Annotated in this window: 44 protein-coding genes and 1 tRNA gene (1 of these 45 running past the window's edge); 31 read left to right on the top strand and 14 right to left on the bottom strand. The window is 67.0% G+C overall.

Annotation, left to right across the window (positions count from 1 at the left end):
* On the top strand, positions 1-189 hold the 3' portion of the coding sequence (locus ACWIEX_RS13490; RefSeq protein ID WP_454033554.1) for a DUF6522 family protein. 114 nt of this gene lie to the left of the window's left edge; the window shows 189 of its 303 coding nt (coding positions 115-303); its start codon lies off the left edge, out of view; it ends in the stop codon at positions 187-189.
* A gap of 167 nt (positions 190-356) precedes the next feature.
* Positions 357-608, top strand: a complete 252-nt coding sequence (locus ACWIEX_RS13485; RefSeq protein WP_454033553.1) for a hypothetical protein — start codon at positions 357-359, stop codon at positions 606-608.
* A gap of 54 nt (positions 609-662) precedes the next feature.
* Here ACWIEX_RS13485 and ACWIEX_RS13480 read toward each other — a convergent pair whose 3' ends face one another.
* Positions 663-1,526 (bottom strand): LysR family transcriptional regulator, encoded by an 864-nt coding sequence (locus ACWIEX_RS13480; RefSeq protein WP_454033552.1) that lies wholly within the window; start codon positions 1,524-1,526, stop codon positions 663-665.
* A 121-nt stretch (positions 1,527-1,647) separates the two neighbouring features.
* Here ACWIEX_RS13480 and ACWIEX_RS13475 point away from each other — a divergent pair, with 121 nt between their 5' ends.
* The 6 genes from ACWIEX_RS13475 (at position 1,648) to ACWIEX_RS13450 (ending at position 8,672) form a co-directional block, all read left to right on the top strand.
* The gene (locus ACWIEX_RS13475) at positions 1,648-2,121 is read left to right on the top strand and encodes a formate dehydrogenase subunit gamma (protein ID WP_454033551.1); all 474 of its coding nucleotides are present in this window, start codon (positions 1,648-1,650) and stop codon (positions 2,119-2,121) included.
* Positions 2,118-3,674, top strand: coding sequence for an NADH-ubiquinone oxidoreductase-F iron-sulfur binding region domain-containing protein (locus tag ACWIEX_RS13470; RefSeq protein ID WP_454033550.1), 1,557 nt, complete (start codon positions 2,118-2,120; stop codon positions 3,672-3,674). The genes ACWIEX_RS13475 and ACWIEX_RS13470 overlap by 4 nt, the downstream gene beginning before the upstream one ends.
* An 11-nt stretch (positions 3,675-3,685) precedes the next feature.
* On the top strand, positions 3,686-6,526 hold the full coding sequence (gene fdhF / locus ACWIEX_RS13465) for a formate dehydrogenase subunit alpha (protein WP_454033549.1): 2,841 nt from the start codon (positions 3,686-3,688) through the stop codon (positions 6,524-6,526).
* 5 nt (positions 6,527-6,531) lie between these two features.
* A complete protein-coding gene (locus ACWIEX_RS13460; RefSeq protein ID WP_454033548.1) occupies positions 6,532-6,759 on the top strand; it encodes a formate dehydrogenase subunit delta in 228 nt (75 codons plus the stop codon).
* 58 nt (positions 6,760-6,817) lie between these two features.
* Positions 6,818-8,263 (top strand): L-lactate MFS transporter, encoded by a 1,446-nt coding sequence (locus tag ACWIEX_RS13455; RefSeq protein ID WP_454033547.1) that lies wholly within the window; start codon positions 6,818-6,820, stop codon positions 8,261-8,263.
* Between the two features lie 283 nt (positions 8,264-8,546).
* On the top strand, positions 8,547-8,672 hold the full coding sequence (locus ACWIEX_RS13450; RefSeq protein ID WP_454033546.1) for an MFS transporter small subunit: 126 nt from the start codon (positions 8,547-8,549) through the stop codon (positions 8,670-8,672).
* 153 nt (positions 8,673-8,825) lie between these two features.
* Here ACWIEX_RS13450 and ACWIEX_RS13445 read toward each other — a convergent pair whose 3' ends face one another.
* A complete protein-coding gene (locus tag ACWIEX_RS13445; protein WP_454033545.1) occupies positions 8,826-9,146 on the bottom strand; it encodes a hypothetical protein in 321 nt (106 codons plus the stop codon).
* Between the two features lie 526 nt (positions 9,147-9,672).
* On the opposite strand from ACWIEX_RS13445, the gene ACWIEX_RS13440 reads away from it, so the two are divergent.
* On the top strand, positions 9,673-10,773 hold the full coding sequence (locus tag ACWIEX_RS13440; RefSeq protein WP_454033544.1) for a TRAP transporter substrate-binding protein: 1,101 nt from the start codon (positions 9,673-9,675) through the stop codon (positions 10,771-10,773).
* 25 nt (positions 10,774-10,798) lie between these two features.
* Positions 10,799-13,522, top strand: coding sequence for a bifunctional diguanylate cyclase/phosphodiesterase (locus ACWIEX_RS13435; protein ID WP_454033543.1), 2,724 nt, complete (start codon positions 10,799-10,801; stop codon positions 13,520-13,522).
* 107 nt (positions 13,523-13,629) lie between these two features.
* On the opposite strand, the gene ACWIEX_RS13430 is transcribed toward ACWIEX_RS13435, so the two are convergent.
* A tRNA-Gly gene (locus ACWIEX_RS13430) sits at positions 13,630-13,703 on the bottom strand.
* A gap of 62 nt (positions 13,704-13,765) precedes the next feature.
* A complete protein-coding gene (locus ACWIEX_RS13425) occupies positions 13,766-15,937 on the bottom strand; it encodes a caspase family protein (RefSeq protein WP_454033542.1) in 2,172 nt (723 codons plus the stop codon).
* Positions 15,938-16,311: 374 nt separating this feature from the next.
* On the opposite strand from ACWIEX_RS13425, the gene ACWIEX_RS13420 reads away from it, so the two are divergent.
* The 3 genes from ACWIEX_RS13420 to ACWIEX_RS13410 all read left to right on the top strand — a co-directional run bounded on the left by ACWIEX_RS13420 (position 16,312) and on the right by ACWIEX_RS13410 (position 20,069).
* A complete protein-coding gene (locus tag ACWIEX_RS13420) occupies positions 16,312-17,868 on the top strand; it encodes a methyltransferase domain-containing protein (RefSeq protein ID WP_454033541.1) in 1,557 nt (518 codons plus the stop codon).
* A 65-nt stretch (positions 17,869-17,933) separates the two neighbouring features.
* On the top strand, positions 17,934-19,724 hold the full coding sequence (locus tag ACWIEX_RS13415) for a transglycosylase SLT domain-containing protein (protein ID WP_454033540.1): 1,791 nt from the start codon (positions 17,934-17,936) through the stop codon (positions 19,722-19,724).
* A gap of 66 nt (positions 19,725-19,790) precedes the next feature.
* Positions 19,791-20,069: a hypothetical protein gene (locus ACWIEX_RS13410; RefSeq protein ID WP_061967191.1), complete on the top strand. Its 279-nt coding sequence runs from the start codon at positions 19,791-19,793 to the stop codon at positions 20,067-20,069.
* Between the two features lie 232 nt (positions 20,070-20,301).
* Here ACWIEX_RS13410 and ACWIEX_RS13405 read toward each other — a convergent pair whose 3' ends face one another.
* From ACWIEX_RS13405 to tssK, 6 genes are read right to left on the bottom strand one after another with little or no spacing between them, the layout of a single operon-like run.
* Positions 20,302-22,455: a serine/threonine-protein kinase gene (locus ACWIEX_RS13405; protein WP_454033539.1), complete on the bottom strand. Its 2,154-nt coding sequence runs from the start codon at positions 22,453-22,455 to the stop codon at positions 20,302-20,304.
* The gene (locus ACWIEX_RS13400) at positions 22,452-23,246 is read right to left on the bottom strand and encodes a PP2C family protein-serine/threonine phosphatase (protein WP_454033538.1); all 795 of its coding nucleotides are present in this window, start codon (positions 23,244-23,246) and stop codon (positions 22,452-22,454) included. The genes ACWIEX_RS13405 and ACWIEX_RS13400 overlap by 4 nt, the downstream gene beginning before the upstream one ends.
* A 10-nt stretch (positions 23,247-23,256) precedes the next feature.
* On the bottom strand, positions 23,257-23,964 hold the full coding sequence (tagF, locus tag ACWIEX_RS13395; RefSeq protein WP_454033537.1) for a type VI secretion system-associated protein TagF: 708 nt from the start codon (positions 23,962-23,964) through the stop codon (positions 23,257-23,259).
* Between the two features lie 3 nt (positions 23,965-23,967).
* Positions 23,968-27,603 carry a type VI secretion system membrane subunit TssM gene (gene tssM / locus ACWIEX_RS13390; protein ID WP_454033536.1) on the bottom strand — a complete coding sequence of 1,212 codons (3,636 nt, stop codon included), beginning with the start codon at positions 27,601-27,603 and terminating at the stop codon, positions 23,968-23,970.
* 11 nt (positions 27,604-27,614) lie between these two features.
* Complete coding sequence (gene tssL / locus ACWIEX_RS13385) at positions 27,615-29,063, bottom strand: type VI secretion system protein TssL, long form (RefSeq protein ID WP_454033535.1); 1,449 nt, start codon at positions 29,061-29,063, stop codon at positions 27,615-27,617.
* The gene (gene tssK / locus ACWIEX_RS13380; protein WP_454033534.1) at positions 29,060-30,397 is read right to left on the bottom strand and encodes a type VI secretion system baseplate subunit TssK; all 1,338 of its coding nucleotides are present in this window, start codon (positions 30,395-30,397) and stop codon (positions 29,060-29,062) included. Before tssK ends, tssL begins: the two co-directional genes overlap by 4 nt.
* Before the next feature lie 179 nt (positions 30,398-30,576).
* Between tssK and ACWIEX_RS13375 the strand changes: the two genes are divergently transcribed.
* From ACWIEX_RS13375 to ACWIEX_RS13365, 3 genes are all read left to right on the top strand, one after another.
* Positions 30,577-31,086 (top strand): PAAR domain-containing protein, encoded by a 510-nt coding sequence (locus ACWIEX_RS13375; protein ID WP_454033533.1) that lies wholly within the window; start codon positions 30,577-30,579, stop codon positions 31,084-31,086.
* A gap of 67 nt (positions 31,087-31,153) precedes the next feature.
* Entirely contained in the window at positions 31,154-31,936 is a 783-nt protein-coding gene (locus tag ACWIEX_RS13370; protein ID WP_454033532.1) for a hypothetical protein, read from the top strand.
* A gap of 61 nt (positions 31,937-31,997) precedes the next feature.
* Positions 31,998-32,351, top strand: coding sequence for a RidA family protein (locus tag ACWIEX_RS13365; protein WP_336812475.1), 354 nt, complete (start codon positions 31,998-32,000; stop codon positions 32,349-32,351).
* A gap of 116 nt (positions 32,352-32,467) precedes the next feature.
* On the opposite strand, the gene tagH is transcribed toward ACWIEX_RS13365, so the two are convergent.
* The 3 genes from tagH to ACWIEX_RS13350 form a co-directional block, all read right to left on the bottom strand.
* The gene (gene tagH, locus ACWIEX_RS13360; protein WP_454033531.1) at positions 32,468-33,844 is read right to left on the bottom strand and encodes a type VI secretion system-associated FHA domain protein TagH; all 1,377 of its coding nucleotides are present in this window, start codon (positions 33,842-33,844) and stop codon (positions 32,468-32,470) included.
* 131 nt (positions 33,845-33,975) lie between these two features.
* Positions 33,976-34,524 carry a DUF6931 family protein gene (locus ACWIEX_RS13355; RefSeq protein WP_306222963.1) on the bottom strand — a complete coding sequence of 183 codons (549 nt, stop codon included), beginning with the start codon at positions 34,522-34,524 and terminating at the stop codon, positions 33,976-33,978.
* A gap of 38 nt (positions 34,525-34,562) precedes the next feature.
* The gene (locus ACWIEX_RS13350; protein WP_454033530.1) at positions 34,563-36,422 is read right to left on the bottom strand and encodes a type VI secretion system Vgr family protein; all 1,860 of its coding nucleotides are present in this window, start codon (positions 36,420-36,422) and stop codon (positions 34,563-34,565) included.
* Between the two features lie 117 nt (positions 36,423-36,539).
* Between ACWIEX_RS13350 and ACWIEX_RS13345 the strand changes: the two genes are divergently transcribed.
* From ACWIEX_RS13345 to tssH, 9 genes are all read left to right on the top strand, one after another.
* Positions 36,540-37,097, top strand: a complete 558-nt coding sequence (locus ACWIEX_RS13345) for an OmpA family protein (protein ID WP_454033529.1) — start codon at positions 36,540-36,542, stop codon at positions 37,095-37,097.
* A gap of 172 nt (positions 37,098-37,269) precedes the next feature.
* Entirely contained in the window at positions 37,270-38,691 is a 1,422-nt protein-coding gene (locus ACWIEX_RS13340; protein WP_454033528.1) for a type VI secretion system protein TssA, read from the top strand.
* Positions 38,692-38,813: 122 nt separating this feature from the next.
* Entirely contained in the window at positions 38,814-39,344 is a 531-nt protein-coding gene (gene tssB, locus ACWIEX_RS13335) for a type VI secretion system contractile sheath small subunit (RefSeq protein ID WP_454033527.1), read from the top strand.
* Between the two features lie 147 nt (positions 39,345-39,491).
* Entirely contained in the window at positions 39,492-40,997 is a 1,506-nt protein-coding gene (gene tssC / locus ACWIEX_RS13330) for a type VI secretion system contractile sheath large subunit (protein ID WP_454033526.1), read from the top strand.
* Positions 40,998-41,135: 138 nt separating this feature from the next.
* Positions 41,136-41,618, top strand: coding sequence for an Hcp family type VI secretion system effector (locus tag ACWIEX_RS13325; RefSeq protein ID WP_454033525.1), 483 nt, complete (start codon positions 41,136-41,138; stop codon positions 41,616-41,618).
* Positions 41,619-41,680: 62 nt separating this feature from the next.
* Positions 41,681-42,229 (top strand): type VI secretion system baseplate subunit TssE, encoded by a 549-nt coding sequence (locus ACWIEX_RS13320; protein WP_454033524.1) that lies wholly within the window; start codon positions 41,681-41,683, stop codon positions 42,227-42,229.
* 4 nt (positions 42,230-42,233) lie between these two features.
* Positions 42,234-44,195, top strand: coding sequence for a type VI secretion system baseplate subunit TssF (tssF, locus tag ACWIEX_RS13315; RefSeq protein ID WP_454033523.1), 1,962 nt, complete (start codon positions 42,234-42,236; stop codon positions 44,193-44,195).
* Positions 44,192-45,256: a type VI secretion system baseplate subunit TssG gene (gene tssG / locus ACWIEX_RS13310; RefSeq protein WP_454033522.1), complete on the top strand. Its 1,065-nt coding sequence runs from the start codon at positions 44,192-44,194 to the stop codon at positions 45,254-45,256. Before tssF ends, tssG begins: the two co-directional genes overlap by 4 nt.
* Before the next feature lie 11 nt (positions 45,257-45,267).
* Positions 45,268-47,997 (top strand): type VI secretion system ATPase TssH, encoded by a 2,730-nt coding sequence (gene tssH / locus ACWIEX_RS13305; protein ID WP_454033521.1) that lies wholly within the window; start codon positions 45,268-45,270, stop codon positions 47,995-47,997.
* A gap of 191 nt (positions 47,998-48,188) precedes the next feature.
* On the opposite strand, the gene glpD is transcribed toward tssH, so the two are convergent.
* On the bottom strand, positions 48,189-49,739 hold the full coding sequence (gene glpD, locus ACWIEX_RS13300; RefSeq protein WP_454033520.1) for a glycerol-3-phosphate dehydrogenase: 1,551 nt from the start codon (positions 49,737-49,739) through the stop codon (positions 48,189-48,191).
* Between the two features lie 172 nt (positions 49,740-49,911).
* Between glpD and ACWIEX_RS13295 the strand changes: the two genes are divergently transcribed.
* The 6 genes from ACWIEX_RS13295 to ACWIEX_RS13270 all read left to right on the top strand — a co-directional run.
* Positions 49,912-51,762 carry a TRAP transporter large permease gene (locus ACWIEX_RS13295; RefSeq protein WP_454033519.1) on the top strand — a complete coding sequence of 617 codons (1,851 nt, stop codon included), beginning with the start codon at positions 49,912-49,914 and terminating at the stop codon, positions 51,760-51,762.
* Positions 51,763-51,836: 74 nt separating this feature from the next.
* Positions 51,837-53,111: a nicotinate phosphoribosyltransferase gene (pncB, locus tag ACWIEX_RS13290; protein ID WP_454033518.1), complete on the top strand. Its 1,275-nt coding sequence runs from the start codon at positions 51,837-51,839 to the stop codon at positions 53,109-53,111.
* Positions 53,112-53,422: 311 nt separating this feature from the next.
* Positions 53,423-55,507 (top strand): TonB-dependent siderophore receptor, encoded by a 2,085-nt coding sequence (locus ACWIEX_RS13285; RefSeq protein ID WP_454033517.1) that lies wholly within the window; start codon positions 53,423-53,425, stop codon positions 55,505-55,507.
* Entirely contained in the window at positions 55,504-56,742 is a 1,239-nt protein-coding gene (locus tag ACWIEX_RS13280; protein WP_454033516.1) for an MFS transporter, read from the top strand. The genes ACWIEX_RS13285 and ACWIEX_RS13280 overlap by 4 nt, the downstream gene beginning before the upstream one ends.
* A complete protein-coding gene (gene fhuF, locus ACWIEX_RS13275) occupies positions 56,739-57,467 on the top strand; it encodes a siderophore-iron reductase FhuF (protein ID WP_454033515.1) in 729 nt (242 codons plus the stop codon). Before ACWIEX_RS13280 ends, fhuF begins: the two co-directional genes overlap by 4 nt.
* Before the next feature lie 109 nt (positions 57,468-57,576).
* Positions 57,577-57,671 (top strand): GTP-binding protein (locus ACWIEX_RS13270; RefSeq protein WP_139221393.1); only part of this gene is annotated, 95 nt, incomplete at its 3' end.

Here is a 57,671-nt window from a genome sequence, read left to right as displayed (position 1 = left end):
CGAGACCTGATGCGCCGCGGGCTGGTGACGAGCCGGGTCGAGCGCGGGGAGGCGGAGGATGAGGGGCGCTGGCGTCTCTCCGTCCGCTGCGGCAACCGCTGCTGGCAAGCCGTCGTTCTGCCTGACGGGACGGTTGCGGAAGAACAGCTCGATTTCGTTCCCCCGCAAGGTCGCCGCGAGCGACACTGACCGAAAGCCTGCCGCCCGCCCGGCACATGTCTGGCGCGCGGGTCGGCTGACCGGAGCCTTGCTATACATTTCCGGCCGCGATCCCGATAATGGCGGCTCAGCAGGGTGAATCGCATCGGCAGTCGCCGGTCTTCGCTTTCCGCCTGCGCTTTCTCGACGAGGGAACGATGCGTCTTCTCCACCTTGCCCCGGCGACGGCCCTCCTTGCGGCACTCGGCGGTTGCGTCTCCAGCGAGCCGGCCGCTTATTCGGAACCGCCCGTGGTGCAAAGCATGACCTTCCAGCCGCAGCAGCGCAGCTATCTCGATGCCGGCCCGGCTCCGGCGCGCCTGAGCGGACCCGGCAATACGCGCGATAGCCAGACGGGCTTCGCCGGACGGTCCGACAGCTTCGGCGGCGGCGTGCTGCCCTCGTTCTGAGGCGGCGGACGAGCCAAGCTCCGCCGCGATCGGCCTGCCTCCTGCTTCGACGGCTCAGGGCGAGCCGATCGAGAGCAGGGTGCCCGCCATGTCCCTGATCATCGCGAGGGCTTCGGCCTGGGCCCCGTCCTGCGTGCCCGCGCGGGAGATCGCGTAGGCCGGCATGATGAAGTGCGGTGCGCCTTCGACGAGATGCAGCGTTCCGGCGGCCAGATGCGGGGCGACGATGCGGGCGGGAAAATAGCCGGAGCCGCCATGTTCCAGGATATGCTGCAGCCCCAGCCAGCCGACATTGGCGCTGAGCAGCGCGCCGCCGAAATCGGGGAAGCTCGCGCTGTGGCGCGCCTGGAATTCCGAGCCCCAGTCGACGAGGACATAGCCGGACTGCGGCTCGGGCGCGGATTGCGCATCCGTCGCAATCATGACCAGGCGGTCGTCGAACAGATGCTCGACCTTCAGGCCCGGGCGGCTCTGCGGCGTATACATCACGCCGATATCGAGGCGCCCCTCGATCAGCCCGTGCATCAGCTCCGGCTCGAGCGCGCTCTCGATCCGGATCGACACGTCGGGCCGGGCCCGCTGCATCAACGGTAGCCAGCGCAGCAGGAACTCCTCCCAAAGACCGATCCGGCCGCCGACCGCCAGCGTTCCGGCCGCGCCCTCGGGCAGCCCGATATCGTGATGCGCCTGCACCACCGTCTGGACCAGCGTCGCGGCGTGGCGCTGGAAGCGGTGCCCGGCCGCCGTCAGGGTCGTTCCGGCCTTGTTGCGGACGAACAGCCGGCAACGCAATTGCTCCTCCAGCACGTTGATCCGCGTGCTCACCGTCGACTGGCTGACATGGAGCCGGTCCGCCGCAGCGCTGAAATTGCCGGCCGAGACCACCGTCAGAAAGGTTCTCGCCAGTTCGGTGTCCATACCTGTCGCCTTTTAAATCGATAAATCCGATACGTAAGTTTATAATTATTCGTTTGTCAAAACCATCCGCCTGCATGAGCCTGCGATTCAAGCAGATCGCAGAGATCGCAGGGGAAAAGCGTTGAAGCGGCATCTGGCCTGGGATGGCGATATCGCCGCCCGCATCATCTCGGAATGGACATCCCGCGAGGGCGCCTTGCTGCCGATCCTGCACGCGCTGCAGGAGGAGTTCGGCTATATCCATCCGGCGGCGACGGCCCTTGTGGCGGATGCGCTGAATATCGGGCGCGCGGAGGTTCATGGCGTCATCACCTTCTATGCGGATTTCCGGCAGGAGCCGCCCGCGGCCCACAGCCTGAAGCTGTGCCGGGCCGAGGCCTGCCAGTCCCAAGGCGCGGAGCGGCTGGCGCGACGGGCCCAGGATGCACTGGGCATCGGCTTCGGCGGCACGAGCGCGGACGGCAAGGTCCAGCTCGAAGCCATCTATTGCCTGGGGCTCTGCTCGGTGGCGCCGTCAGCGATGCTCGATGGTCGCATCGTCGGGCGGCTCGACGACGGCAAGCTCGCCTCGCTGCTGGCGGAGGTCGGGCAATGACGCCGCGGTTCTTCATCCCCTGCGACGCGGCGGCCATCGCGGTCGATGCCGATCGCGTGGCGGAGGCGCTGCAGGCGGCGGCCGATGCGCGCGGGATCGCCATCGACATCGTCCGTACCGGCTCGCGCGGGCTGCATTGGCTCGAACCGCTGGTCGAACATGCCACCCGCGACGGCCGTATCGGCTATGGGCCGATCTCTCCGGGCGATGCCGCCGGCGTGCTCGATGCTGCCCTGGCCGGCGCGAGCCATCCGCTATGCCATGGCCTGACGGAGGCGCTGTCCTTCTTCGCGAAGCAGACCCGGCTGACCTTCGCGCGCTGCGGCATCGTCGATCCCCGCTCCCTGGAGGACTATATCGCGCATGGCGGCTATCGCGGGCTGGCGGCGGCGCTCGATGCCGGCCCGGCGGCGATCGTCGCGGCCGTCACGGAATCCGGCCTGCGCGGGCGCGGCGGTGCCGGCTTTCCGACCGGCATCAAATGGGACACCGTCGCGAAGGCGGAAGGCGGGCGGAAATACATCGTCTGCAATGCCGACGAGGGCGATAGCGGCACCTTCGCCGATCGGATGATCATGGAGGGCGACCCCTTCGTCATGATCGAAGGCATGACGATTGCGGCCATCGCCGTCGGCGCGACCTATGGCTATATCTATGTTCGCTCGGAATATCCGCATGCGATCGTCGCGCTGGAGCATGCGCTGGACGAGGCGCGCCGGAAGGGCATGCTGGGTGCGGCGATCGCCGGTTCCTCCCATGCCTTCGACATGGAGGTCCGGGTCGGCGCCGGCGCCTATGTCTGCGGCGAGGAGACAGCGCTTCTCGACAGCCTGGAGGGGCGCCGCGGCGTCGTCCGGGCCAAGCCGCCGCTGCCGGCGCATAAGGGGCTGTTCGGCTGCCCGACCGTCATCAACAACGTGCTCTCGCTCGCGACAGTGCCGATCATCCTCGACAAGGGCGCCGCGTTCTATCGCGATTTCGGCACGGGCCGCTCGCGCGGCACGATGCCGGTCCAGCTCGCCGGGAATATCCGTCATCCCGGCCTGTTCGAGGTCGGTTTCGGTATCACACTCGGCGAGCTCGTCGACGAGATCGGCGGCGGCACGGCCAGCGGCCGGCCGGTGCGCGCGGTCCAGGTCGGCGGGCCGCTCGGCGCCTATTTCCCGCGCGCGCTCTTCGATACGCCCTTCGATTACGAGGCCTTTGCGGCGCGGGACGGGCTGATCGGCCATGGCGGCATCGTCGTGTTCGACAACAGTGTCGACATGGCCCGGCAGGCGCGCTTCGCGATGGAGTTCTGCGCGGTCGAATCCTGCGGGAAATGCACGCCCTGTCGCGTCGGCTCGACGCGGGGCGTCGAGGTGATCGACCGCGTCATCGCCGGCGAGCAGCGCGCCGCCAACCTGATGGTGCTGGAAGACCTCTGCCACACGATGAAGCTCGGTTCGCTCTGCGCGCTCGGCGGGTTCACGCCCTATCCGGTGATGAGCGCGCTCACCCATTTCCCGGAAGATTTCGGCGTCACGCCGCCCAGCCGCCAGGCGGCGGAGTGAAGGAGGTCGCCATGCAGCTCGTCCAGGAAACCGACTATGGCACGCCGGCTTCCAAGGCGAGCGCCATGGTCACCCTCACCATCGACGGCCGCAGCGCGACGGTGCCGGCCGGCACCTCGATCATGCGTGCGGCCATGGAGATCGGCACCGAGATCCCCAAGCTCTGCGCGACCGACATGCTAGACGCCTTCGGCTCCTGCCGGCTCTGCCTGATCGAGATCGAGGGCCGCAACGGCACACCGGCCTCCTGCACCACGCCGGTCGCGGAAGGGCTGGTGGTGCACACGCGCTCGGAGCGGCTCGACCGACTGCGCAAGGGCATCATGGAGCTCTATGTTTCCGATCACCCGGTCGCAGGACTTGGTCCGGCCGGGGAGGGCGATATCGCGCTGCTCGACACGGCTGCGCAAGTTGGGCTCACGGAAATCCGCTACGGTTTCGACGGCGCGCGCCACCGCGATACCGGGCTCGACGAGTCCAATCCCTATTTCAGCTACGACCCGGCCAAATGTATCGTCTGCTCGCGCTGCGTACGCGCCTGCGAGGATGTGCAGGGCACCTTCGCGCTGACCATCACCGGCCGCGGCTTCGAATCCGTGATGGCTGCCGGCACCGACCAGTCCTTCCTGGAGTCGGATTGCGTCTCCTGTGGCGCCTGCGTGCAGGCCTGCCCGACGGGTTCGCTGATCGAGAAAGCCGTCATTGCCAAGGGCAAGCCGGAATGGTCGACGGTGACGACCTGCGCCTATTGCGGCGTCGGCTGCTCGTTCAAGGCGGAGATGCGCGGCGACGAGGTCGTCCGCATGATCCCCTACAAGGACGGCAAGGCCAATCACGGCCATAGCTGCGTCAAGGGCCGCTTCGCCTGGGGCTACGCCAACCACAAGGAACGCATCCTCAACCCGATGATCCGGGAGAAGATCACCGATCCCTGGCGCGAGGTGTCGTGGGAAGAGGCGATCGCCCATACCGCCAGCGAGTTCAAGCGCATTCAGGCGAAGCATGGCGTGGGCTCGATCGGCGGCCTGACTTCGTCGCGCTGCACCGACGAGGAGACCTTCCTGGTCCAGAAGCTGGTGCGGGCCGGCTTCGGCAACAACAATGTCGATACCTGCGCCCGCGTCTGCCACTCGCCGACCGGCTACGGCCTGAGCACCACCTTCGGCACCTCGGCCGGCACGCAGGATTTCGATTCCGTCGAGCAGACCGACGTGATGCTGCTGATGGGCGCCAACCCGACCGACGCACACCCCGTCTTCGGCTCGCGGATGAAGCAGCGCCTGCGCGAGGGCGCCAAGCTCATCGTCATCGATCCGCGCCGGATCGAGCTGGTGCGGGCGCCCCATGTCGAGGCGGCTTATCACCTGCCGGTGCTGCCCGGTACCAATGTCGCGATCCTGACCGCGCTCGCCCATGTCGTCGTCACCGAGGGGCTGATCGACGAGGCCTTCGTGCGCGAGCGCTGCGAGTGGGACGCCTTCCAGGACTGGGCCGCCTTCGTCGCCGAGGAGCGCAACAGCCCCGAGGCGCTCTCGAAGGTCACCGGCGTTGCCGCTGCCGATATCCGCGGCGCGGCGCGCCTGTTCGCCACCGGCGGCAATGGCGCGATCTATTACGGGCTCGGCGTCACCGAGCACAGTCAGGGCTCGACCGCCGTGATGGCGATCGCCAATCTCGCGATGGCGACCGGCAATATCGGCCGGCCCGGCGTCGGCGTGAACCCGATGCGCGGGCAGAACAACGTCCAGGGCTCCTGCGACATGGGTTCGTTCCCGCACGAATTCTCGGGCTATCGCCATGTCTCGAACGATGCGGTGCGCGGCCTGTTCGAGGATGCCTGGGGTACCTGGCTCGACAAGGAGCCGGGCCTGCGCATCAACAACATGCTCGATGCGGCGCTGGATGGCTCCTTCATGGGCCTCTACGTCCAGGGCGAGGACATCATGCAATCCGACCCGGACACGCGCCATGTCGCGGCCGGCCTGTCGGCGATGGAATGCGTCGTCATGCAGGACCTGTTCCTGAACGAGACGGCGAACTACGCCCATGTCTTCCTGCCCGGCAGCACCTTCCTTGAGAAGGACGGCACCTTCATCAATGCCGAGCGGCGCATCCAGCTCGTGCGCAAGGTGATGGAGCCCAAATCCGGCCTCGCCGACTGGGAGATCACGGTCGCGCTCAGCAACGCGCTGGGTTATCCGATGCATTACGACCATCCATCCGAGATCATGGACGAGATCGCGCGATTGACGCCGACCTTCGCCGGCGTCTCCTTCGCGCGGATCGCGGAGCTCGGCTCGATCCAGTGGCCCTGCAACGAGCAGGCGCCGACCGGCACGCCGGTGATGCACATCGACAAATTCGTGCGCGGCAAGGGCCATTTCGTCATCACCGAATATCTCGCGACCGACGAACGCGTCGGCCCGCGCTATCCGCTGCTGCTGACGACCGGGCGCATCCTCTCGCAATACAATGTCGGCGCGCAGACGCGACGCACCGATAACGTGGTCTGGCACAAGGAGGACCTGCTCGAGATCCATCCGCATGATGCGGAGGAGCGCGGCATCGCCGACGGCTCCTGGGTCCGGCTCGCCAGCCGTTCCGGCGAGACCGCCTTGCGGGCGCTGGTGACCGAGCGCGTCGCGCCCGGCGTGGTCTACACGACCTTCCACCACCCGGACACGCAGGCCAACGTCGTCACCACCGACTATTCCGACTGGGCGACCAATTGCCCGGAATACAAATGCACGGCGGTGCAGGTCTCGCCTTCCAACGGGCGCTCGGACTGGCAGCAGCACTATTCCGCCTTCGCCGACAACAGCCGGCGGATCATGCCGCCCGCGGCGGAGTGAGCGCGATGCAACTCGACCGGCTCATCCACATGGCCAACCAGATCGGCAGCTTCTTCGCGAGCCAGCCCAGGGCCGAAGTGGCCGAGGCGGTTGCGACCCATCTCCGGAAATTCTGGGACCCACGCATGCGCAGCGCCATCTGCGCACATTTCGACGACGGCGGCAGCGGGCTCGACCCGCTGGTTCGCGATGCCGTCGCGCTGATCGCCACCGAGAGGGCGAAAACCGGCTGAAACTCGCCAAAGCGCGAAGCCGAAAACAGGGCAACGACCCGGCTGGAGGAGGAAACGCATGACGACGATCGACCGACGAAACGAATACGCCAAATCGATGATCCCCTTCCTGGATCGCGAGCGCACCATCGCCAAGCCCGGTTACAGCCGCTGGCTGGTGCCGCCGGCCGCACTCTGCGTGCATCTGTGCATCGGCCAGGCCTATGCCTTCAGCGTCTTCAACCTGCCGATGACGCGCCTGCTCGGTATCTCGCAATCGACTCCCGACGACTGGAAGCTGACCGAACTCGGCTGGATCTTCTCGATCGCGATGGTGGTTCTCGGCGTGTCCGCCGCGCTCTTCGGACGCTGGGTCGAGGAAGGCGGGCCGCGCAAGGCGATGTTCACCGCCGCGATCTGCTGGGCGAGCGGCTTCCTGATCTCGGCGCTCGGCGTGAAGCTGCACAATCTCTGGCTGATCTATCTCGGCTACGGCGTAATCGGCGGCTGCGCGCTCGGTATCGGCTATATCTCGCCGGTCTCGACCCTGATGAAATGGTTTCCCGACCGGCCCGGCATGGCCACCGGCATGGCGATCATGGGCTTCGGCGGTGGCGCGCTGATCGCCTCGCCGCTCTCGGTCTGGCTGATGAGCAAGTTCCAGACGGCGAGCGATGTCGGCGTGCTCTGGAGCTTCATCACGCTGGGCTGCGTCTATTTCCTGTTCATGATGTTCGGCGCGCTGACGGTGCGTGTGCCGGCGCCGGGTTGGAAGCCGGAGGGCTATGTGCCGCCGGCAACGACCAGCAAGCTGATCACCAAGAACGATGTCTTCGTCTACCAGGCGGTCAAGACTCCGCAATTCTGGCTGATCTGGACGGTTCTCTTCGTCAACACGACGGCAGGCATCGGCGTGCTCGGGCAGGCCTCGGCCATGAGCCAGGAGATGTTCCCCGGCCGGATCACCCCGGTCGCGGCCGCCGGCCTCGTCGGGCTGATGAGCCTGTTCAACATGGGCGGGCGCTTCAGTTGGGCCTCGCTCTCCGACTATATCGGGCGCAAGAACACCTATTTCTGCTACATGGTGCTGGGCTTCATCCTCTACATCACGGTGCCCTATGCCGGCGGCAGCGGCAATGTCGTGCTGTTCGTCATCTGCTTCCTGATCATCGTCAGCATGTATGGCGGCGGCTTCTCGACCGTGCCGGCCTATCTGCGCGACATGTTCGGCACCCGCTATGTCGGCGCCATCCACGGCATCCTGCTGACGGCATGGTCGGCGGCGGGCATCGCCGGGCCGGTGCTGATCAACTACATCCGCGAATACAATCTCGCGCATGGCGTGCCCAAGGCGCAGGCCTATAACGTGACCATGTACATCATGGCGGGGCTGCTCGTGATCGGCTTCATCGCCAATCTCTGCGTCAGGGCGGTCGACAAGCGCCATCACATGGTGAGCGAGGCCGAGCCGTCGCGCGCCCGCGATCTGCCCGGCGGTGTCCAGACCGCGCCCGGGTCGGCATGAGGAGCCGAGCCATGCCGGTCATCGCACCTCGGGAGCCGCCATTGCGGCTCCTGCTGCTGGCCTGGCTTCGCTATTGGCTCTGGCACGCCATGGCGTCGCTTCGGCCGCAGCACAGTGCCGCCAGCATCGCTGCCCTGGTGGCGGGCAGCGGCCATCCGTCGGGTTCCTAGGACGATTCCTGGATATCCTGAATCAAGAAAACGATCCAAGCCGTTGTTCTTATCGCATTTCCTTGGGCGAAGCGGACGTCCGCTTCGCTCGACAATGCTCCGAGGGGATCATCATGCAGAGTAACGATATCGCTCCAACCAGCACGCTTCGCCTCGTCGTGGCCTGGAGCATCGCGGGCATTCCGCTGCTGGGCGGCGTCGCCCAGACGCTGGTCAACGCAATGAAGCTCTTCCAGTAATCCCGGCGGCCGGAGTTGCGCATCGTCGCTGCTCCGGCCAAGAGCCAGAGCATCGGACTGAGTACCGTATTCAGTCCGATGCTCCAGGCTTTTGATTTTGCATCGGCATTCTCCGAAAACCGCGTTCCACTTTTCGGGCCGATGCTCCAGTCGCTACTCCGGCAGCCGAAGCCCGGCCAGGAAGGTCGCGACCGTCAATGTCTTGGCCGGCTGAGCCCGGCATTGGCGTTCGACCGCATCGAGCACTTCGCCATCCCCATATCGCGACAATCGCGATGGAGAGCCGTGGCGCAGGGCGTCGATCACCCAGCGGCCGATCAGGCCGTGCATTTCGGCATCCGTGGCTTCGCGCTTCATCCACGCTTCGCAGGTGATGTAGTCCTGCAGGAATTCGCCCTGGCGCAGCACCTCGCTCGTCGCCGCTGCCGGGCAGACCAGAACCCAAAGAGCCGCCACCGTCGCCAGACGCACCATCCCCACCCCTCCCGCTTTCCCCAAGGCTGCTTCCGACCTTCGCGTGCCGCCGGCCCCGGGCCGAGAGGCTTCCTTGCTTCGCGCGCTGCCATCTGACGCGCGCGACGGGGAGCCTCGATGCCTGACGATACGACCTGGGACGGGAGCAGTAGATCAGCGAGCATAGCAAGCTTCGCTTGCGCTGCAACAGCCGAAACCTTCCTCGGGCGTTGTTGCAGGTCGCTCCGACTTTATATCGCGTATGCAATATAGTTTTGGCCGTACCGGCGGGAGTATTCAAGCACAGCTTCGACAAGCTTGGCGCGGCACGGGCAAGACTGGCCTTGCAGGTCCATCGTCGATAGATCGAAGGCACGACGGCGCTGCGACTGCGCGATCAACCCCACATGGCTGGCTGCGCGCCTTGCGTGCTGAAACGCAGTGGAAAGATAGGGCCATCGGCGCAAGCCGGGGCTTCCGGTTTAACCGCGGTTAACCGCCACGGCTGAATATCATTCGATTGCACACGGCTACCACGGGGGGGGAGATGGTCAAGGCCTGCGACAACGCCATCATCCGCCGCCCGCTCCGGCGCGTGCAGCCTATGATTGCAGCTGTTGCCGCCGCGTTCGCCTTTGCAGGCTGCGCGGCCCTGGCCCAGACACGTCCCGAGGAGCCGGTCAAACTGCAGATCATCGGCGGGCTCGCCGGCCTCACCCAATACACCAAGATCGAGCAGCCCTTCTGGCAATCGGAGATCAATGCGCTGTCGAAGGGGCGCATCACCGCGACGATCCGGCCGCTCGATGCGGGGGGCTTGCGCAACCAGGAGATGCTCCAGCTCCTTCGGCTCGGCGTGGTGTCGTTCGGTACGGCCCAGCTGAGTGCCGTCGCGGGCGACGAGCCGGAGCTGAGTGCCGTCGACCTGCCCCTGTTGAACCCCGATGTCGCGACGTTGCGCCGGACCGTCGCCGCGTTCCGGGAGCATCTGCGCAGCCTCCTGCGCGAGCGCTACGAGATCAAGCTTCTCGGCATCTATGCCTATCCGGCGCAGGTGCTGTTCTGCACCCGGCCCTTCAAAGGGCTCGACGATCTCGCCGGACGGAAGGTGCGCACCTCTTCCGTCGGGCAATCCGAGCTGATGGCGTCGATGGGCGCCGTGCCGGTGATCCTGCCCTTTGCCGAAATCGTGGCGGCTCTGCGCAACGGGGTCGTCGATTGCGCGATCACGGGCACGTTGAGCGGCTACGAGATCGGTCTGCCGCGCGTCGCCGTGGCGGTGCACGCCCTCGCGCTCAATTGGGGCGTCTCGATCTTCGGAGCGAACGCGACTTATTGGGATGGCCTGCCCGCGGATGCGCGCGACACCATCCGGCAGGGCGTCGGACAGCTCGAGGAGCGGATCTGGTCCCAGGCGGAAGCCGATACGCAACGCGGCCTCGCCTGCAATGCCGGGACGGAGACCTGTTCGGGCCAGCCCGGGCGGCCGATGACCGTCGTGCCGGCCCTGCCAGCGGACGCGACGCGCCGGCGCCTCCTTGCCGAGGTCGTCCTGCCGCGCTGGTTCGAGCGTTGCGGGGAGGACTGCGTCCTGGCCTGGAACACCTATCTCCAGCCGCTTCACGCCATCGGGCCTCGGACGCCGTGAACTCGCCGCCCCTCGACGAGGACCAATGATCAAGCGCCTTAAGCTCATGGTGGTAGCGGGGACGGCCGTCATCCTGGCGGTGGCTGCGACCGGCGCCTCCAATCTGGTTCGCCAGAGGGAGGTGACCGCCTGGAGGGCTGCCGAGCAATCGCTGGAAGGCCAGGCCGTCGCCGTCGAGAATGCGCTCGACCGGCAACTCCTGCAGGTCGATGGCGCGCTGGCGAGCTTTGCGACCCTGTTCGATGTCGCTCAGATCGGCCCCGGCCAAAGGGAGCCCGCCAGCCGCCTGCTTCGCGGCCTCAACTTCCAAACGATGGCGTTTCGCGACCTGCTGCTCGTCGGGCCCGATGGCAGCATCATCGCTTCCGCCAGGTCGAGCGGCGCTCGCCATAGCCTGCCGCTGGATGTCGCCATGGTCTCGCGCGCGCCGACGAACCTCATCGGCCCGATCCGAAACGCCGTCACCGGGGACTGGTCGCTTTACGTCGCACGCCGGATCCCCGCGTGGCATGGCGTCGTCCCTGTTGCCGAGGTGCCCCTGCACACGATGATGAAACTGCTGGCGGAGGCCGGTGTCGGCTCTGACACGCGGATTTCGCTCGAACGCGCCGATGGTCAGATCGTCGCGATGCTGCCGCATGACGAATTGCTGATCGGCAAGCCCCGCGTTCCCGCCTTGCCCGCGCGATTGGCGAAGGGCAAGGCTTTTCTGGTCGGCGACAGAGGCAGCGAAACCGGGACCCTGAACGTGGTCAGAGGCTCGCTCTATGGCGACATCCGGGTCGTCCTGAGCGTGAAGAGCACCGAGGTTCTCGCGGACTGGCGCCAGGATCGCGACCGGACGATCACGGCGGCTGTCTTCGGGGCGCTGCTCCTGTCGGCCTTTGCCGGAGCCATCTTGCTGGCCATCCACCAGCGCGAACGGGCGGATGCCGAGCGCGGGCGGGCCGCGGCCCTCCTCGACAACGCGATCGAGGTCATGTCCGACGGCTTCGTGATGTGGGACGAGAGCGACCGGCTGGTGACGTGCAACCAGCGCTATCGCGACCTCTATGCGCTGAGCGCGCCCTTCATGACGGCCGGTGCGCATTTCGAGGATATCATCCGCAAGGGAGCCGAGCTCGGCCAATATCCTCAGGCGACCGGCGAGATCGGGGAATTCGTCAGGGATGTCACCACTTGGCATCGCCAGGGCAGGGGCTCGATCGAGCGCCTGCTGCCGGATGGACGCTGGCTGCTCATCACGGAAAGCCGGATGAGGGATGGCGGGATCGTCGGCATCCGCACCGATATCACGGCACTCAAGGGGGCGCTCGCGGAGCTGGCTGCCGCCAACACGCGGGCGAACGAGGCGGCCGAAGAGGCGCGGCAGCAGAACGCGGCCCTCGTCGAGCAGGAACATCGCATCCGCTTCCTGGCCCATCACGACGATCTGACGAACCTGCAGAACCGTTTCGCTTTCCGCAGCCAGATCACGAAGTCGCTGCTGCGGAAGGAGGGCGTTTCCGCGGTGGCCGCCCTGCTGTTCCTCGACCTCGATCGCTTCAAGGACGTCAACGATACGCTCGGGCATCCCGTCGGCGATCTGCTGCTCCTCTCGGTCGCGGAGCGCCTGAAGACCTGCGTGCGGGATACCGAATGCGTCGCGCGCCTGGGTGGAGACGAGTTCGCGGTTCTCAGCCTCGATCCGGGGCAACCGCAGCAGGCCGTGGCGCTCGCGACCCGCATCATCGAGGTTCTCAGCGAGCCTTATGTCCTCAAGGACCGGACGATTTCCATCTCGGCCAGCGTCGGCATCGCCATTGCCGAGGGCTCGGGGTTCGATGCAGACCTCCTCCTGAAACAGGCCGACCTCGCACTTTACCAGGCCAAGGCCCGGGGACGTGGCGTCTGTTGCGTGTTCACGGCGGAAATGGACGAGCAACTGCGCGCCCGTCTCGCCCTCGAAATGGATCTGCGCCAGGCCGTCGAAGAGCGGCAGTTCGAGCTGTCCTACCAGCCGATCTTCGATCTGAAATCCAGCAAGCTCTGCGGGTTCGAGGCATTGCTGCGCTGGCACCATCCGGAACGGGGGCTGGTCGGGCCGGCGGAGTTCGTGCCGCTGGCGGAGGAGACGCGGCTGATCGTCGATCTCGGCGAGTGGGTCCTTCGCCAGGCCTGCATGGACGCGGCCCAGTTGCCGGGCGATCTTCGCATCGCCGTCAACCTCTCGCCGGTGCAATTGATCTTCGGCGATGCGGTGGCAACGGTGCGCGATATCCTCGCCGAGACCGGGCTCGACCCGAGGCGGCTCGAACTTGAGATCACCGAGACCGCGCTGCTCGCCAATGACAATCGCAACCTCGGAACGCTGAGGGGCCTCAAGGAGCTCGGCGTCCGAATCGTGCTCGACGATTTCGGCACGGGCTATTCGAGCCTGAGCCACCTGCGGCTCTTCCCGCTGGACAAGGTCAAGATCGACCGCTCCTTCGTGCGCGACATGACCGCCCATTCCGACAGCGCGGCCATCGTCGCGGCCGTCGCGGCGCTGGCGGCCGAGCTCGGCATGACCACCACGGCGGAGGGCATCGAGACACAAGATCAGCTCGATGCGGTCGATCGGGCGGGCTGCACGGAAGCGCAAGGGTATCTGCTGGGGAAGCCGCAGCCGATCCTGAAAGCCGTTCATACGACCCTGTTCAGGCGTTCGCCGCGCAACCGCAACGGCCAGCAGGGAAGCCGCGCACGCGACACCTCCGATACGCCGTAGCCCGCTCAAGGCAACGCCATGGAAGCTTCGTCGCCGGCCTCAGCGGGCCCGGCCGGCGGCGCGGTGCCGCCGGGAATGCTCCCGGTTATTCAGGCTGGCAGGGGAAATGGAGCGGGTACCGGGAATCGAACCCGGGTATTCAGCTTGGAAGGCTGCTGCTCTACCATTGAGCTACACCCGCATCGGGCGCCAAATTCCCCATCGGACCCACCAGTGTCAAGGGGCGCGGCGTCGTTGTCGGCGTCAGAAGCCGAAGTTGAAGCCGGCTTTGACGATATCGCCTGCGGTACGAGCACGCATGGTCGCGTATTGGGTCGGGGCTAACCCGGTGTAGTCCTGCAAGGTCAGCTTCTGGCTGCCGAGATCGTAATGCGTGTAGTCGAGCCGGAGCGTCATGCCCGGCATGATCGCGTATTCGATGCCGCCGCCGAGCGCCCAGCCGCTGGCGATGCCGGAACGGGAGGCCGTGGCGCCGGAGGTGGTCGCCGGATTGTCGGGCGTGATCGAGCCCTTCTGGTCGACAAGGCCATAGGCATAGCCGCCGCTGCCATAGATCATGAAATCGCCGAGCACGAAGCCGGCGCGGGCGCGGACGGTTCCCAGCATCGAGACCTCGTTCTCGGCGCGCGTGGTGAAGCGGGTCCCGCCGGGATTGGCGGAAATCGTCTGGCTGCCGCCGAGCCGCGTCGCCGACAAGTCGGTTTCGGCGCCGATGACGACCGCGCCGATCTGATAATTGAAGCCGAACTGCGCGCCGCCGACCATGCCGCTGCCGTCGGGCGAGAGGCTGCGCGGCACGGCCGCCGCATTGATCGCGCTGGCCGCGAGCACCGGGCTGCCCGGAACGGTGGTTGTCGTCACGACAGTCGTGGTCGTGGGGAACGTCGGGCTGCCGGTCGTCGTGTTCGTGGTTGTTGTTGTGGTGGTGGTCGTGGTCGTCGTCGGTGGTGGCGTGAAGGTCGGGCTGCCGAACGGGCCAGCCACGGTCGTGCGGTCACTCTGCCGGCCGCCGCCGAGCGAGCCGCCGACATAGAAGCCGGTCCAGCGTGGGCGCTCCGGAAACAGGGCGGGCAGGTCGGGCGCCATCGCCTGTGGCGCCATCGGAGGCGGCGGCGGGGTGACGGGGGCCCGGCGCGGCATTCCCGTCCGCGCGGGGGAGACGCCGCGCGGCGTATAATCGGCACGGCGCGAGCGGGGCTGCTGGACGGCCGGGCAGACCGGGCAGGTCTGTGCGACCTGCACGCGGTTGCGGCTCGGCGCAGTCGCCGCCAATCGCAGGGCGGCAGCCGTGTGATCCGAGACCGGATAGAGCCGGGCGTAGAGCCTGAAGGATTCGGCATCGCCGGCGAGCACGGCCTCGGCCCAGGCCCGCTCATCCGTCCGCTGGGCGAGGATGCGATTCAGGCGCAGCGCGTTCTGGTCTTCGGGATTGATCGCGAGCGCATTGCCATAGATGTCGCTGCGGTCCCAAGCGATCGCGGTGCGGGCGGCGTCGGCCGACGACATGCCGCGCAGCGAGGCCAGCGTCGGGCGCGCCGTCAGGGGGATGTTGCCGGCCGTGGCTGCTTGCGCCGCAGGGGCGCCGGCAGGACGCTGGAAGAAGCTGAACTCCGTGATCAGCGAAGACGTGTCCCAGGGGATCTGGGTGCCGTTGGTGGAATCGTAGACGGCGAGACGGATGCGCCGGAAGATCTGCTCGACGGCCAGGCCCGGCTCGCGGGCCTCGCGCAAGAAGGCGGTGGTGAAGGGGCTGTTGGCACCGGTGCCGTCCGCGGCGGTGGAGCCCGGAGAGGTCGCGAAAGCGACGAAGGTGCCGCTGCCGGAATCGATGCGGGCGAGGCCGGCTTCGTTGCTGATGCCTTCATTGGCGCCGTCGACGATCTGCAGGGCAAGGCCGCGAGCGACCTGACGGCCAGCAAAGGGATTGTCGCGGCAGGCGTCGAGGATCGCGATCTTGGACTTGGCGCCGGCCCCGTCGAGGCGTCGCAGGATGTCGCTCAGCGACAGGGATTGCTCTGCGATATTGGTGCCGATCTGCGGGCGGATATCGGTCGGCAGGATGTAGTTGGCGCCGTCGAGCTGCACGGCATGGCCGGCATAATAGACCAGCGCCGTCGCATCGGGACCGCCCCGGCGCACCTTGTCGACGAAGACGTCGAGCGCGCTGCGCAGGCCGGCGAGCGACAGGTCGAGCGCAGGCGTGATGTCGAAGCCGGCTTCCTGCAGCATGCTGCGCGTGGCGTTGGCGTCGTTCAGCGCGTTGGGAAGCTTCGTGACATTGGCATAGCCGCCATTGCCGATGACGAAGGCGAAGCGCTTCTGGGCAAGAGCGGGTGTGGCGCCGAGGCCGAACGTGACGAAGACTGCCGCGAGGGCAATGACGAGATACGCATAGGCCCGGGCTTGAATCCGCATGCTGCTTCCCCTGCGCGCGAGAAGAACGACTCGCTGGACCTGTCTGACGCCCACGATTCGAGCGGGCGTCCGCCATATGATGGAGATTCCCAGAAAGCCGGGGGTTGAAGCAACATCAAATCGACACGGAAAAGCCATGGTCCGGAAGCGAAGCCCATGCCGGATTCATCTGTATCCGCTTCGTGTTAGCAGCGTCAGCCGTAGCGATCTTTGAAGTATAATCACGCTGGTGTGACTTAATTGCCAGCGTATCGGCGGCCTTGTTCGAGCTGCGTCGGAGGCTCAATGTCAGGTATGGCGCTCCTTCAAATGAATGAGGCGCCGGGACGGCGCTTCGGCTCGAATGACGGGGACGGAGCCGGGCGGGAGCGGCCATGACCAGCGATCCAGCCATCAATCCCTATGACGCCGTGGCCTATCCCGGCCACTCCTTCTCGCAGACCCATCCATCGCGGTTGGCCACCATCGCGCATTTCCATGGCATGGACCCGGCGCTGCCGACGGCCATGCGCGTGCTCGAACTCGGCTGCGGGCGCGGCGGCAACCTCATCCCGATGGCCGCGCAATATCCCGGCAGCCACTTCCTCGGCATCGACCTCAGCGGCGACTCGATCCGGCAGGCGCATGCCAACGCGTCGGAGCTGGGCCTCACCAATCTCGCCTTCGAGCAACGCGACATCCTCGCGGTGGCCGGGGAGATCGGGACCTTCGACTACATCATCGTCCATGGCGTCTATTCCTGGGTGCCGGATGTGGTGCGCGAGCGGATCATTGCCCTGTTCGGGCAATTGCTGGCACCGCAGGGCGTTGCCTATGTCAGCTACAATGCGCTGCCCGGCTGCCGGCTGCGCGACCTGGCGCGCGACGTGATGCTGTTTGCCGTCAAGGACATCGAGGACCCGCGTGAGCGGGTCAGGGTCGCCCGCGCCGCCCTGAAGGAGATCGCGGAGGCCAGCGATCCCGACAGCTTCCACGGCGCGGCGCTGCGGCAGCGGCTGAAGCAGATCGACGAACTGCCCGACAACGTCCTCTATCACGACGATCTCAACCCCGGCGCACGCGCCTTCGCGCTGCATGAGGTGCTGTCATCGGCCGAGCGGCACGGCCTGCAATTCCTGGCCGAGGCCTCGTTCCCCAACCTCTACGGAGCCGCCAAGGGGCCGGCCCAGCAGATGCTCGACCGGATGCCGCTGGAGCAGATGGCGCTGCGCGAGCAGACGCTCGACCTGCTGATCGGACGGGCCTTTCGCGAGACGCTGCTATGCCGGGCGGATGTCCCGCTCAGGCGCGGCGTCCGGGCCGGCTCGCTCAAGCCCTATCATCTCGCGGCCAATGCGCGGCTGGCGCCCCCGGCCGAGAAGGAGACGAAGCCGGGTGTCCAGCGCTTCAGTTTCGACGAAGGCGTGCAACTGGCCGTGGACCTGCCGCTGGGCAAGGCGGCGCTCGCCATCCTCAGCGCGATCTGGCCGGCGAGCATCGCCTTTGACGAACTGGTGGAGCGCGCCTGCCGCGACGCTGCCGATGCGCTCGGTCAGGACCGTGCGCGTGAGATCGCGCGGCTCGACGAAGCCCTGATCGCGATCTTCAAGGCGGGGCTTCTCGATATCAGGCTGGAGGCGCCGCCGCTGACGACGGCGATCAGCGAGAAACCGGCAGCCAGCGAGATCGCGCGTTGGCAGGCCTCGAGTTCGGCCGAGGTCACCGACCTGCGCCACCGGACCGTTCAGCTCGACAGCGTCGTCGTGCGCAAATTCGTCAGCCTGCTCGACGGTTCGCGTGACCAGCGCATGCTGCTCGATGCGATGAACGCCTTCCTCGACGAGACCCGTGCCGCCGGCGCGGCCGTACCAGGCCTGCCGGAGCGGGCGACGGCGGAGGAGGTGGCGATGCATCTGAAGGATGTCGCACGCCTCGGGCTGCTGCGGGCGTGACGATTGTGAAGCGCCCCGCTGAGGGGTAACCTTGCGGCAGGAGCGATGGAGCGCAGGCCAGCGGAATGAGCGAGCGCTTCCGGCAATTCCAGGCGCTGTTTCCGGAGGAGGCTTGCCTCGCCGCGCTGATGCGCCTGCGCCATGGCGGAACGAGCATGGCTTGCCCCGCCTGCGGCCGGCCGGCGCAGTTCGAGCCGCGCCCGAAATTGCGCGGTTTCGCCTGCCAGCATTGCAACTACATGATCCATCCGGCGGCTGGGACGCCGCTGGAAAGCCGACGTACGCCGCTGCAGTTCTGGTTCTACGCGCTGAAGGCGGTGTCGGAACAACCGGGCAAGGCTGCCGTCAGCGCGATCGCGCGCGAGGCGAGCGTGCCGCAGGTGACGGCGCAGCGCCTTGCCGACGATCTGGCTGCGCTCGCCTCGCGAGGCGACGCGGGTTGGCTGGAGAAGCTGCGGAGCCTGGTGACGGGGAAGCCGGAAGCGGTCGCGGCGCCGGTAGCCGCCAGCCCGTCGCCTCCACGCCCGGCACTGGCCCCGGTCGCCTCCGCTGCCGTGCGATCGCCGGTGCCGGAGCCGCCGCGCGCGGCTCCGGCACGGCCGGTTGCCGCCGCCTCCGGTCGATCTCCCGCTCCACCGCCCGCCGCCGCTCCACCGGCTCCTCCGCGAGCCCCATCTGCGACACTTGCAGAGGTTGCCGAGCCACCCGGTGCCCGGCCGAAGAAAGCCTCTTCCGGGCGCAAGGCGATCGCTGCCGTGGCAGCCGGCGCTGCCTGTGTGACCGCGGCTGTGCTCGGGCTGGCCTATGCGCGGCTCCAGCAGCAGGAGCGGCCGGAGCCGGAGCGCGGGATCGAGATCGCGGCCGTCGAGGCCCCGTCGCTGAAGGCTGCGCCGGCCCGGCCTTCGCTGATCCTGTCCTCGGTCGAGCAGGATTTGGAGGGCGCGCGGCAGGCGGCCCAGTTCGCCCTCGACAATGATCCGTCGCTGGCGGCGATCAAGCCGCAAGAGGAGGCGCCGACGCAGCAGGTTCCGGTCAACCAGTTGCAATTGCCGTCCAACATCCTGCTGGTGCCGCCGAAGATGCAGAGCGGGCCGCCGCCGGGGCCGGTCTCAGCCACCGGCGCGCCGCAGCCGCCGCCGCAGATCTCCAGCGGCGACCCCGATCAGGTGCTGATCTTCGGGCCGATCAAGATCCGCCGCCATCTCGTCGATCTGATCGTGCGCGCAAGCAAGGTGGTCGGCGCCGATCCGACCCTGCTGATGGCCGTTGCCGACAAGGAATCCTCGTTCTCGACGGCGGTGAAGGCGCAGACCTCCTCGGCGACCGGGCTCTACCAGTTCATCGAGCAGACCTGGCTTGGCGTGATCTACGAATTCGGGGCGAAGCACGGGCTCGCCGCCGACGTGAAGCTGATCGGCAGGTCAGGCCGGCAATTCGTCGTGACCGACGGCTCTCAGCGCCAGCGTATCCTCGACATGCGGCGCGAGCCCTATATCTCGGCGCTGCTCGCAGCCGAGATGCTGAAGCGCGACACGCTCAGGCTGGAACGGGCGCTTGGGCGCCATCTCACCGGCGGCGAGATCTACCTCATCCACTTCCTCGGCCCCGATGCGGCGCAGACCTTCATCGAGACGATGGAGGAGCAGCCCGGCGTCAAGGCGGCCGAGCTGCTGCCCCGGCCGGCACAGGCCAACCGGCCGATCTTCTACGGAGGTTCCGGCGGCGAGACGAAGGTGCTCACCGTCTCCGAGGTCCACAAGAAGTTCAATGACATGATCAAGATCAGGCTCGACCGCTACAGCGCGGTCAGGCCCGGCGGGGGCGGGGGCATCGCCCGGCCGCAACCGAAAAAATGACCTGTTGATGCCGCGCGCGCCCGCTCGCGGTAACCGCTCTCCGAGAGCAGCGAAAGGAGAAGACCCATGCCGGCCAACCGTTTCGAGCAGGTCGACGAACCGCCGACCGACGCGATCACGCTGAGGCTGTCGGAGCGCGGCGGGGAGGCCTTCGGGCATGTGCTCTGTCCGGCCGATCTCGCCGGCGGGCATCTGGTCAACGACTTCGTCAGCGACGAACTGGCGGCGAAGGATGCCTTCCGCACCGCGATCCGCCTCGCCAACGAGATCCAGGCGCCGATCGTGGTCGAGGACAAGGCCGGGATCTGGCAGGACGAATGGGGTGTGCTTTATCGGGAGGATTGAGGGGGCAGGCCGTCGCGCTCGGGTCTGACCCCACCATCTCCTCCACCCTTGTCATTCCGGGGCGTGCCGCAGGCGCGAACCCGGAACCCACGACGGGGCGCACCGCCCGCGGCTGGGCATCGGATGTCTCACTCCGTCGTGGGTTCCGGGTTCTTCGCTCCGCGAAGCCCCGGAATGACAAAGGTGGCGCCGCAAGCCGCTGCGGTCAGGTGCGATAGCGCCGGCCGATGCCTCACTCGATCCGGAAATACTTGACCCCCAACCCCAGCTTGCCGCTCTGGCGGGCGAGGTCGAGCTTGAGATTGGCGAAGAACTCGCTCGCGGGCGACGGATTAGGCCCTGACAGCGCCGGCAACGCCTCCTTGGTGACCAGCGCCAGCACGGTCTGCGGACGGGCTGCGCCGCCTGTCGATTCGAGCTTGAGGTTGAAGGTCACCTTGCCGCCGTCGCGCTTCATGAAGCTCGCGAGGTTGTAGACGAGGCCGTCGTCGCCGATCAGCACGACGTCGAGATTCTGGCCGCCGCCGGCCTCGACCGAGCCGTTGAGGATCTCGCCGCTCTTCATGTTGAAGGCGCCGATCTGAACTCGTGGGCTGCGGTCGATGCCGACGCCGGGCCGGCGCAGGAAGTCGACCATCGGACATTGAGCCTCGGTCATCGGCCGCAAATGAATCTGCGCCTCGAAGCCCTGCGAAGCCTTGAAGGCGCCGTCGAAGGTGACGAAGGGCGCGGACGAACTGCCGAAGCCTTCGAGCGTCGCCTTGCGGTCGCCGATCTCCAGCGGCCAGAGGAAGAAGCAGGAGCCGCCGTCATAGTCGCGGACATAGCGCTCGATCCGCTCGGCCGGGGTGCGTGGCTCGGGCTCCGGGACGATCGCGGTGGCCTGCGGCTGCGGAGGCGCAACGCTCGGGATGGCCGGAGGCGTCGGAATGACGACGGCGACGGGCGGCGGCTCCGGCGGCTTCACCTCGACGGCCGGAGGCGGCTTGGCGGGCTCGGGCGCAGGAGGGCGTGCCGGTGCCGGCTGGGGCGGCTCGACATTGACGGCGACCTGCGAACCTGAGGAGCCGGATGGAGGCCGCTGCGGCCGCGGCGTCTGAGGCGGAGGCGTTTGCGGTTGCGCGACCGGAGGCTGTGCTGCCGGGGGCGGCGCAGGCGGGTTCTGTGAAGCGGTGGGCCTTTCGGCGACTGGAGGCGGCGTTGCAGGCGCGGCCGGCTGGGCCGGTGCTTCCGTGAGCGCGGGCGGGGCGCTCGTCGCCGGTGGCTGTGCCGCGGGGGCCTCGGTCAGGGCCGGCGGTGCGTTCGCTGCCGTTGCAGGCGCGCTGGTCGAGGGCTGCTCCGCGAGCAGTGGCGGTTCATTGGTCGCGATACGGGTCGCCTGGCCACCGCCGAGCGTCGTCCAGGCGTAGAAGCCGCCGCCGGCCAGCAGTGCGAGCGCAGCGATACCGGCGACGAGCGGCAGGGGTGAGCGCCCCGATTTGTCCGGCGCCGCCTTGCCGGCCGGGGCCTTGCCCGCGGCCTTCTTGCCCGATGGCGGTGCCTGCCAGGCTGCGACCTCGGCCATGTCGGCGGGGCGGTCCTTCGGATCGGGCGCGAGCATCCGGGCCAGCAGAGGGCGAATCCGGGCGTCGACCGCCGAAAGATCAGGCAGGCGGCGGCGCTTGTCGATGATGTCGACCTGGGAGCCGCCCATGTCGATGGCGCGTCCGGTCAAGGCCTGCGCCAGCACCAGTGCGAAGGAATACATGTCCGAGCGACCGCTGACCTCGCCACCAAAGAGGCCGAGCTGCTCGGGCGAGACATAGTTGTATTTCCCGGCGAAGCCGGAACCGATCACCGTGCCCTCGCCGAGGATGCTGGAGCGGGCGATACCGAAATCGATGATCTTGGCACGGGAGGGATCCCCGCCGGGCAGGATGATGTTGTCGGGCGAGATGTCGCGATGGATGATGCCGAGCCGGTGCGCGGCATGCAGGCCTGGGCCCACGCGCTGGCGCAGGATGTCGGCTTCCTCGACGCTGAGCGGGCCTTGCTGGATGCGCTCGGAGAGCGGCTGGCCGTCGACGAATTCCATCGCGAGATAGGGCGTCTCGCTCACCGGATCGATGGCGAAGACGTAATAGCGGACGATGGCCTCGTTGTAGAGGTTGTGCAGGGCTGCCGCCTCGCGCCGGAACAGGGCGAGCACGGCGTCATCACGGGCCATGTCGGGGCGGATCATCTTGATCGCCACGGCGTCGCCGGTCTGGATGGCGCGGCCCTTGTAGACCTCGCCCATGCCACCGACGGCGATCAGGCTCTCGATCTCGTAGATGCCGTTGAGCTTCGTGCCGAGGCGGGCATTGGCGCGGGGCACGAAGACGGTGCGTTCGGAGTCGTCGCTCATGGCGTATGTCCTCCTCGCACGGACCGGTTCGGCATCCAGCGTGTCCTTTCGCTTGCCCCCTGTCGATAGCGTACGATGACGACGGTAACGTTGTCGCGCGCGCCGCGCTCCAGCGTCAGCGCCAGCAGCGCGTCGCAGGCCTCCTGCGCGCCGCCGGCTTCGATGGCGGCCAGCATCTCGGCATCGGCGACATGCTCGGTCAGTCCATCCGAGCAGAGCAGGAAGACGTCGCCATCAGCGATCTCGCCGTTTTCGAGGTCGAGTTCCGGTGTGTCGTGGACGCCGATCGCATGGGTGATGATGTGCCGGCGCGGCGAGCGCTTCGCCTCCTCGGTGGTGAGGAGGCCGCGATCGACCATGTCCTGGACCTCGGTGTGATCGCGCGAGACCTGTGCGATGCGGCCGCTGCGAACGAGGTAGATGCGGCTGTCGCCGGACCAGAGGCAGGCGAAATGGCGCTGATGGATCAGCAGGCAGACCAGCGTCGCGCCCATGGTCGCGCCGCGGCGGCCGATCTCTTCGCGCAAATCGTCATTGGCCTTGAGCACACCGGCTTCGAGCATGGCGAGCAGGTCGGGCGCCGAGCCGGCGGCACCGACCGCCTCCAGCGCCGCGACCACGGTCGCGCTGGCGAGCGCACCGTTCTCATGCCCGCCCATGCCGTCGGCAACGGCCCAGAGGCCGATTTCCGGGCGCAGGATGAAATTGTCCTCGTTGGCCTTGCGGACCTTGCCGGTGTGGCTGATGCAGCCGGTCTCGAAATCCGGATTCTGGCGCCGGGCGTCGTTCATGGCATCGCCCTCATGATCCGGCGCGCTCGGGCGCGAGATGGCCGTCGAAACGGCCGGTGAGCAGGCCGGCGAAGAGATAGGGATCGGGCAGGGCGTGGCCGGTTAGCGCCAGCGGTTCGAAGTTCGCGCCGCCCACCGTCCAGAGATAGCACGCATGGGCATAGGACCGCGCGTGGTCCTCGACGCGCAAGGCCGCCAGCGGCTCCGGGAAGCCGGAGGCGATCGCGGCGCTGACGATGGTGCCGTCGGCGAGGCGGACCATGTCCTGCGGCGGGGCGGCAAGGTGATGGTCGTTGGGGACGGGCAGGGCGGTGAGGCGTTGCGCGACGTCCTCAAAGCTCGCCTGCGGTTCCAGCGCCTGCAGCAGGAAATCCTCGATCGCCTCGAACCAAATGTCCTGCGGGTCGAGCTCCGGCGGCGGGATCGCGGCGCCCGGACCGGCGGCCGCGAAGACCGTCAGCGGGAAATAGCGGCCGACGCCGTCGACCGAAGGCATGAAGGCGCCCGCAACCGTCTGCCCGCCATGGGCGCCGCCGAGCCAGAAGCGCCAGATCGGGGCGTTGAGATAGGCCTCCTGCCAGCGATTGCCGAGTTCCAGCCGGCTCGCGGTCAGGCCGCCCTGCAGCCATTTCTCGTAAACCGCGAGGAAGCCGGAGGGGGCGTTCAGCGCGATGAAGTCGCGCTTGGCCGGCAGCTTGCCGAAGAGGCCGCAGCTCAAGGCTCAGATCCCGGTAGGGCAGCGGATTTCCCGCAGCGCCGGCAGGATGAGCGGGTTCTTGAGCGAGCCGACGCCGAAGGAATAGCCAACCTGCCGGCCGCCGGCATTCAGGTTGAAGCCGACATTGTCGCCCTGCTTCAGCACCGAGCCGGCATCGAGCAGGCGGAAGAAGGACCAGGTGCCCTCCTTTTCGAAAAGCTTGGCTTCGCCGCCCTGCGCGCCGCCGCCCTGCTGGCCGGAGGAGAAGAAGCCGCCGCTGAACATGCCGCCGGAAGCGTTGCTGCTTCCACCAAGCGTCAGCGTCACCGCCGTCTTGCCGACGCCGCCGCCCGGCCACATCACCGGTGTCGGCGTGTTGACACCCTGCTGGCTGGTCACGGTGAAGCCGTTGATCTCCAGCTTGGCATTGGCGGCATCGGCGGAGAGGGCGGTCGGCGTCACCACCATCTGGAAAGAGGGCAGGTTACCGCCGGTCGGGAAGAAGGCGTCCTTGATCTCGCTGGCGCGCTGGAACTCGCGCAGCGTCGTCGGCGAGAGCGCGCGCGCCACGCGGCTGTCGACGCGCCAGCCCCATTGCGGCTTGGAGGTGTCGACGAAGGGCTCCAGCCGCTCCTTGTAGAACTTGTCCATGATCTGGCCGGGCGCGAAGAGCCGGGCGAAATCGGCGAGCGGCACGTCGCGGGTGCTGCCCTTGGTAAAGGGGTAGCGATTGTTCATCACCTCGGTGCAGACGCGCGTGACCTGCTCGGCCAGCGCCTGCCGCAGCAGGGCGACCGTCGCTCCGGTCGCGTCGCCCTCGAAATCGTTGACCGCCTGGATCACCATGCCGTCGAAGGGCGCGGGATAGCGCGAGGAATTGGCGCGCAGCGTGGCGATCAGCGGTACGAGCGCGGCATTGGCCGCCGCCGACTGGGCCGGATTCGTCGCGGCCGTGGCGAGGTTCTGGTTGATCTCCGCGAAAGTCTGGAGGAGCTGGTCCACCGGCCGGCGGCCGAGATCGCCGTCGACGAGGACGTGGAAGGGCTTGAACTGGCTCTCGATATCGGCGCCGAGGGCGGTATCGGCACCGCCGCCTGCGAGGATGCGGTCGACGCCGGGGGCCGCGAGCGGGAGATTGGCGCCGAGACGGCTCAGCGCATTGCTGGCGCGCCGGGCGAGCGTATCGGCGGCGGCCTGCGCCGCGGCCTGGGCGACGGCCTTCTTCGCGTCGGGGCGTTCCTTGGTGAGCTGCGTCTCGTCGCGCAGGGATTCCAGCACCTGCTTGAAGGGCGAGGTCGCGGCGCTGATGGCGCTGAGCGCGACATAGCGCGGCTTGTCGGCGTTAAGCGGCCGGAGCTTCAGGCGCTTCAGCATGCGCTGCCAGCTCGCGATATAGTCGCGGCTGTAGAGCTTCATCAGGTCAGGAAAGAGCGTGGCGTACTGGGCCGTGATCGCCTGCTGGTCGAGGTTCTCGCCGAGGACCCAGCGCTCGCGCTCGATCTGGTCGCCGATATCGCCGAGCTTGGCGATGAAGGCGTCCTGGAAGCCGTCATAGGTGTAAAAATAGGGCACGCGGATCTGGTCGAGATCCTCGCCGGTAACGCCCTCGAACACGAGGCGGACATCGGAGCCGCCGCGCTGCGAGACGACCCAGTCCTTGACACTCTCGCTGCGGGATTGCGTGCGCAGCAGTTCGTAGGCGCGCTCGGCGATGCTGAGGCGGCGCAGCGTGCGCTGGCTCTGCTCGATCAGCGACTGGTTGAGCTTGACGATCGGTTCGCCCGTGCCCTCGTCGAGATCGAGCATGGCGGCGAGGTGTTCTTCCAGTGCCTCGCGCCCCTTGGCGTTGGCCGGGCCGGGGAAGAGGTTCTCGGCCCAGTCGAGCCGCATCCAGGAGGTGACGAGCTCGCGGTCCAGCTTCGCCTGGCCGCCGACCATCATGTAGACCTTCAGCGCCTCGTAGACGAAGCCGGGATTATTGGCGTTGGCCTCAAGCTGCTCCTCCAGCCGGAAGATGATGCGCGAGCGCAGCATCCGCTCCAGCGCCTGCTGATAGGTGATCTCGGTCGCGTTCTGCAGACGATCGCGCTGGCTCAAGCCGAAGGTCGCGAGCGTCGGCGTCGGCTCGGATTTCGTCGCATAGCCCGCCGGCATGTTGCGGAGCTTGTGCAGGAGGGGCAGGACGCGGCTGAAATTTCGGTCGGAGATCGTGGTTTCCTGCAGCACGGGCGCTGCGGCGCTGCGATAATCCGAGAGGCCGTAATTGGTTGCGGTGATCAGGTCGCTGTTGCGCGAAAAACTCGTCCACCACAGGCCGAGCGCGGCGAGCGAGAGCAGCGCGACCGTGGCGAAGCCGGCGATGCGCAAAGCCGTCGTGCGGCGAGCGGCGCCGAGATCGGTCGAGACCCAGCCGGATTCGCCGATCACGACCTTCTGGACCAACTCGGTCAGGAAATAGCTCTTGCCCTTGCCGGAGAAGGAGGCCGCGCCGGCATGGTCCGAGCCGAAATTGCGCGAGAGCGCGCCGATGAGCTGGTCGATCGGGGTGCCTTCCTGCGTGCCCGAGGTGAAGTAGAAGCCGCGCAGCGTCGCATTGGCGTGGTAGCGCGTCGGCTCGAAGACGCGCGTGAGGAAATCGACGATGGAGCGCTTCAGCGTCGCCATCTGGCTCGGGAAGCCGAAGATCTGGGCGCGCGCGGTCGGGTTGTGCTCGTCCTGGAGCCGGTCCGGCAGGCGTTCGTTCAGCCGCTCGATCAGCGCGTCATATTCCGGCGGCACGTCGCCGATCATGTTGCGGGTCTTGTCGGCGGTCTGGAAGGTGTGGCCCCAGACCATGCGCCGCTGCGGCTCGGTCAATTGGCCGAAGAACTCGTTGAAGCCGGCGATCAGGTCGGCCTTGGTGAAGACGGCATAGACCGGGAAATCGACCTTCAGGCGCTCGTGCAGTTCGAGCAGGCGGGCGCGGATCGCATCGGCATGGGCGGCGATCTCCTCAGGGGAGGAGGTCAGCAGATCCTCGACGCTGATCGCGACGAGCACGCCGTTGATCGGCTGGCGCGGGCGGTTGGTCTTGAGCAGGTCGAGGAAGGCAAACCAGCTCGACTTCTCGGCTTTGGTGTCGGTGTCCTGCGTGGTGTAGCGGCCGGCGGTGTCGATCAGCACCGCGTCCTCGGCGAACCACCAGTCGCAATAGCGCGTGCCGCCGGAGCCGGCGACGGCTGCCGGCGTTGCGCCGCGCGCCAGCGGGAATTTCAGCCCGGAATTGACCAGCGCCGTGGTCTTGCCGGCACCGGGCGGGCCGATGATGACGTACCAGGGCAGATCGTAGAGATAGTCGCCGCCCTTGCCGCGCGCGCTCTTCAGCGTCGCCAGCGCATCCTTCATCGCGCTGGAGAGGGTGGCGCCGTCGCCAGTCGTCTCCTCCTTCTCCAGCGCCTCGGTAAGGGCTGCGGTCGCCTTGCGGCGGCGGATGACGATGAAGCCGATCCAGACGAACGCTCCGACGAGGAGCAGCACGGCGATGGGCAGACGGACCCAGAGCGACTCGAACGGCCTGACATCGCCGAAGGCGACGAAGGGGCCGCCGAACCAGATCAGCGCGGCGAGCGCAAGCGCGCCGATCAGGATGGCCGCGATGCGAAGCCAGGTGGCGAGATTCATCGTCTTGCCTCCTAGTTTTGGCGCTGGATCAGGATCTCGACGCGCCGGTTCTGGGCGCGTCCGTCGGCGGTGTTGTTGGGCGCGATCGGGGCGTCGGCGCCCTTGCCCTCGGTGGTGATCCGGTCGGGCTTGCTGAGCTTGGTCTTGAGCACGTCGCCGACGGCCTTGGCGCGGGCCTGCGACAAGACGAGGTTCGACGGGAAGCGGGCGGTGCGGATCGGCACGTTATCGCTATGGCCGACGACCTTGATCGCGCCGCCCTCCTGCTCCAGCACGGCGGCGATGCGCTCGATCAGCGGCTGAAATTCCGTACGCACGCCCGCCTGGCCCGGCTCGAACAGGGTGATGCCGACGAGGCGGATGATGACGACGTTGGGTGTCACCAGGCAGACGATCGGCGGCTGCACCGCGGCGCAGACCTTGGGCGGCTGAGCCGGCGGCGGGGGCGGCGGCGGCGGGGCCGCGAAGACCTTGCGCATGATGCCGATCTCGCCCTTCGGGTGCACCGAGAGCAGGGCGGTCGAGGCTGCCTCGGCGTTGCCGGCGAGCAGGGCGCGGAAGACGAAATAGACGCCGAGCAGGGCGACGGCTGCGATCGCCGCGACCGACCAGACCGGCACCTTGAAGCCGGCGGCGGCCTGCGCGATCGCCTGCCCGCGCCAGCGCGGGGAGAGCTCAGGGTCGGGCTGCTTCACCCGGCGCAGGGTCTCGAACAGGTTGCGCTGGATCGTCTGGAGATTGTTGGCGCCGCCGGCCGAGGTGCGGTGGATGCCCTGGAAGCCGAGCGCCAGGCAGGCATGCATCAGTTCGAGCAGGTCGTAATTGACCGACGGATCGGCCTTGGCCTTGTCGAGCATCTCGAAGAAGCGGACGCCGCCGATGCGCTCGCCGAAGAAGCGCGAGAGCATGCTGTACTGCGTCCAGACATGGCGGTCGTCGCCGGGGATGTTCTGGACGATATCGTCGGCGGTGGCGGCGATGACGTATTTCGCGGTCTGCGCCGTCTCGGCCGAGACGCCGGCGGCGCGGACCTCATGCTCGAAGGCCTCGATCGTCTCGCCGACCTGGCCGAGAAGCTGGGCGAAGGGCGCGTTGGAAAGATTCGCGCGCATCCGTCCGAGCAGGAGCAGGAGCGGGCCGGCCGCACGCAGCAGCGGGTTGGCGTTCGGGGTCAGGAGCCGGTCGCGGCGCGGCAGGGACTGGCCGCCAACGGCTGGAGGCGGCGGGGCCTGTTGGCGCTGCGGGATCGGCGCAGCTTGAGACATCCATTCGTCGCCGGTGCCGGGTACGCCGGGCGAGGGCACCTGCGGCGGCTGATAGGGCTGGGGCGCCTGCGGCGTGGCCGGTGCCGGCGCGGCGGGAGCGGATGGCAGGGACGCGCGGCGCCCGCCCGGGTTCGGCCTGATGATCGTTCGTTCGGAGCGGCCGAACGGATCTGAAGGCGAACCCGGATCGCTCATCGCCTGCCCTCCAGAACGGCCCAGAGCTCGAGTTCGAGATCGGGCCAGTCACCGGAAAAATGCATGCCGATCGAACTCGCCGTCGAGAATTCCGGCCAGAGCGGCGAGGTGCGGTCGAGATAGAAGTATACATGATCCGTGAGTGCGCGGATCTGCGGCGGCGGCGTCGGCAGGTGGACGAGATTGATGCCCGGCAGATGGGCATGGACGATCTCGTTCATCTTGGTATTGGGGCCGATCTTGAAGAGCTGCGGGAACTGCGCCTGGATCTCGGTGAGTGGGCGGCGCGCCGCCACTTCCAGCACCAGCGTGGCGTTGCGCACGAGGCTGCGGTCGCGGATCGTCGACATGAAGGCGTTCTGTGCGCGCTCGACGATCTCCAGCCGGATCGCCCGGCGACCGAGATTGGCCGAGAGGAAGTCCTGGATGTCGCGCACGACCGGCGCGAAGCAGTTCTCCAGGTCGTCGTGGTCATAGGCCGGATAGTCGCGGGCGCGGCGCTCGGCCGTGGTGAAGGTCGCAAGTTCGCCGGCCAGTGCGAGGAAAGTCGAGAACAGCCGCTCGGGATGGACGAAGCGTGAGCGGCGCATGTGCTTCAGCACGGGGATGCTGCGGTTGAGGAGCTGGAGCACGAAATAGTCGGCGCTCTGCAGGCCGCCGCCGGCCGTCGGATCGGCAGCGTAGCGGGCGAGTTCCTCCAGCTTGTTGTCGATCCAGCCGATGACGCGGTCGAGCCAACCCTCGATCACCGGATAGGCCGAGCAGATCAGCACCGGCGGAGCGAATTTCTCGTCGAACAGGATGGCGCGGTCGCGCACTTCGAGGATGCGGCCGAGCGCCAGGCCGACATAGCCGGCCTTCGAGGTCTTGCGCAGCTCCAGCGTCAGGCGCGGATGGGCGACGTCGATCTCTTCTTCCGTCCGCAGCGAGGCGGTGGAATCGATCAGCATTTCGTTGGCGGGGACATAGCGGCTGGCCGAGCCGTTCAGCGTGTCCTCGACCTCCCGCGTATTGGCGGCGGCAAGCGGCAGCGAGAGCCAGACGATCTGGCCGGCGGCATTCTCCGGCACCTCGATCGCGGCGGGCAGGGGGCTGTTGTCAGGCAGGGCGAAAGGCGTGCCGTCCGGCATCACGCCGACGGCGCGGCGCAGGCCGATACGGCTCTGCTGGGCGAGGTCGCGGTCGATCTCCAGCACCGAGAAGCCCCATGGATAGGGCGAGATGGTCCTGACGCGGCTTTCCAGCAGGTTCTCGAGATAGCGGTCGCTCTGCTGGAAATGGTGCGGCCTGAGAAACAGTCCTTCCGACCAGACGACCTTGCTGTACCACGACATTCCGGTCTCGCTCACTCGAAGGCAGGCTGGGCGAGCTTACTACGGGTCCTACCCAAGCGTCACCAAACGAATGCTAGCGCTTCGCGCGCGTGCCGCCGTCATTGACTTGAAGGATGCGGCGGAGCGATTTTCACGGCAGTGCTCGGAAGTACGAATCCGTTCGAGCAGGGGAGGCCCGCATGCCCAAGGGACCGGCCGCACGCGTCATGGATCCGGTGCTGCATCCGCTGCCGGGCATGCTCCAGCCCGGCCCGGGCAGCACCAATGTGATCATCGGCGGCATGCTGGCCTGGCGCGGCGTGCCCGCCGCGGCGGCAGCCGCGATCCAGGCCGCCAAGGCGACCTCCGACGCGGCGCTGCAGGCGGCTCAGGCCGCCACCGTGGCCGCCGCCGGGACGCCGGGAGCGCCGGCCGCCATCGCCGCCGAGGAAACCGCCAAGAACACGGCCGCTGCCAGCATGGGCTCGATGATCACAGGCGCGGCAGGCGGCGCCGATATCCATATCTGCCTGACACCGCTCGGCCCGGCGCCGCTGCCGACGCATGGCCCGGGGGTCGTCATCGACGGTTCGCAGACCGTGCTGATCAACAACCTGCCGGCCTGCCGGATGGGCGACACGGTCCTCGAGGCGCTGGGGCCGCCCAACAAGATCATGATGGGGCTGCCGACCGTGATCATCGGCGGCTGATCGCAGATTGATTCAAGGATGCGGCGGAAGCCGCTGAAACGGAATCGTTTTCTCGCTGCGGGGTGCGATGGCGAAGGGTAGGCGGACGGTCCCGGACCGGGCAGAAGCGAAAAGCGAGCGCTTCCGCCACAAGATGGTGCAGCGCCTGTCCTCGGATCAGCGGCGGGCGAAGAACCATGGCCTCGCCCGCAACGGGCGCGTCGCGGAGGCGCTCTGCTTCATGGCGCTGATCCGTGATCCCGCGCGGCGCAAGCGCCCGATCCTGCCCGTACCGAACGTGAGCTGCACGGCGGCGGTGCGCCAGTTCTTCCGGGCCGACGATGGCGAGCAGGCGGCGCATCTGCTGCCCGGCCAAATCTCGATCGACGGCGCGTTTCCCTGGCTGTTCCTGGCAGGGCCGTCCGCGCGGCAGCTCGAAAACCTCTTCGGCTATGTCGAGCCGCTGCGGGCCGACTACAACAAGGCCGATTCCGCTGCCGAGGCGAACGGGCTGACCGATGCCTTCGCCGATGCCTGCCGCCGGGTGCTGACCAGCAAGGGCGAACCTTCGGCCGATATCGTCGCGGCCTATGAGCAGGTCTGGCAGCCGGGGGCGCTTGCCGCCTTCGCTGCAGCCGAGGCGCAGAAGCGCAGCAAGCCGACCCCGCCCCCGATCGAGCGCGGTGTCGGCATGGAATACGGCATGATCCTGAATTTCGAGGAGCGGATGGCCGCCTTCGAGGACGACTCGATCTGGGCGACCTACGAGCAGCTCAGCATCCTCGGCTACTACAAGGTCGCGATGGACGATCCACCGCGCCAGCTCGAGTTGCGCGCGATCCGCGAGATCCTGACTCTGCCGCCGGCTTGACCGAGCGGGGCGGGCGGGCCAAGCGGGAGAACCCTCCCTCCCGCGACAGGACGCAAAGCCCATGACCATCGAACGGATCGGACTGGCCGCCCGCTACTGCGACGCCGCCATCTTCAACGGCATCATCTTCCTCGCCGGCCATGTCGCCGAGAAGACCGAGGGCGCTTCGCTCACCGAGCAGACCGAAGAGGTTCTGGCGTTGCTGGAAGACACCTTGGCGCAGGCCGGCAGCCGCAAGGAGCGCATCCTCAGCGTCCAGATCTTCCTCACCGATATCAGCAAGATCGGCGAGATGAACGCGGTCTGGGACAAGTGGGTGGCCAAGGGCCATTCTCCGGCGCGGGCGACCGTCGAGGCGAAACTCGCCTCGCCCGGTTACGCCATCGAGATCACGGCGGTGGCTGCGAAGGGGTAGCTCGCTCCGATTGCGTCATGGTCGGGCTTGTCCCGATCATCTACGTCTTCGCGGGTCGAAGCTCGTGTTCAAGACGTGGATGCTCGCCACAAGGGCGAGCATGACGGCGGGGCCCGTCACTTCCCGCCGCGGTCGTAGCACTCGGCGAAATAGATCATGAAGGCGTCGACGAGGCCGTTCTCGTAAGGGGCGGTCTTGGCGTCCCAGCGGGCGACATAGGCCTCCCACATCTTGGCCTTGCGCGAGCCGATCAGGCCGCCAAGGCCACCGTCCTGCGCGGTCGCCTCGGTGATCGCCTGCGGGTCGAGATCCTCGACCAGCATCTTCAGCGCGTGCTGCATGGCCGAGTAGGTCTTGATCTGGTGGGCCTTGAGATCGCGAAAGCTCTCGTCGAAGGCGCGCCTGGCATCGAGATAGCCGCTGCGCGGCTGGCCGAAGATCAGTTGCAGGGCGTCGTCGACCGTCGGCGAGAATTTCAGCGGGTTGTTGTCCTGTGCTTGGATCATCGTCTGGCTGGTGCTGCGGGCGATGCGCTTGCTCTCGGCACGGGCGGCGAGCAGGCCTTTCAGCTCCTCGGCGATCAGGCGCATCAGGCCGCCGAGTTGCTCGGCGAAGGCGCCGGGGTCCTGCGTCGCCAGCGCCTGCGGGGAGACGCCGGCCCCCTTGGCGAAGCGCTGCATGAACTCGCCCATCGAGATCGGTGCGGGTGCGCCCGGCTGCGCCGGGGGCTCGGCCGGGGCGGGGGGCGGCGTGAAGGCGGGCGCCGGACGCGGCTCGGCCGGCATCTCGGGCAGAACCGAATCCTCGACGGGCTCATCCCAGGGGTTGGCGCCCGCAGCGCTGCTTGCCGGAGGCCGGCGCGGGGTCGGCATCGCCACCACCGGCTCCTGCGCCGGTGCGGGGGACGGCTGGAGTGGCGCCCAGGCGAAATCGTCGGTCCGCGCGGCGGGCGGCGTCCAATCCTGCGCAGGCGGCGCTGACGGTTCGGCGCTCGGCACCGGGATGTCGGTTGCCCAGTCGATGAAGCCGGCATGGACCGGCCGGGCATGGTTCGGCGGCATCAGGTCGCGGCGCGGAATCGGGGGAGCGGCTTCCTCGCTCGGCGCCCAGAGCGCGTCCGGTTGCGCGGCATAGGGCGGCGGCGGGGCGGCCGTTTCGGAGACCTGCCCGGCCTCCTCGTCGATGGCGACGGCGATCAGGTAATGGCCGATCTCCAGCCGGTCGCCGTTCTGGAGCCGATACGGCGACTGGACGCGATGCTCGCCGCCATTGACGAAGGTGCCGTTGGTCGAGATGTCGCGCAGCCACCAGCCGCCGTCGCGGAAGCGGATCTCGCAATGGCGCCCGGAGACGGCGCGCGAGGGATCGGGCAGGGCCCAGTCGAGATGCTGGTCGCGGCCGATATCGAGGCCGCGTCCGCCGCCGGCGGTCACGCTGAGCGGGCCGCCATCGGGCAGCGAGGTTTCATTCTCGATCGTCAGTGTCAGCGCCATCGCGGACGTCCCGTTACGGCCTTAGATCATCGGGCCGAATATGATATTCGGCCCGATGATCCAGGTCTTTGGCTTGTCGCATTTTCTTCACGCGAACCGGTGTCCACTTCGCTTGAAAATGCTCTGGCGGATCAGCGCTTGCCGGCATCGTCTTCAGCCAAACGAATGCATGCTTCGACGCAGGCGCGCAATGCACCGTCGCGCTCGCGCGCCGGCAGGCGGTTGATCGCGTTGAGCACCGCGATGCGGGCCATCTTGGCGGTAAGGTCCGGCGGTGTCGGGATCGGGTGGCTCTCCGACATGCTGCCGCCGGAATAGCCGGCTGCCCAGGCGACGAAGGTACCAGGCCTTGCGCTGTCGCCGACCTGAGCCAGCCGCAGCGCCGCGAACCGTGTCTTGTCGCCGGGCTCGCGCACCCAGGCTTCTGCGGCATCGAGGCCCGGGTCCTGCGTGCCGGGCGGCTGCGTCGCGCGCACAGCCTGCAGCGCCCACCAGACCGTTTCGCGCCGGGGCAGGAGAAAGGCGCAGAAGCCGGCCGCTTCCATCGGTGCCGGACCCCTGACGAGGCGACCGAGGAAGGCCAGCGGCGGCTCGGTGGTCGGCGCCATCGTCACGGCCTGATGGGCCGCGGGGTAGGTCTCGAACACTTCGCGGGCGGTGCTGAAGCGCAGGCGTGACATGGAGGCTCCGGCCGTTCTGTCGCTATCGGTCTACGTGGTCAGTTGATGTTCACCATCGACGCCTTGATGGTGAGGATGCCATCGCTCTTCACCTCCGTCAGCGCCTGGCTATGGATCGTGATCTTCGGCGATTTGATCTCGATGCTGCCGGGCGTCATCTTGATCGTGCTCTCGCCGACCTTGAGATTGATCTCCCGGAGCGCTTCGATGTCGAGCTTGCCGTTCTGGACGTCGAGCTTGTCGTCGCCTTTCTTCAGCGTGGTCTCGCGCGAATAGCCGCCGCCGTCGTAGCGCTCGCCGATATCGCGGGTCTCGATGTTGTTGACCGTGATCTTGTGGTCCTTCTCGGTCCGGATCTCCAGGACCTCCTGATCCTTGCGGTCCTCGAACTTGATCTCGTTATAGGTGTCGGAGAATCCGGCTCCATCGGTCGATTCCGACTTGAGGCCGGACTGCGTCTTGTTCGCCGGCAGTTCATAGGGCGGCTTGTGCTGGTCGTTGACGACGGCGCCGACGACCAGCGGCAGGTCCGGGTTGCCCTCGATATATTCGACGATCACCTCCTGGCCGATGCGCGGGATGACCTGCCCGCCCCAGCCCTTGCCGGCCCACATCTGCGCGACGCGGGTGCGGCAGGAGGTCGAGCCATCCTCCCGGTCCCAATGGAAGCGCAGCCAGATCCGGCCGTATTCGTCGACGTCGATATCGCCTTCCTCGCCCTTGTTCTTCTCGCCGACGACCTTGGCGGTATGCGGCCCGTAGACGGTGGGGCGGGGCGTCACGATCGGCGCGCGGAAGCGCTTGTCGCTTTTCTGGAGCTCGTAGGAGCCGTGATAGAGCGCCTCGTCCCGGCGCCCCGACGAGCGATAGCTCTGAATGCCGAAGGCATGGGTCGCGCGGACCACGACATATTCGCTGTTCTCGGCGCCGGTCGGGTGGTCGGAGAGCTTCATCAGCGCGCCTGGATAGAGGCTCGCAGCATCGCCGCCGGCATAGCGGCGTTCGTCCTGCGCCTGCTCGGCCTGCGCCATCACGCGGGCGAAATGCTCGCCCTGGTCGCGCTTGGTGTAGGCGGCCGGGTAGTCGTAGGCCTCGTAGGACTTGGCCTTGGGGAAGCCTTCCTCGGCACGGGCGGTGAGATCGGATTCGGATTTCTCGAAATCATAGTCCTTGAGTTCGAACTTGCCGGTGCGCAGGCGGCGGATCGTCGACCAGCTCGTCAGATGCTCGACGGCGCTGCGCGGGAAGCGGCTGCCCTGCGGAACGAAGGCGTAAGCCGAGGCATCGCCCTGGAAGCTCGGCTCGGCCGCCGCCTGGACCTGGTCATGGGCGGAGCGGGAATCGCAGAGCACCAGCTTGTGGTCGCCGTCGCTGTGCTTGAAATAGTAGTAGATGCCGTACTGCTCCATCAGCCGCAGCACGAAATCGAGGTCGGTCTCGCGATACTGGACGCAATAGTCGATCGGCTGGAGCGCCTCGCTGGTGCGATCGTCGAAGCTCGCCGAGCCTTCCTTCTTGAAAATCTCCTTGATGATGTCGAGGGCGGTCTTGTTCTTGAAGATCCGGCAATCCGCCCGCTGCGAAAGCAGCCAGAGCCACGGCTTGAGCGTGAAGCGATAGATGTAGAGATCGTCCTGCTTGCCGAGCCATTGCGCATCGACCAGCGTGCCGTTCAGCACACGCTCGCTCTTGTTCTTGAGCGTGAATTTGACCGAGCATTTCTCGCTCATGATGCTTTGCAGGTCAGCGTTGTCGGTCTTGCTGACCGTTTCGATATTATAAGTGAACAATTCGCTCAAAGCCTCGCTGGCTTCGAACTTGATAAGTGTAAATTCGTCTTTTCCCGTCGGCGTTGAGAAAGACGCAGTTCTTTTATCTTGCCCAAGAGCAGAAGGCATCAACTGAACCTTTCGATTCGCGTTTTATTTTTATCTTGACGTAGGTGATTTCTGGAGTCATCCTTCCATCCCTAAGTCCTTATCTGCCAGACGGCGAAACTCAGCGGGAGTGTTCCCATGCGCAAGCAGCCCGGCTTCACTGTCTTTGTCGCTCTGACCGGCGCTATGGTTCTCACCATGGCGAACGGGGCCGGGGCGCAGACCTACAAGGCGGACGACATCGTCAAGCATTTCGGGCCGGGCATCGCTCCCAAGCCCGGCATCTCGCGGGGGCTGTGCGTCGGCACGGAAGCCGAATGCGCCAGGGCCGGGCAGGTGGTCGAGCCGGCCAGGCCGGTCAGCGCCTTCGATCTCGTGGTGAAATTCAAATACAATTCCGACGAGCTGGAGCCCGAAGCCAAGCTCAATCTCGACGAGTTCGCCAAGGCGCTGAAGACGCCGCAGCTCTCGCAGCGGACCTTCATGGTCGAGGGACATACCGACGCCGCCGGCAGTGCCTCCTACAATCTCAACCTGTCGCAGCGCCGCGCGCAGGCCGTCGTCCGCTATCTCGGCGGGCACGGGGTCAATGCCGCCAAGCTGGTGGCCAAGGGCTACGGGCAGAGCAAGCCCATCGCGGCCGATCCCTTGTCCGGCGACAACCGCCGGGTCGAGACGCGCCTGCGGACCGAGTGAAGCACGACGACAAGCGGCCGCGGCGACCCCGGCCGTGACCGGGCCGCCGCTCCTGTGAGCGCATTTTCGAGCGAAGTGGATGCCGGTTCGCGTGAAGAAAATGCGATAAAATAAAGATCTGGAGCATTCCGGCGCTTCGGGGAAGCGCGGAGATGCTCTCGCGGGGAAAGCGATGGCGGGTCTGAATTTCGCCGACCTGACGAAACCGGTTTCGGCCGACGAGCCCTGCGGGCCGGATCTCGAAGACGATCCCGATTTCATGAACGCCACGGCGCGGCTCGAGGTCGCGTTGCCGGTCTCGTATTTCCGCCGCGACGATGACGGGCGGCAGGTCGCCTTCGATCGGACGAGTATCGAGTTTCCGCCGGCCTTTGCCGAGCTCGGCAAGCTGCTGGAGCGGTCGCGCGACCTCAGGATCCTCGTGCTCGCGGCCAAGCTCACGATCCTCAACCGCGACGTACCGGGGTTCACCGCCAGCCTGTCAGCCATGGCCGATCTCCTCGGCAACTACTGGGAGGAGGTGCATCCCAGGGCGATGGACGGCGGTTTCGTGATGCGCGAGGTCGCCCTGCAGGGGCTCGACGAACTGGCGACGGTGGTGCTGCCGCTGCAGCACGCGCCGCTTTTCGTCAGCCGGCGGATCGGTCCGTTCATGTTCCGCAGCCAGCTCGTCGCGAGCGGCGAGACGAAGCTCGTCGAGGGCGAGCAGCATCCCGATGCCGGAACGATCCAGGCGGTGCTGGGCGAGGTCGAGGCCGATGACCTCGTCGCGATTCTCGGCCAGGTGAATGCCGGGCGCGACGCGCTCACGCGCCTGCGGACGATCTGGCTGGAGAAGGTCGGTGTCGATCATCCCCTCGGCTTTCCGCGCCTGGCGACGCTGCTGGACCAGATCGCCGCCTTTCTCGACGCCGCGGTCGTGCGGCGTGTCCCGGGCCATCAGGCATCGGGGCCGGAGCCCGTGGCGGCCGGCCCGCAGGGGTCGGCAGCAAACACCGCAACCTTCGGTCCTGGAGCCGTTTCGAGCATCCTTCATGTGGAGGATACGCTGGGAGCCTGCCTCGGCTACTTTCGCAGAACCGAGCCTTCGAGCCCGGCCGTCCTGCTGATCGGGCAGGCGCAGCAGCTGATCGGAAAGTCGTTGATCGAGGTCATCCAGATCATGTTCCCCGACCAGGTCGACAAGGCGGTCTTCGAGATCGGCGACCAGCGCCGGTTCCGGTTGCCGCTGGAGCGCCTGCCGGTGCCGGACGGCGCCGAGGCGGAGAGCGAGTACGAAGCGGGGGGCGGCTACGACAGCGATGCCGAAGCCGATGAGGACGTTTCCGAGGCCGGTGATGACGGGGAAAGCGTGACGGAGGCGGCCGAGGTCGCCGCCGCGCCGAGCCCGGCGCCGTCCGCGATCGTGATCGGCAGCCGCGCGGATGCGGTTGGCGCGATGAAGGCGGTCGCCGCCTTCTACCGCCAGGTCGAGCCCTCGCACCCGACGCCGCTCCTGATGGACAAGGCCTGTGCTCTGGCGCAGCATGATTTCATGTCGCTTCTCGGTAGCATCCTGCCAGATGTCGTGCCGGTTCCGGAGGCTGACAGCTAGGGAAGTTTTTCGTCATTGCCTTGAACCTCCCGTCACGGTCGCGAGACTATATCGATGACGGGCGAAAACGGATAGGATGTCACGTTACGTCGGCGTGGCACGAATGCAGAGGGGCACGTCACATGGCCGGAGATTCTGGACAGAAGTTCATCCGCCGCAACAGGCCGCCTCGGGTGCATATCACCTACGAGGATCCCTACAACGCGGAGCAGAAGGTCGAGCTGCCTTTCGTCATGGGTGTGATGGCCGATCTCTCGGGCAACGCCTCGGCAATCGAGAAGCCCGAGATCTCGCAGCGCAAGTTCCTCGACTTCGACATGGACAATTTCGATCAGCGCATGGCCGCGATCGAGCCGGCCGTGTCCTTCAACGTGGCCAACAAGCTCGGCGAGGACAGCAGCGAGAAGCTCTCGGTGGCGCTGAAGTTCTCGAAGTTCGAGGATTTCAGCCCGGCAGCCATCGCCCGCCAGATCCCGGCGACGGCGAAGCTCCTGGAGGCGCGTGAGCAGCTCGCCAACCTGCTGCGCTACATGGACGGCAAGATGGCCGCCAGCGACCAGATCAAGGCGCTGCTGGCCGATCCCCAGCTGATGGCGGCGCTGAAGGACCAGCTCGGCAAGGGCGAGCCTTCGGAAGACAAGACGGCGAACTGAGGGCAGGGCGCGGGCTCAGCCCCCGGGGAACTGCGCGAAGGGGCGGGAGCCGCTCTTTCGCGGGAGCGATGCTCCGGATGGTTTGAAGCGATCCCGTCCGTATGAGCGGGGTCGGGGCCTGCAGGCGGTTAAGCGAGCGAGGCGGCAATGGCAGCGGAAGCACAAACCCAACAGCCCGGCGGGGCAGCAGTCGAAACGCGCGAGGTCGACGATTTCTCGGCGATCCTGAAACGGAGTTTCAAGCCCAAGACGGAGCGCGCGGCGACCGAGGTCGAGAATGCGGTCGCGACCCTGGTCAACCAGGCGCTGGCGGACCAGACCCTGATCAAGGGCGACGTCATCGACACCATCGAGGAGATGATCGCCCGGCTCGACGCCAAGCTGACCGAGCAGATGAACGCGGTGCTGCATGCACCGGAGTTCCAGAAGATCGAAAGCGCCTGGCGCGGCCTCAACTACCTCGTCTTCAATTCCGAGACGGACGCGCAGTTGAAGATCAAGGTGATGAACGTCTCGAAGGGCGAGCTCTACCGCAATCTCAAGACCTATCCCGGCGCGCGCTGGGACCAGAGCCCGCTGTTCAAGCAGGTCTATGAGCAGGAATTCGGCCAGCTCGGCGGCCAGCCCTTCGGCTGCCTCGTCGGCGACTATCATTTCAGCCATGTCCCGACCGACGTGCAGCTCCTGCGCGATCTGTCGAAGGTAGCGGCGGCGGCGCATGCGCCTTTCTTCGCAGGGGCCGAGCCGACCCTGATGGGCATGGATGCCTGGACCGAGCTGTCCAATCCGCGCGATCTCAGCAAGGTCTTCGACACGCCCGACTATGCGGCCTGGAAGGGCCTGCGCGACGCGGCCGATTCCCGTTATGTGGGCCTGTGCCTGCCGCGGGTGCTGTCCCGGGTGCCGTATGGCGCCAAGTCCGAGCCGGTCGAGGAGTTCGCCTTCGAGGAGGATACCGACGGGCACAAGGGCGAGAACTACGCTTGGATGAACGCGGCCTATGCGATGGCGGTCAACGTCAACCGCGCGTTCAAGGAATATGGCTGGTGCACGCGCATCCGCGGCGTCCAGTCGGGCGGCGAGGTCCTGAACCTGCCGACGCACACCTTCCCGACGGATGACGGCGGCATCGACCTGAAATGCCCGACCGAGATCGCGATCAGCGACCGGCGCGAGGCCGAGCTGGCGAAATCCGGCCTGATCCCGCTGATCCATCGCAAGAACACCGACAAGGCCGCCTTCATCGGCGCCCAGTCGCTCTACAAGCCGAAGGCCTATTCGGGGCCGGACGGCGTCGCGGCCACCGCGTCGGACAACCTGTCGTCGCGGCTGCCCTACATGTTCGCAGTCTCGCGCTTCGCGCACTACCTGAAGTGCATGGTTCGCGACAAGATCGGCTCCTACAAGGAAAAGGAGCCGCTGCGCCGCTGGCTGCAGGAGTGGATCACCGACTATGTCGATGGCGATCCGGTCAATTCCAGCGAAGAGACGAAGGCGCGGCGCCCGCTCTCCGATGCGCGCATCGACGTTTTCGAGGACGAGGAGAACCCCGGCTACTACTCGGCCAAGTTCTATCTGCGGCCGCACTTCCAGCTCGAAGGCATGGATATCGGCCTGAGCCTGGTCTCGCGACTGCCAGCTCCCAAGCAGTGACCGCCACCTGAATACCGGGTGACGGCGACAACGAGAATCTTCGACGCGCCGGCGGTGTGAGGGCGGCGCGACAGGAGAAGTGCGTCCACAGCGGGCCCGCATCCGCGAGCCCACAGCAATCCTACTCTGGAGGTAAAAATGGCTAGCGACTTCCTGCTCGAGATCGACGGCATCAAGGGCGAAAGCAAGGATTCCAAGCACAAGGACACGATCGAGGTCGATTCATTCTCCTGGGGCATCAGCAATGCAGGCTCGCATGCGTCCAACGCCGGCGGCGGCGCCGGCAAGGCGAGCTTCCAGGACATCCACTTCACGAGCTCGGTCGGCAAGGCCTCGACGAATCTGGCGCTGTCCTGCGCCGGCGGCAAGCACATCAAGAAAGCGGTGCTCTTCGTCCGCAAGCAGGGCGAGACGCAGCAGGACTATTACGTGCTGACGCTGGAGGACCTGATCGTGTCGAGCTACCAATCCGGCGACGCCGCCGGCGGCTCCAGCATTCCGACCGACCAGTTCTCGCTGAACTACGCCAAGATCAAATACGAGTACAAGGCGCAGAAGGCCGATGGTTCGCTCGAGGCGCCGAGCACCATGACCTGGGACATCAAGACCCACACCAAGTGAGTTGAAGATCACCGGCTCCGGCATTTGCCGGGGCCGGTGCCTTGTCGACGGTGCGATAGGCCATGGCAGATCCGATCTCGAAGAAGCGGCTGCGGCCGCCTTTGATGTTCGCATTCCGGGAGGCGCATCTTGAAAAGGATGCGAGGACCGCGCTCGACCTTCGGGACGAGGGCGGCGAACGCGTGATCGCGCCGCGCCGCGCGGCGCCGCGCGCCGCGATCACCGAACAGAAGCTGCGCCGCGAGATCGCGCTCGATCTCGATGCGCTCGTCAACACGATCAATCTGGGCTCGTGCCTCGATCTCTCCGGGCTGGAGCATGTGCGGCGCTCGGTGCTGAACCACGGTTTCCCAGACCTGACCCGGCTCTCGATCGACGAGCATCGCGTCGATGCGATCCGCGAGGACCTCGCCGATGTGCTGGTCGGCTACGAGCCGCGCCTGATCCGCAAATCGGTTGCGGTCGAGCGCGACGACAGCCTCGATCCGGCCGAGCTGAAGGTCCGTTTCCTCGTGCGCGCCGATCTGAACTGCGAACCGCTGAATATCCCGGTCCAGTTCGTCGCCGATCTCGAACTCGATACCGGCAAGATCGCGATCAAGGGACACTGAGGCGATGAACCAGGAGTTTCTCGATCTCTACAACCAGGAACTCCGGCTCTTCATGGAGCACAGCAAGGAGTTCGCGGAGGAGTATCCGGGCATCGCCGAGCGACTTGGCGGGCTCGCCGGCGAGCGCATGGACCCGATGGTCGGCGGCCTGCTCGAAGGCGCCGCCTTCCTCGCCGCCCGCGTCCAGCTCAAGCTCCGGCACGAGTTTCCCGAGTTCACCAACAACCTGATCGAGCAATTGCTGCCGAACTATCTCGCGCCGACGCCCTCGGCGCTGCTGGCCGGCGTGGGGCCGGCCTATTCGGACCCGGCGCTCCGCGAAGGCATGCGGATTCCGCGCGGCTCCTATATCGACGCGACCTATCTGGAGCGCGAGCGCCGGGTCGCCTGCCGCTACCGGCTGGGTGGCGACGTCACGCTCTGGCCCTTCGAGATCACCGGGGCCGAATATATCCCGGCGCCGGGGCCATTGCAGGCGCTGGGCCTGCGCACCGGGCCGCGGGCGCTATCGGGCCTGCGCATCTCCCTGAACCATCGGGTCATGGCCGACCCCGAGCAGGAGCCTTCTGCGGCGCAGGCGCTGAAGAATCCGGCGAGCTGGTTCGCCGGCTGCCGCACCCGCGAATTGCCGTTCCACCTGCTCGGCAACGAGGGCGACGCCGTCGCGCTCTACGAGCAATTGTTCGCGAACTGCATCGGCATCCATTTCCGCCATCTCGACGCGTTCGGTGATCCGGTGGTGACGCCGGGTGATGGCTGCCGGCTGGAGCAGGTCGGCTTCGACGAGGACGAGGCGCTGCTGCCGGCCGATACCCGTGTCTTCCGTGGTTTCGACCTGCTGCGCGAATTGTTCTGGTTTCCGCGCAAGTTCCTCGGCTTCCGGCTGGAGGGGCTCAGCCGCATCATGCCGAAGCTCCAGGCCAAGGCGATCGACGTGATCTTCGTCTTCGACGAGGTCAATACGCGGCTGCCGGGTGCCGTGCGCAAGGAGATGTTCGCGCTCTATGCGGCGCCGGCGATCAACCTGTTCGAGAAGACGACCGATCGCATCCCGGTCAAAATGAACCAGCACGAATTCCATGTCGTGCCGGACCGCAGCCGCGCGCTCGACTACGAGCCGCACAGCATCCTCTCGGTCCATGCGCATTATGCCGGCGGGCGCGAGAAGCAGCCCGTCCATCCGCTCTATTCCTCGCCGGAGGGCGCCTCGCCGACGCAGGGGCTGCATTATACGCAGCGCCGCCTGCCGCGGCGCCGCTCCTCGTCCGAGCGCCGGCAGGGTAAGGCTTCCGATTATACGGGCACGGAGATGTTCATCTCGCTGGTCGAGCCGGCGGGCGTCGCCGACACGGCATCGGTCGCGGAGCTCAGCGTGCGCGCGCTCTGCTCCAACCGGCACCTGACCGAGCATCTGCCGACCGGTCGGGGGGGCGCGGATTTCCGCCTGATCGACAATGTCTCGCTCGACATCGCCTGCCTGGCCGGGCCGACGCCGCCGCGCGAGCCGGTCGTCTCCCAGCTCAAGCTCCGTTCGGAGACCGCGAGCACCGGGGTCGTGACCTGGCGACTGGTCAACCTGATCAGCTTGAACCATCTCGGCCTCGTCCAGCGTGGCGCCGGCGAGAATGGGGAGGCGCTGCGCGAACTGCTCTCGCTTTTTGCCGATCTCGCCGACAGCGCCACCGAGCGGCGCATCCGCGGCATCAAGAGCGTCGACAGCCGCGCCGTCGTGCGTCGTTTTCCGCAGCGGGCGGGGACCGGTGCGGCACGTGGGCTCGAAATCACCGTGCTGCTCGACGAGAAGGCGTTCGAAGGCTCCGGCGTCTTTCTGTTGGGGGCGGTGCTCGACCGCTTCTTCGCGGAATACGCGGCGATGAACCATTTCACCCAGACGGTGATCCGCACTGTCGAGCGTGGCGAGGTGATGCGCTTTCCGCCGCGCGCCGGTGCGAGGCGCATCCTGTGAGCGAGGACGCCGCCACCCCGCTGGAAAAGGCGCCGAACTACCAGGCGCAGCTCGAGGCCGAACCCTGGCGCTTCGATTTCTACGCGGTGATGCGCCGGCTGGAACGCAGCTTCCCCGACCGGCCGCGCGTGGGCGACGTCGCCTCGCGGCGCGACGAATATGTCGCGCTGGGCGAGCAACCCTATCTCGATTTCCCGGCATCGAGCCTGGCTGAGGCTGGTCAAGATGGGCAGGGGCGGCTGCGGCTCTTCGTCAAGTTCCTCGGCCTGCTCGGGCCGCAGGGGCCGCTGCCGCTGGCGACGACCGAGGAAAGCTATCACTGGACGCTAGCGCGAGACGACGCCTTCCCGCGCTTCCTCGACATCTTCAACCACCGCTTCCTGCAATTGTTCTATCGCGCCTGGGCGGATTCGCGCCCGGTCGCGCAGTATGACCGGCCCGATCTCGACCGTTTCGCCGCCTATATCGGCAGCATGATCGGGCTGGGCTCGAAGCCGTATCTCAAGCGCGACAGCGTCCCCGATGCCGAGAAGCTCGCCCATGCCGGTTTGATCGGTGCGCAGGCGAAATCGGCCTCGCGCCTGCGGCGCTTTCTTGCCGGCCTGTTCAAGACGGAAGTCGAGATCGAGCAGTTCACCGGGATGTGGCTGGTCTTCGACCCGGCCGACCGGACGCGGCTCGGCGGCGCTCATTGTTCGCTCGGCAGCGACGCGCTGCTGGGCGGCAGCGTCTACAGCGTCGAGGACAAGTTCCGGGTCAAGATCACCGCCCGCGACCTCGAACAGTTCGAGCGCTTTCTGCCGAATGGCGACCGCTGCGAGCCCCTGGCGGATGCGGTGTTCTTCCATCTCGGCGAGCAGTTCGAATGGGATGTCGAGCTCGCCTTGCCGGTCGGCGAGGTCAAGCCGGTCCGGCTCGGCCAGTCCGGCCATCTCGGCTGGACGAGCTGGATGGCACCGAACTGGGATGTCGAGGAGGGCGCCCTGCGCCGCGACGCCCGCTTCCATCCTGCCGAAAGCCTGCGCCTGAAACGAAGCCGCACTGCCGCCACCGGACATTGAAGGGGACGATCATGGCCGATATCAGCCTCGAAGCCGTCACAGGCAAGCTCAATCGGGTCGGCTACGACACATTCCTGCAGGCGCTCCGGCAGGCGAAGGGCGCGGGAAACCGCAATGTCGAGCTGGCGCATTGGCTGCTGCAGATCCTGCAGGGCACGTCGAATGACCTGACCCTGACCGCCGACCACTACAAGCTCGACCGCGCCAAGATGTTGATGGAGCTCGGCGGCGTGGTCGAGGGCTTCCGCCGCAACGAGACGGAGATGCCGGGCATCGCCAACCACATCGTCGATATCCTCGACCGTGGCTGGCACTACGCCACCCTGTTCTTCGGCGAGACGCAGATCAGGACCGGCCACCTCTTGGTCGCGGCGCTGAAATCGACGGAGCTGCGCCGCGTGCTGACCGGGCTCTCGAAGGAGTTCTCCAAGATACCGGTCGAGGAACTGGCCGCAGGTTACGGCAAGATCTGGGAAAGCTCGGAGGAAGAAAACCTGCGGCCGATGGATGGCTCCGGCCTGCGTGCGGCGGGAACGCCCGGCGCCGAACAGGCCGAGGGAGCGAAGGGCACGACCGCGCTCGACCGTTTCTCGCAGGACCTCACCGTCAAGGCTCGCTCCGGCACGATGGACCCCATCCTCGGACGCGACGACGAGATCCGCCAGGTCATCGACGTGCTGATGCGGCGGCGTCAGAACAACCCGATCCTCACCGGCGAGGCTGGCGTCGGCAAGACCGCGATCGCGGAAGGCTTCGCCCAGCGCGTCGCTTCAGGTGATGTGCCGCCGCCGCTCAAGGGTGTGCGCGTCTGCGCGCTCGATATCGGCCTGATGCAGGCCGGCGCCTCGATGAAGGGCGAGTTCGAGCAGCGCCTGCGCTCGGTGATCGACGAGGTGCAGTCCTCACCGACGCCGGTGATCCTGTTCATCGACGAGGCGCATACCCTGATCGGCGCCGGTGGACAGGCCGGAACGGGCGATGCCGCGAACCTGCTGAAGCCGGCGCTGGCGCGCGGCACGCTGCGCACCATCGCGGCGACGACATGGTCGGAATACCGCCAGTATTTCGAGAAGGACCCGGCGCTGACCCGGCGCTTCCAGCCGGTGCAGGTCGACGAGCCCGACGTCGCGCGCTGCTGCACGATGCTGCGCGGGCTGATCGGCCCGATGGAAAAGCACCACAAGGTCCGCATCTCGGACGCAGCCATCGTCGCGGCGGTCTCGCTGTCGCATCGCTACATCCCGGCGCGTCAGCTCCCCGACAAGGCGGTGAGCCTGCTCGATACCGCCTGCGCCCGCGTCGCCATCAGCCAGAACGCAACGCCGGCGGCGATCGAGGATGCGCGCGTCGCGATCTCCTCGCTGGAGCAGGAGAAGGCGGCGCTCACGGCAGACGCCGATCTCGGCACCGATGCCACCAAGCGGCTCAGTGAGATCGAGGCCGAGATGGCGGAGAAGGGGGAGAAGCTGACGGGGCTGGAAGGGGCCTGGACGGGCGAACTCGCCATCGTCAAGGAGATCAAGGCGCTATGGACCAAGCTCCGCGAGAAGGCGGCGCCGCAGACGACCGATGCCGCCCAGCCGGAAGCGAACGAGAATGTCGCGCCTGCGCCGGCCGAAGCCGAAGTTCCCGCGCCCGAGCCAGCCGCCGATCCGGCGGAATCGCGCGCTGCGCTCAACGCCAAATTCGCAGCGTTGAGCGAGGTCGATCCGGCCAACCGGATGATCTACGCCCATGTCGACGAGCAATCGGTCGCCTCCGTGGTCTCGGACTGGACCGGCATCCCGGTCGGTCGGATGGTCAAGGACGAGATCGAGACCGTGCTCAATCTCGCGGAGACGCTGAACAAGCGCGTCGTCGGGCAGGGCCACGGCATCGGCATGATCGCCAAGCGCATCGAGACCAACCGCGCCCGGCTCGACAATCCCAACAAGCCGATCGGCGTGTTCATGCTCTGCGGCCCCTCCGGCGTCGGCAAGACCGAGACGGCGCTGGCTTTGGCGGAAGCGCTCTATGGCGGCGAACAGAACGTCATCACCATCAACATGAGCGAGTTCCAGGAGGCGCATACCGTCTCGACGCTGAAGGGCGCACCTCCTGGCTATGTCGGCTATGGCGAGGGCGGACGACTGACCGAGGCGGTTCGGCGCAAGCCGTACTCGGTGGTGCTGCTCGACGAGGTCGAGAAGGCACACCCAGACGTGCACGAACTGTTCTTCCAGGTCTTCGACAAGGGCCAGATGGAGGACGGCACCGGCCGGCGCATCGACTTCAAGAACACGCTGATCATCCTGACCTCGAATGTCGGCACCGACGAGATCATGAGCATGTCGGCGAACGGCGCGGCCAAGCCCGATCCGGAGGTGATGGCGGTGAGCCTGAGGCCCGCGCTGCTCAAGGTCTTCCCGCCGGCTCTGATCGGGCGACTCGTGACCATCCCCTATTACCCGCTGTCCTCGGACATGCTGGCCGGCATCGTCAGGCTCCAGCTCGGGCGCATCGGCAAGCGCCTCGCCGAGAACCACAAGGCGGCCTTCGTCTATGACGATGCGGTGGTCGAGCACATCGTCGGCCAGTGCAACGATCCGGATTCGGGCGGGCGCATGATCGACAACATCATCACCAACTCGATGCTGCCGGCGCTCTCGCGCGCGATCCTCAACCTGCAGCTGGAGAAGAAGCCGCTGACCGAGGCGAAGGTCTCGGTCGAGGAGGGCAGCTTTGCCTATCAGGTGGCGTGAGGCGCCTTGGAGCCACCCTTGTCATTCCGGGGCGCGCCGAAGGCGCGAGCCCCGAACCCACGACTGGGTGAGGCATTTCGTATTGGGCTCGAGGGCTCGCCCAGTCGTGGGTTCCGGGTTCTTCGCTGCGCGAAGCCCCGGAATGACAAGGATGGCTTTGATCGGGCGTGCGCCGGCCGTCGTTCAGGCGCCTAGGCCGCCCTCGCCGCACTGTCCCGCATGAAAGCGTCGAGCGCTTCGCTCTCCGCCTTCGACAGCCGCAGGCCCAGCTTGCCGCGGCGCCAGAGCACGTCCTGCGCCCGGCGCGCCCATTCCGCTTTCACCAGATAACGGACCTCGCGCTCGTAGAGATCAGCGCCGAAATGCCGGCCGAGATCGGCAAGGCTCTTCGCATCGGCGAGGATGTCGCGGGCGCGGGTGCCGTAGGCGCGAGCGAGCCGCGTCGCAGTACGGCGCTCGAGCCAGGGATAGGTGGCTCCGATCTCGCCGACCAGCTTGTCGAACCCGCCAACGGGGAAATCGCCGCCGGGCAGGGCGCCCGTCACCGTCCATTCAGCGCGGGCAGCCCAGGGCGTCAGCGGCGCCAGCTTTGCGATCGCGGCCTCGGCGAGACGGCGATAGGTCGTGATCTTGCCGCCGAAAACGGAGAGCAGCGGCGCTTCGCCTTCGGGAGCGTCGAGCGTCAGCACGTAGTCGCGCGTCGCCTCCTGCGCCTTGGAGGCGCCGTCATCATAGAGCGGGCGCACGCCCGAATAGGTCCAGACCACCGATTCCGGCGTGACGGGTGAGCGGAAATACTCGCTCGCGGCAGCGCAGAGATAGGCGATCTCGTCCGGCGTCGCGACGACCTCGGACGGGTCGCCATGGTAGTCGCGGTCGGTCGTGCCGATCAGCGTGAAGTCCTGCTCGTAGGGGATGGCGAAGATGATGCGTCCATCCGCGTTCTGGAAAATGTAGCAGCGGCCGTGCTCGTAGAGCCGGGGCACGACGATATGGCTGCCCTGGACCATGCGGACGCCGGCCTTGGCATTGGTATGGATCACGCCGTTCAGGACATCGCCGACCCAGGGGCCGGCGGCATTGACCAGCGTGCGCGCCCAGATCGTCTGGCGGCCTTCGGAGCCATCCGTATCGAGCTGCCAGAGCCCGTTCTCGCGCCGCGCGGCGGTGACCCGTGTGCGGGTGTGGATCGCGGCGCCGCGCACCGCGGCATCCATCGCGTTCAGCACGACGAGGCGGGCGTCCTCGACCCAGCAATCGGAATATTCGAAGGCCTTAGCCTGGTCGTCCTTGAGTGGCTTGCCGGCGGCGTCATGGGCGAGGTCGAGCGTGCGCGTCGCCGGCAGCAATTTGCGGCCGCCGATATGGTCGTAGAGGAACAGGCCGAGCCGCAGCAGCCAGGCCGGACGCAGGCCCTTGTGATGCGGCAGCACGAAACGCAGCGGCCGGATGATATGCGGTGCGATCGCCCAGAGCCGCTCGCGCTCCATCAGCGCCTCGCGCACCAGCCGGAACTTGTAATGTTCGAGATAGCGCAGGCCACCATGGATCAGCTTTGTCGAGCGTGAGGAGGTGGCGCTGGCGAGATCGTCCTTCTCGAACAGCACGACGGAGGCGCCACGCCCGGCCGCATCGCGGGCGATACCCGCGCCGTTGATGCCGCCGCCGATGACGGCGAGATCGTAGGGCGTGGTGGGAGCGGTGCCGAAGCCGGCTAAGGGAGAGGTCGTTTCGGAGGCCATGCGCGTCTTCTGGAAGGCTGGAAAAGGCTGGGCGACGGCCCCATCCAATCCCGGCCGGGACGACGCGGCAAGCCTGCTCCTGCGGCCAATTCAGGGCCGATGTCAATTCGTGCGGCTTGACGGGACGGGCGCGAGGCCGGAACAGGGCATCCGGGCAGGGCATGGCGGCAGGATGAGCCAGTCGGACGATCAAGCGCGCGGGAAGCCGCTCCCGGAACGGGCGGAGGCTGCCTTCCGCACGGTGCTGGAATGCGCCGGCGCGGCAATCCTGGCGGCGCTGTTCCTGGTGGTCATGGCGGCCGTCCTGCAGCGCTATCTGGTTGGCGGCGGCTTCGTCTGGTCGGACGAGTTGGCGATCTGGCTGCATCTGGCGCTGATCGCGGTCGGCGCGCCGCTCGCCGTCACCGGTACTCTGGCGATGCGGCTCGACGTGCTGGTGCGACTATTGCCGGCCATGTCGCGGCGGATTGCAGCGATCCTTGCGGATGCCGTTGCTTTCCACGGCGCATTGGTGCTGGCGGCGGGCGGGGCGAGCGTCGCTACGCTCGTCGGCGGGCATTCGACCGTGCTCGGCCTGCCCGAGGCCCTGCGCTTCGCCGTCTTTGCCTGCGGCGGCGGATTGACGATCCTGGCGTTGTTTCTGCGAGCCGGTCTGGAACGAGGCTGGACGGGAGCGGTCGCGGGGCTCGTGCTGGGCGGTTGTTTCTATGGGCTGGCGCAGCTCTCTTTCGATCTGTTCCCGACACCGAGCCTGGTCGCGGCACTCGTCGCCGGAGCGGGGCTTCTGCTCGGCGCGCCCTTGCCCTTCGCCTTGCTCGCAGGTGTCTCGCTGACGGGGCCGTTCGGCGGGCTGATGCCGGAGCCGGCGATCGTGCAGACCATGGTCGGCGGCGTCGGCAAGTTCCTGCTGCTGGCCATTCCCTTTTTCCTGCTGGCGGGCGAATTGCTGACGGCGGGCGGGCTCGCCGAGCGCCTGATCCGCTTCGCCGCGACGCTGGTCGGCCATTGGCGGGCAGGGCTCGCGCAGACGGCGCTGGTCGCGAGCGTGCTGTTCTCGGGCGCGTCCGGCTCCTCGGTGGCCAATGCCGCCTTCGGCGCCAAGGTGATGGCGCCTACATTGGTGGCGCGGGGCTATCCGCCGGCCAATGCGGCGGCGATCGTTGCGGGCGTCTCGATGCTCGACAACATCATCCCGCCCTCGATCGCCTTCCTGATCCTGGCGAGCGCGACCAATCTCTCGGTCGGATCGCTATTGGTCGGAGGCTTCGTCGCCGGTGGCGTGCTGGCGCTGGCGCTGGCCATCGGCATCCACCTCAGCGTTCGCGGCGTGATCGATGCCGCGCCGAAGGCGAGCGCGAACGAGCGGGGCAGGGCGCTGATCGGCGCCATTCCCGCCATCGGGCTCGGCATCGTCGTGGTCGTCGGCATCCGCTTCGGCGTGGTGACGGTGACGGAAGCTTCGGCGCTCGCCGTCGCCTATGCCGTCATCGCCTGCCTCGCGCTGCGCAGCCTGAACGGACGCGGCGTGCTGGCGGCCTTGCGCAAATCGGCGGCGGAGGCGGCGGCGATCGGCCTGCTGATCGGAGCCTCCGCGCCCTTCGCCTTTCTGCTCGCGGTCGACCGGGTCTCCGAGCAGATGGCGGGGCTCGTCACCGCGTTCGGCGCCGGGCCCTATGCGGTGATGCTGCTCGCCAATCTCGTGCTGCTGGTCGCCGGGCTCTTCCTCGATATCGGCGCGGCGATCCTGCTGCTGGCGCCGCTGCTCCTGCCGGTCGCGGTGGCGGCGGGGCTCGATCCAATCCAGTTCGGGGTGGTGCTGGTGGTCAACCTGATGATCCATGGGCTGACGCCGCCGCTCGGGATCCTCGTCTATGTCGTCAGCGGCATCATGCGGGTGCCGGCGGGAGCGGTTTTCCGGGCGGTGCTGCCGCTGCTGGGCGTGCTGCTGGCGGCGCTCATGGTCCTGTCGCTGGGCATGGCTGCGTGGCCGGCGCTTGCGCCCGCGCTCAAGGCGCTGTTCTGATGCGCTTTCCTTCGCCCGGCGCCCGCGCCGTATCGTCGCCTTCGCCGTGAGCCGGCCCCGGATTTGATGCCGATATGATCTTCACCGACATCGCGACGCGGACCTACAACCATGGCTGGCGGCTTGACCCGATCATCCGCAGCCTGCTCGATACCGATTTCTACAAGCTCCTGATGCTGCAGATGATCCGGGCCTTCCACCCGGATGTGCAGGTCACCTTCTCGCTGATCAACCGCTCGAAACATATCCGGCTCGGCGACATCGTCGACGAAGGTGAGCTTCGAGCGCAGCTCGACCATGCCCGTTCGCTGCGCTTCACCAAGAACGAACTGATCTGGCTGTCCGGCAACAGCTTCTACGGCAAGACCCAGATGTTCTCGCCGGAGTTCATGGGCTGGCTCGCCGAGTTCCAGTTGCCTGAATACGATCTGCGCAAGGTCGACGGTCAGTACGAACTGCATTTCGAGGGGCCCTGGACCCACACGACGATGTGGGAGGTGCCGGCGCTGGCGATCATCAACGAGCTCAGGGCGCGGCGCGTGATGGTCGGCCAGAAGCGTTTCTCGCTGGACGTGCTCTATGCCCGCGCCAAGGCCAAGATGTGGGACAAGGTCGAGCGGCTGCAGAAGCTGCCGAATCTCAAGCTCTCCGATTTCGGCACGCGCCGGCGCCATGGCCATCTCTGGCAGCGCTGGTGCGTCGAGGCCTTGAAGGAGGGGTTGGGATCGGCCTTCACCGGCACCTCGAACGTGCTGCTGGCGATGGATGCCGACCTCGAGGCGATCGGCACCAACGCCCATGAATTGCCGATGGTGCTGGCGGCGCTGGCCGAAACGGATGCGGAATTGCTGGGCGCGCCCTATCGCGTGCTCGACGAGTGGCGCCAGGTCTATGGCGGCAACCTGCTGATCGCGCTGCCCGATGCCTTCGGCTCGCAGAGCTTCCTGCGCCACGCGCCGGACTGGGTCGCCGACTGGACCGGCTTTCGCCCCGACAGCGCGCCGCCGATCCCGGCCGGCGAGACCATTATGGCCTGGTGGCGCGAGCGCGGGCGCGATCCGCGCGACAAGATGCTGGTTTTCTCGGACGGGCTCGATGTCGAGGCGATCGAGCGCGTCTATCACCATTTCGACGGCAAGGTCCGCATGGCCTTCGGCTGGGGTACGGATTTGACCAACGATCTCGTCGGCTGCTCGCCCGACGGCTCCCGCGCGCTCGATCCGATTTCGCTGGTCTGCAAGGTCACCAAGGCGAATGGGCGCCCGGCGGTGAAGCTCTCCGACAATCCGGAGAAGGTCTCTGGCGATCCGGCGGCCGTGGAGCGCTACCGGCGGGTGTTCGGCGGCTAGCCGCTTCTTTTGCCGAAGAAACCGGGGCGGGGCCTCGCCGCCTCGCTCACATGGTTGCCATGCGACCGGGACGGTGCTCCTTTTCCGTGATGCCCTTTCGGGAAGCGTTCAGAGCTTTCTTGTTGTTTTATGGATCTTATGTTTCGCTAAGTAAGGCTACAGCGGATGGTATTCGGTTGTTTCGGGCTGGCCTTTAGTTTAGAATTTCTATAATTTCGTAGTTTGGTCTGTGTATTGTCTTCTGGAAAAGTTATTTGTTACTGAGGCGCCATCATTCGACTTGAGGGCGCTTCGTGCTTTTTCGATCTGCTTTGTTCGCATCCGCCGCGCTGGCGTCTCTGCCGTTACAAGCCTGGGCCCAGTCGCAGGCGCCGGCTTCTGTCCAGCTTGACGAAATCCTGGTCGAGGGGACGGGGCAGGCTGCCGGGCCGATCACCGCCAATGGCTATGTCGCGAAGGCGACGACGAGCGGGACCAAGACCGATACGCCGATCCTGGAGATTCCCCAGTCGATCTCGACCGTGACGCAGGCGCAGATCGAGCAGCGCAAGCCACAGAATCTGCTGGACGCGCTGTCCTATACACCCGGTGCCCGGGTCGGCACCTATGGCTTCGATCCACGCTACGACGCCTTCACGATCCGCGGCGTCGACGTCACCCAGAACGCCGTCTTCCGCGACGGCTTGCGCCAGATCAACAGCCCGAACGGCCTGTTCCGGCTGGAGCCCTACGGACTGGAGGCGATCAACGTGCTGCGCGGGCCGGCCAGCACGATCTATGGCGCCAGCACGTCGGCCGGCATCATCGACCTGCTCTCCAAGCGCCCGACCGAAACGCCGTTCCGCGAGATCGAGGTGCAGGGCGGTTCCTTCGGCCGAAAGCAGTTCGCCTTCGACCTTTCGGGCCCGGCCAATCCCGAGAAGACGCTGTTCTATCGCCTGACCGGCCTGGTGCGCGACGCCAACAACCAGATCAGCGCGATCAAGGACGACCGGGTCTTCATCGCGCCGGCCGTCACCTGGAAGCCGAACGAGACCACCAAGCTGACGATCCTGGGCGATTACATGGATTCGGTCACCGGCGGCACGGCGGCCTATGTCAACCAATACGGGCCCTATATCGATCGCAGCGGCAACCTGCTCTACAAGTCGGTCGGGGCGACCAAGGTCTTCGGCGGCGACAAGCGCTACAATGATTTCCGCCAGCAGCAGGGCCGGATCGGCTACGAGTTCGAACACGCGTTCGGCGAGATATTCACGCTGCGCCAGCGCCTGCGTTACTCGGCCCTCGCGACCAACCAGCAATATGTCTATCTCGCCGATCCCGGCCTGACCCGCGAGCGGACGCAAGGGCTTTCGGTCGATACCAGCCTCGAGGCGAAGTTCAGCACGGGCCCGGTCTCCCACCGCATCCTGACCGGCGTCGATTTCAGCTGGCTGCATTACCGCGGCAAGGAAGGCTTCGGCGGGGTGCCGCTCGGCTACAATGCGACGCTGGGCTATCGCACGGCGCAAAGCCAGACGCTGTTCGGCCTCTATGCGCAGGATCAGATCAGCTGGCAGAACTGGCGCCTGACGCTTGGCGGCCGCCACGACTGGTTCTCCAGCCGCTTCGAAGCCGGCGCTGCCGGAGCAGTGCCGACCGAGACCAAGCAGAAGGACGCTCATTCGACTGGGCGGGTCGCGTTGAGCTATGTCACGGGCTTCGGCCTTGCGCCCTATGTCAGCTACGCGACCTCCTTCGTGCCGAATTCGGGCACGGTGCTCGCGGGCTCGGTGGCGGTGCCGACGACCGGCGAGCAGGTCGAGGCCGGCGTGAAATACGACCTGCCGGGCTACAACGCCTCGCTGCGCGCGGCGGTGTTCGAGCTGCGCCAGAACAACGCCGTCGTCTACGAGGTGATCAACGGCTTCAACCGCCAGGTCCAGCTCGACATGCGCTCGCGCGGTTTCGAGATCGAGGGCGTGGCGTCGCTGGCGAACGGGCTGAGCCTGCAGGCGTCCTATGCCTATAACGATGCCCGGATCCTGAAGCTGACGCCGGAAACGGACGGCAACCGGCTGACCAGCATTCCCTATCACACGGCTTCGCTCTGGCTCGATTACGAGGTGCAGGGTGGGTCGCTGCGCGGCCTCGGCCTCGGCGGCGGCGTCCGCTATGTCGGGGCGAGCCTCGGTGACAATCTCAACCGCCCGATCCTCGACAACAAGCCGCGCACGCTGCTCGACGCCACGCTGCGCTACGACCTGGAGAAGCTCGATCCGCGGCTGAAGGGCATGCGGGTCCAGGTCAATGCGACGAACCTGCTCGACAAGGTCGAGCAGACCTGCACGGCCGGATTCTGCTATTTCGACGAAGGGCGCAAGGTCATCGCCAGCCTGCGCTACCGCTGGTGAGCGAGGCCGCCGTCGGACAGCCGGTAGCGTCCCGGCAGTCTTCCGCCTGGCTGACCATCGCGGCCCTGGCCGGGCTCTATACCGGCCAGAGCATCCTCGGGGGCATCGCCTTCCTGGCGCTGCCGAGCGTGCTGCGCGAGCGAGGGCTTCCGCTCGACTCGATCGGCCTGATCTACCTGATCAGCCTGCCTTGGGCGCTGAAGATCGCCTGGTCCGCAGCCGTGGAGCGCTACCGCCTGCCGCCGACGGGCCCGGCACGCTCGCGGCAGATCGTCTTCGCCTGCGGCCTGTTCACGCTGGCCGGGCTGGTCGCGGTCGCACTTGCCGGGCCGGAGCGATGGCATCTGGTGTTGGCGATCTTCATTGCGGTCGCCTTCGCCGCCGCGACGGCGGATATCGCCTGCGACGGCCATGCGGTCGAGACGCTCGCCAAGATCCACCATGGCTGGGGCAATGCCGCCCAGGTCGGTGGCGCTTATCTCGGCTCGGCCCTGGGCTCGGGGCTTTTCCTGGTAGTGGTCGCCCGAATCGACTGGCTTGGTGCGACCCTGGCGGCGGCGGTGCTGTTCGTTCTGCTGATGCTGCCGTTCCTGCTGTCGAGGCCTGCGCCGTCGCCGGGCTTGCGGACCCATCAGCCCTCGCTGAAGGCTGCCTTCGCCCGGCCGTCCCTGCGCAAGGGGCTCTGGCTCGCCGCGCTTTATGTCGCCGCGCAGAAATGGGGCGTCGGCATGCTGGCGCCGATGCTGGTCGATGCCGGGCTGGACCTCGAAACGCTCGGCGCGGTCAACGGGCTCGGCGGGCTTGCGGTGGGCCTCGGCTGCGCCCTGCTCGGCGGAGGCGCGGTGAGGTTGTGGGGTGCGCGGCCCGTCATGGTCGCGGCGCTGCTGCTGCAGGCGGGCATGCTGGCTGCGCTGGCTTTCGCGATCGGGCAGGGCGGAAGTTCGCGGGTCGTCCTCGCCGGCCTCGCCCTGGCGAGCTCCTCCGGGGTCATGGCGCTTGGCTTCGTCGCGCTCTATGCCCGCTTCATGGCGATTGCCGATCCGCGTCAGGCCGGTATCGACTTCACCTTGCTGCAAGGCACGGATTCCATCGTCAGCATGATCGGCGGTCTGGGCGCCGGCTGGGTCGCCCAGCATTTCGGCTACATGCCTTATCTCGCCGGCGCCGCCGGGCTTGCCTTCGTGGCCGCACCGCTGACGGCCTGGCTGACCGCTTCCGGCCGGGGCGCGGAATGAGCCTTCCCGAACTCGACGGCTGCTTTACCGGCAGTTTCGCCTATCTGGACGATGCCGTGCGGCGTTGCGACGAGACGGAGGGGCTGCCCGGGACAAAGCTGCTGGACGGGGCGATGCTGGACACGCTGCTTCGACGCTTCGCCGAGCGGCACCCGGGCGGGGAGAGCCCGGCGCTCGTTTCGATGTGGAGCCAATGGCATTTCGCCGCAGTGATCATCCCGGCCGTGGCGGCAATCCTGCTAGCGCGTCGGGAACTGCCGGTTGCGTTGCCGGAGGGGCGCTTCGCGCTGCATGACGACGGCCGCACCGCGGCGATCCTGCTCGGACCTGCCACGGGGCTGGCGCGAACAGGCGGCAGTGGCCGGTTCGATACATTGGTGCAGGGGCATCTTGTACCCCTGATCCGGCTGCTCGCCGCTCGCTTTCCGGTTTCCGCCAGATTGATGTGGAGCAATGCCGGCGTGCGCTTCGCCTGGGCTGTGCAGCAATGCGCCGAAAGGCCCGAGGCGGACCGCGACGCGATTGCCGAGGCGGAGGCGCTGCTGACGGCGGCTCTGACACCGGCCGGGGTGCGAAACCCGTTCCATGACACGCTGCGGCCTTCGCCGCTCGTCGCGATTGAATCATGCCAGCGCCGGGTCTGTTGCCTGCGCTATCTGCTGCCGGGCGTAGCCGATTGCGGCTCGCTCTGCCCGCTGCCTCAGGCGCGGCGCATGCGGGCCTAGCGGCGCTTGCGCGGCCTGCCGCGCGGGGAACCTTGCATCGCCGCGCAAAAACCCCTAATGCGACCCCCGTTTCTTGGCCCGAAGGGCCGCCTTCGAGGACAAGGGTGTCATGGCCAAAGAGAAATTTGCGCGGACCAAGCCGCACTGCAACATTGGAACGATTGGTCACGTTGACCATGGCAAGACGTCACTGACGGCTGCGAT

It is taken from the genome of Allobosea sp. NPDC055353, assembly GCF_053644975.1.
Note: the sequence above shows the minus strand (reverse complement) of the source record. Positions and strands in the feature narration are given on the sequence as shown.

Excerpts from the sequence above, each read along its gene's own strand:
- ACWIEX_RS13485 (WP_454033553.1), top strand. The coding sequence starts at position 357 with ATGCGTCTTCTCCACCTTGCCCCGGCGACGGCCCTCCTTGCGGCACTC.
- ACWIEX_RS13480 (WP_454033552.1), bottom strand. The coding sequence starts at position 1,526 with ATGGACACCGAACTGGCGAGAACCTTTCTGACGGTGGTCTCGGCCGGC.
- ACWIEX_RS13470 (WP_454033550.1), top strand. The coding sequence starts at position 2,118 with ATGACGCCGCGGTTCTTCATCCCCTGCGACGCGGCGGCCATCGCGGTC.
- fdhF (WP_454033549.1), top strand. The coding sequence starts at position 3,686 with ATGCAGCTCGTCCAGGAAACCGACTATGGCACGCCGGCTTCCAAGGCG.
- ACWIEX_RS13460 (WP_454033548.1), top strand. The coding sequence starts at position 6,532 with ATGCAACTCGACCGGCTCATCCACATGGCCAACCAGATCGGCAGCTTC.
- ACWIEX_RS13455 (WP_454033547.1), top strand. The coding sequence starts at position 6,818 with ATGACGACGATCGACCGACGAAACGAATACGCCAAATCGATGATCCCC.
- ACWIEX_RS13450 (WP_454033546.1), top strand. The coding sequence starts at position 8,547 with ATGCAGAGTAACGATATCGCTCCAACCAGCACGCTTCGCCTCGTCGTG.
- ACWIEX_RS13445 (WP_454033545.1), bottom strand. The coding sequence starts at position 9,146 with ATGGTGCGTCTGGCGACGGTGGCGGCTCTTTGGGTTCTGGTCTGCCCG.
- ACWIEX_RS13440 (WP_454033544.1), top strand. The coding sequence starts at position 9,673 with ATGGTCAAGGCCTGCGACAACGCCATCATCCGCCGCCCGCTCCGGCGC.
- ACWIEX_RS13435 (WP_454033543.1), top strand. The coding sequence starts at position 10,799 with ATGATCAAGCGCCTTAAGCTCATGGTGGTAGCGGGGACGGCCGTCATC.
- ACWIEX_RS13425 (WP_454033542.1), bottom strand. The coding sequence starts at position 15,937 with ATGCGGATTCAAGCCCGGGCCTATGCGTATCTCGTCATTGCCCTCGCG.
- ACWIEX_RS13420 (WP_454033541.1), top strand. The coding sequence starts at position 16,312 with ATGACCAGCGATCCAGCCATCAATCCCTATGACGCCGTGGCCTATCCC.
- ACWIEX_RS13415 (WP_454033540.1), top strand. The coding sequence starts at position 17,934 with ATGAGCGAGCGCTTCCGGCAATTCCAGGCGCTGTTTCCGGAGGAGGCT.
- ACWIEX_RS13410 (WP_061967191.1), top strand. The coding sequence starts at position 19,791 with ATGCCGGCCAACCGTTTCGAGCAGGTCGACGAACCGCCGACCGACGCG.
- ACWIEX_RS13405 (WP_454033539.1), bottom strand. The coding sequence starts at position 22,455 with ATGAGCGACGACTCCGAACGCACCGTCTTCGTGCCCCGCGCCAATGCC.
- ACWIEX_RS13400 (WP_454033538.1), bottom strand. The coding sequence starts at position 23,246 with ATGAACGACGCCCGGCGCCAGAATCCGGATTTCGAGACCGGCTGCATC.
- tssM (WP_454033536.1), bottom strand. The coding sequence starts at position 27,603 with ATGAATCTCGCCACCTGGCTTCGCATCGCGGCCATCCTGATCGGCGCG.
- tssL (WP_454033535.1), bottom strand. The coding sequence starts at position 29,063 with ATGAGCGATCCGGGTTCGCCTTCAGATCCGTTCGGCCGCTCCGAACGA.
- tssK (WP_454033534.1), bottom strand. The coding sequence starts at position 30,397 with ATGTCGTGGTACAGCAAGGTCGTCTGGTCGGAAGGACTGTTTCTCAGG.
- ACWIEX_RS13375 (WP_454033533.1), top strand. The coding sequence starts at position 30,577 with ATGCCCAAGGGACCGGCCGCACGCGTCATGGATCCGGTGCTGCATCCG.
- ACWIEX_RS13370 (WP_454033532.1), top strand. The coding sequence starts at position 31,154 with ATGGCGAAGGGTAGGCGGACGGTCCCGGACCGGGCAGAAGCGAAAAGC.
- ACWIEX_RS13365 (WP_336812475.1), top strand. The coding sequence starts at position 31,998 with ATGACCATCGAACGGATCGGACTGGCCGCCCGCTACTGCGACGCCGCC.
- tagH (WP_454033531.1), bottom strand. The coding sequence starts at position 33,844 with ATGGCGCTGACACTGACGATCGAGAATGAAACCTCGCTGCCCGATGGC.
- ACWIEX_RS13355 (WP_306222963.1), bottom strand. The coding sequence starts at position 34,524 with ATGTCACGCCTGCGCTTCAGCACCGCCCGCGAAGTGTTCGAGACCTAC.
- ACWIEX_RS13350 (WP_454033530.1), bottom strand. The coding sequence starts at position 36,422 with ATGCCTTCTGCTCTTGGGCAAGATAAAAGAACTGCGTCTTTCTCAACG.
- ACWIEX_RS13345 (WP_454033529.1), top strand. The coding sequence starts at position 36,540 with ATGCGCAAGCAGCCCGGCTTCACTGTCTTTGTCGCTCTGACCGGCGCT.
- ACWIEX_RS13340 (WP_454033528.1), top strand. The coding sequence starts at position 37,270 with ATGGCGGGTCTGAATTTCGCCGACCTGACGAAACCGGTTTCGGCCGAC.
- tssB (WP_454033527.1), top strand. The coding sequence starts at position 38,814 with ATGGCCGGAGATTCTGGACAGAAGTTCATCCGCCGCAACAGGCCGCCT.
- tssC (WP_454033526.1), top strand. The coding sequence starts at position 39,492 with ATGGCAGCGGAAGCACAAACCCAACAGCCCGGCGGGGCAGCAGTCGAA.
- ACWIEX_RS13325 (WP_454033525.1), top strand. The coding sequence starts at position 41,136 with ATGGCTAGCGACTTCCTGCTCGAGATCGACGGCATCAAGGGCGAAAGC.
- ACWIEX_RS13320 (WP_454033524.1), top strand. The coding sequence starts at position 41,681 with ATGGCAGATCCGATCTCGAAGAAGCGGCTGCGGCCGCCTTTGATGTTC.
- tssF (WP_454033523.1), top strand. The coding sequence starts at position 42,234 with ATGAACCAGGAGTTTCTCGATCTCTACAACCAGGAACTCCGGCTCTTC.
- tssH (WP_454033521.1), top strand. The coding sequence starts at position 45,268 with ATGGCCGATATCAGCCTCGAAGCCGTCACAGGCAAGCTCAATCGGGTC.
- glpD (WP_454033520.1), bottom strand. The coding sequence starts at position 49,739 with ATGGCCTCCGAAACGACCTCTCCCTTAGCCGGCTTCGGCACCGCTCCC.
- ACWIEX_RS13295 (WP_454033519.1), top strand. The coding sequence starts at position 49,912 with ATGAGCCAGTCGGACGATCAAGCGCGCGGGAAGCCGCTCCCGGAACGG.
- pncB (WP_454033518.1), top strand. The coding sequence starts at position 51,837 with ATGATCTTCACCGACATCGCGACGCGGACCTACAACCATGGCTGGCGG.
- fhuF (WP_454033515.1), top strand. The coding sequence starts at position 56,739 with ATGAGCCTTCCCGAACTCGACGGCTGCTTTACCGGCAGTTTCGCCTAT.